Annotated in this window: 51 protein-coding genes (2 of these 51 running past the window's edge); 31 read left to right on the forward strand and 20 right to left on the reverse strand. The window is 70.2% G+C overall.

The features are described from left to right. Positions 1-243: the beginning of a hypothetical protein gene (locus CVO96_RS13885; RefSeq protein WP_103312740.1), read on the reverse strand. It extends 618 nt beyond the left edge of the window; only the first 243 of its 861 coding nucleotides appear in the window; the start codon lies at positions 241-243; its stop codon lies off the left edge, out of view. A gap of 194 nt (positions 244-437) precedes the next feature. On the opposite strand from CVO96_RS13885, the gene CVO96_RS13890 reads away from it, so the two are divergent. The 4 genes from CVO96_RS13890 (at position 438) to CVO96_RS13905 (ending at position 3,163) form a co-directional block, all read left to right on the forward strand. Further along, entirely contained in the window at positions 438-1,106 is a 669-nt protein-coding gene (locus tag CVO96_RS13890) for a TetR/AcrR family transcriptional regulator (protein WP_103312741.1), read from the forward strand. 149 nt (positions 1,107-1,255) lie between these two features. Then, positions 1,256-2,185 (forward strand): formyltetrahydrofolate deformylase, encoded by a 930-nt coding sequence (gene purU, locus CVO96_RS13895; RefSeq protein WP_103312742.1) that lies wholly within the window; start codon positions 1,256-1,258, stop codon positions 2,183-2,185. Positions 2,186-2,289: 104 nt separating this feature from the next. Next, positions 2,290-2,649, forward strand: a complete 360-nt coding sequence (locus tag CVO96_RS13900; protein ID WP_243398363.1) for a hypothetical protein — start codon at positions 2,290-2,292, stop codon at positions 2,647-2,649. A gap of 67 nt (positions 2,650-2,716) precedes the next feature. Then, positions 2,717-3,163 (forward strand): hypothetical protein, encoded by a 447-nt coding sequence (locus CVO96_RS13905; protein ID WP_103312743.1) that lies wholly within the window; start codon positions 2,717-2,719, stop codon positions 3,161-3,163. Between the two features lie 142 nt (positions 3,164-3,305). On the opposite strand, the gene CVO96_RS13910 is transcribed toward CVO96_RS13905, so the two are convergent. From CVO96_RS13910 to CVO96_RS13920, 3 genes are all read right to left on the reverse strand, one after another. Next, the gene (locus tag CVO96_RS13910; RefSeq protein WP_103312744.1) at positions 3,306-4,538 is read right to left on the reverse strand and encodes an NAD(P)/FAD-dependent oxidoreductase; all 1,233 of its coding nucleotides are present in this window, start codon (positions 4,536-4,538) and stop codon (positions 3,306-3,308) included. Further along, positions 4,535-5,677 (reverse strand): semialdehyde dehydrogenase, encoded by a 1,143-nt coding sequence (locus CVO96_RS13915; protein WP_243398364.1) that lies wholly within the window; start codon positions 5,675-5,677, stop codon positions 4,535-4,537. The genes CVO96_RS13910 and CVO96_RS13915 overlap by 4 nt, the downstream gene beginning before the upstream one ends. Before the next feature lie 220 nt (positions 5,678-5,897). Next, positions 5,898-6,923, reverse strand: a complete 1,026-nt coding sequence (locus CVO96_RS13920) for an NADPH:quinone oxidoreductase family protein (protein ID WP_243398365.1) — start codon at positions 6,921-6,923, stop codon at positions 5,898-5,900. 147 nt (positions 6,924-7,070) lie between these two features. On the opposite strand from CVO96_RS13920, the gene CVO96_RS13925 reads away from it, so the two are divergent. The 3 genes from CVO96_RS13925 to CVO96_RS13935 all read left to right on the forward strand — a co-directional run bounded on the left by CVO96_RS13925 (position 7,071) and on the right by CVO96_RS13935 (position 10,875). Continuing rightward, positions 7,071-9,149 (forward strand): 3-hydroxyacyl-CoA dehydrogenase NAD-binding domain-containing protein, encoded by a 2,079-nt coding sequence (locus tag CVO96_RS13925; RefSeq protein WP_103312745.1) that lies wholly within the window; start codon positions 7,071-7,073, stop codon positions 9,147-9,149. Between the two features lie 97 nt (positions 9,150-9,246). Beyond that, the gene (locus CVO96_RS13930) at positions 9,247-9,612 is read left to right on the forward strand and encodes an endonuclease domain-containing protein (RefSeq protein WP_103313504.1); all 366 of its coding nucleotides are present in this window, start codon (positions 9,247-9,249) and stop codon (positions 9,610-9,612) included. An 81-nt stretch (positions 9,613-9,693) separates the two neighbouring features. Continuing rightward, the gene (locus CVO96_RS13935) at positions 9,694-10,875 is read left to right on the forward strand and encodes an acetyl-CoA C-acyltransferase (protein ID WP_103312746.1); all 1,182 of its coding nucleotides are present in this window, start codon (positions 9,694-9,696) and stop codon (positions 10,873-10,875) included. Positions 10,876-11,067: 192 nt separating this feature from the next. On the opposite strand, the gene CVO96_RS20780 is transcribed toward CVO96_RS13935, so the two are convergent. Further along, the gene (locus CVO96_RS20780) at positions 11,068-11,253 is read right to left on the reverse strand and encodes a hypothetical protein (RefSeq protein WP_133161801.1); all 186 of its coding nucleotides are present in this window, start codon (positions 11,251-11,253) and stop codon (positions 11,068-11,070) included. Positions 11,254-11,303: 50 nt separating this feature from the next. Between CVO96_RS20780 and CVO96_RS13940 the strand changes: the two genes are divergently transcribed. The 3 genes from CVO96_RS13940 (at position 11,304) to CVO96_RS13950 (ending at position 15,766) form a co-directional block, all read left to right on the forward strand. Continuing rightward, positions 11,304-12,098: a Nif3-like dinuclear metal center hexameric protein gene (locus CVO96_RS13940; RefSeq protein WP_103312747.1), complete on the forward strand. Its 795-nt coding sequence runs from the start codon at positions 11,304-11,306 to the stop codon at positions 12,096-12,098. Between the two features lie 97 nt (positions 12,099-12,195). Further along, positions 12,196-12,807, forward strand: coding sequence for a dTMP kinase (gene tmk, locus CVO96_RS13945; protein ID WP_243398366.1), 612 nt, complete (start codon positions 12,196-12,198; stop codon positions 12,805-12,807). Between the two features lie 91 nt (positions 12,808-12,898). Beyond that, the gene (locus CVO96_RS13950) at positions 12,899-15,766 is read left to right on the forward strand and encodes a GAF domain-containing protein (protein ID WP_103312749.1); all 2,868 of its coding nucleotides are present in this window, start codon (positions 12,899-12,901) and stop codon (positions 15,764-15,766) included. Here CVO96_RS13950 and CVO96_RS13955 read toward each other — a convergent pair. The 5 genes from CVO96_RS13955 to gnd form a co-directional block, all read right to left on the reverse strand. Further along, positions 15,763-16,653 (reverse strand): glutaminyl-peptide cyclotransferase, encoded by an 891-nt coding sequence (locus CVO96_RS13955; RefSeq protein WP_103312750.1) that lies wholly within the window; start codon positions 16,651-16,653, stop codon positions 15,763-15,765. The two genes, CVO96_RS13950 and CVO96_RS13955, sit on opposite strands and share 4 nt — an antisense overlap. A gap of 155 nt (positions 16,654-16,808) precedes the next feature. Then, the gene (gene queG / locus CVO96_RS13960; RefSeq protein WP_103312751.1) at positions 16,809-17,897 is read right to left on the reverse strand and encodes a tRNA epoxyqueuosine(34) reductase QueG; all 1,089 of its coding nucleotides are present in this window, start codon (positions 17,895-17,897) and stop codon (positions 16,809-16,811) included. Between the two features lie 163 nt (positions 17,898-18,060). Beyond that, positions 18,061-19,005: a glucose-6-phosphate dehydrogenase assembly protein OpcA gene (locus CVO96_RS13965; protein WP_103312752.1), complete on the reverse strand. Its 945-nt coding sequence runs from the start codon at positions 19,003-19,005 to the stop codon at positions 18,061-18,063. Positions 19,006-19,117: 112 nt separating this feature from the next. Then, complete coding sequence (zwf, locus tag CVO96_RS13970) at positions 19,118-20,845, reverse strand: glucose-6-phosphate dehydrogenase (protein ID WP_103312753.1); 1,728 nt, start codon at positions 20,843-20,845, stop codon at positions 19,118-19,120. After that, positions 20,842-21,918, reverse strand: a complete 1,077-nt coding sequence (gene gnd, locus CVO96_RS13975) for a phosphogluconate dehydrogenase (NAD(+)-dependent, decarboxylating) (protein WP_103312754.1) — start codon at positions 21,916-21,918, stop codon at positions 20,842-20,844. The genes zwf and gnd overlap by 4 nt, the downstream gene beginning before the upstream one ends. A 159-nt stretch (positions 21,919-22,077) precedes the next feature. Here gnd and CVO96_RS13980 point away from each other — a divergent pair, with 159 nt between their 5' ends. From CVO96_RS13980 to CVO96_RS13995, 4 genes are all read left to right on the forward strand, one after another. Beyond that, positions 22,078-23,286, forward strand: a complete 1,209-nt coding sequence (locus CVO96_RS13980) for a CofH family radical SAM protein (RefSeq protein ID WP_103312755.1) — start codon at positions 22,078-22,080, stop codon at positions 23,284-23,286. A gap of 13 nt (positions 23,287-23,299) precedes the next feature. Continuing rightward, entirely contained in the window at positions 23,300-23,653 is a 354-nt protein-coding gene (locus CVO96_RS13985) for a hypothetical protein (protein WP_103312756.1), read from the forward strand. A 49-nt stretch (positions 23,654-23,702) separates the two neighbouring features. Beyond that, complete coding sequence (gene cysK, locus CVO96_RS13990; protein WP_103313505.1) at positions 23,703-24,656, forward strand: cysteine synthase A; 954 nt, start codon at positions 23,703-23,705, stop codon at positions 24,654-24,656. A gap of 119 nt (positions 24,657-24,775) precedes the next feature. Next, the gene (locus CVO96_RS13995; protein ID WP_103312757.1) at positions 24,776-25,450 is read left to right on the forward strand and encodes an MIP/aquaporin family protein; all 675 of its coding nucleotides are present in this window, start codon (positions 24,776-24,778) and stop codon (positions 25,448-25,450) included. A gap of 349 nt (positions 25,451-25,799) precedes the next feature. On the opposite strand, the gene CVO96_RS14000 is transcribed toward CVO96_RS13995, so the two are convergent. Beyond that, positions 25,800-26,582, reverse strand: coding sequence for a DUF937 domain-containing protein (locus CVO96_RS14000; protein ID WP_103312758.1), 783 nt, complete (start codon positions 26,580-26,582; stop codon positions 25,800-25,802). Positions 26,583-26,902: 320 nt separating this feature from the next. On the opposite strand from CVO96_RS14000, the gene CVO96_RS14005 reads away from it, so the two are divergent. The 6 genes from CVO96_RS14005 to CVO96_RS14030 all read left to right on the forward strand — a co-directional run bounded on the left by CVO96_RS14005 (position 26,903) and on the right by CVO96_RS14030 (position 31,304). Next, a complete protein-coding gene (locus CVO96_RS14005; protein ID WP_243398367.1) occupies positions 26,903-27,613 on the forward strand; it encodes an ABC transporter permease in 711 nt (236 codons plus the stop codon). A 10-nt stretch (positions 27,614-27,623) separates the two neighbouring features. Continuing rightward, entirely contained in the window at positions 27,624-28,472 is an 849-nt protein-coding gene (locus CVO96_RS14010; protein WP_103312760.1) for an ABC transporter permease, read from the forward strand. Between the two features lie 142 nt (positions 28,473-28,614). Then, entirely contained in the window at positions 28,615-29,547 is a 933-nt protein-coding gene (locus tag CVO96_RS14015) for an ABC transporter ATP-binding protein (RefSeq protein WP_103312761.1), read from the forward strand. Positions 29,548-29,551: 4 nt separating this feature from the next. Next, positions 29,552-29,980, forward strand: a complete 429-nt coding sequence (locus CVO96_RS14020) for a hypothetical protein (protein WP_103312762.1) — start codon at positions 29,552-29,554, stop codon at positions 29,978-29,980. Further along, positions 29,977-30,594: a DNA-3-methyladenine glycosylase gene (locus CVO96_RS14025; protein ID WP_103312763.1), complete on the forward strand. Its 618-nt coding sequence runs from the start codon at positions 29,977-29,979 to the stop codon at positions 30,592-30,594. The genes CVO96_RS14020 and CVO96_RS14025 overlap by 4 nt, the downstream gene beginning before the upstream one ends. Before the next feature lie 53 nt (positions 30,595-30,647). Further along, positions 30,648-31,304: a DNA-3-methyladenine glycosylase gene (locus CVO96_RS14030; RefSeq protein WP_243398368.1), complete on the forward strand. Its 657-nt coding sequence runs from the start codon at positions 30,648-30,650 to the stop codon at positions 31,302-31,304. Here the strand turns inward: CVO96_RS14030 and meaB are convergent. From meaB to scpA, 3 genes are read right to left on the reverse strand one after another with little or no spacing between them, the layout of a single operon-like run. Continuing rightward, the gene (meaB, locus tag CVO96_RS14035) at positions 31,291-32,241 is read right to left on the reverse strand and encodes a methylmalonyl Co-A mutase-associated GTPase MeaB (protein WP_165795305.1); all 951 of its coding nucleotides are present in this window, start codon (positions 32,239-32,241) and stop codon (positions 31,291-31,293) included. The genes CVO96_RS14030 and meaB overlap by 14 nt on opposite strands. 6 nt (positions 32,242-32,247) lie before the next feature. Then, positions 32,248-32,661 (reverse strand): hypothetical protein, encoded by a 414-nt coding sequence (locus CVO96_RS14040; RefSeq protein ID WP_103312764.1) that lies wholly within the window; start codon positions 32,659-32,661, stop codon positions 32,248-32,250. Between the two features lie 16 nt (positions 32,662-32,677). Next, the gene (gene scpA / locus CVO96_RS14045) at positions 32,678-34,840 is read right to left on the reverse strand and encodes a methylmalonyl-CoA mutase (protein ID WP_103312765.1); all 2,163 of its coding nucleotides are present in this window, start codon (positions 34,838-34,840) and stop codon (positions 32,678-32,680) included. A 373-nt stretch (positions 34,841-35,213) separates the two neighbouring features. On the opposite strand from scpA, the gene CVO96_RS14050 reads away from it, so the two are divergent. From CVO96_RS14050 to nspC, 6 genes are all read left to right on the forward strand, one after another. Beyond that, entirely contained in the window at positions 35,214-35,873 is a 660-nt protein-coding gene (locus CVO96_RS14050; protein ID WP_103312766.1) for a YbhB/YbcL family Raf kinase inhibitor-like protein, read from the forward strand. A 410-nt stretch (positions 35,874-36,283) separates the two neighbouring features. Then, positions 36,284-36,958, forward strand: coding sequence for a ribulose-phosphate 3-epimerase (gene rpe, locus CVO96_RS14055; RefSeq protein WP_103312767.1), 675 nt, complete (start codon positions 36,284-36,286; stop codon positions 36,956-36,958). 22 nt (positions 36,959-36,980) lie between these two features. Further along, positions 36,981-37,739, forward strand: coding sequence for a 2-phosphosulfolactate phosphatase (locus tag CVO96_RS14060; RefSeq protein WP_103312768.1), 759 nt, complete (start codon positions 36,981-36,983; stop codon positions 37,737-37,739). 53 nt (positions 37,740-37,792) lie between these two features. Further along, a complete protein-coding gene (locus CVO96_RS14065) occupies positions 37,793-38,284 on the forward strand; it encodes a PsbP-related protein (RefSeq protein WP_103312769.1) in 492 nt (163 codons plus the stop codon). A 53-nt stretch (positions 38,285-38,337) separates the two neighbouring features. Continuing rightward, entirely contained in the window at positions 38,338-39,954 is a 1,617-nt protein-coding gene (locus CVO96_RS14070) for a DUF4034 domain-containing protein (protein ID WP_103312770.1), read from the forward strand. 37 nt (positions 39,955-39,991) lie between these two features. After that, positions 39,992-41,218: a carboxynorspermidine decarboxylase gene (gene nspC / locus CVO96_RS14075; RefSeq protein ID WP_103313507.1), complete on the forward strand. Its 1,227-nt coding sequence runs from the start codon at positions 39,992-39,994 to the stop codon at positions 41,216-41,218. A gap of 534 nt (positions 41,219-41,752) precedes the next feature. Here the strand turns inward: nspC and CVO96_RS14080 are convergent. The 3 genes from CVO96_RS14080 to CVO96_RS14090 form a co-directional block, all read right to left on the reverse strand. Then, positions 41,753-43,078, reverse strand: coding sequence for a DUF4384 domain-containing protein (locus tag CVO96_RS14080; RefSeq protein WP_103312771.1), 1,326 nt, complete (start codon positions 43,076-43,078; stop codon positions 41,753-41,755). Between the two features lie 201 nt (positions 43,079-43,279). Then, positions 43,280-44,056 (reverse strand): DUF554 domain-containing protein, encoded by a 777-nt coding sequence (locus CVO96_RS14085; protein WP_103312772.1) that lies wholly within the window; start codon positions 44,054-44,056, stop codon positions 43,280-43,282. A gap of 116 nt (positions 44,057-44,172) precedes the next feature. Beyond that, on the reverse strand, positions 44,173-45,144 hold the full coding sequence (locus tag CVO96_RS14090; protein ID WP_103312773.1) for a leishmanolysin-related zinc metalloendopeptidase: 972 nt from the start codon (positions 45,142-45,144) through the stop codon (positions 44,173-44,175). 467 nt (positions 45,145-45,611) lie between these two features. On the opposite strand from CVO96_RS14090, the gene CVO96_RS14095 reads away from it, so the two are divergent. Together CVO96_RS14095 and CVO96_RS14100 are read left to right on the forward strand one after the other, a co-directional pair. Beyond that, positions 45,612-45,815 (forward strand): helix-turn-helix domain-containing protein, encoded by a 204-nt coding sequence (locus CVO96_RS14095; protein WP_103312774.1) that lies wholly within the window; start codon positions 45,612-45,614, stop codon positions 45,813-45,815. A gap of 103 nt (positions 45,816-45,918) precedes the next feature. Further along, on the forward strand, positions 45,919-46,683 hold the full coding sequence (locus CVO96_RS14100; RefSeq protein WP_103312775.1) for a hypothetical protein: 765 nt from the start codon (positions 45,919-45,921) through the stop codon (positions 46,681-46,683). Positions 46,684-46,689: 6 nt separating this feature from the next. On the opposite strand, the gene CVO96_RS14105 is transcribed toward CVO96_RS14100, so the two are convergent. Genes CVO96_RS14105 through CVO96_RS14115 form a run of 3 tightly spaced genes read right to left on the reverse strand, consistent with a single transcriptional unit; the run spans position 46,690 to position 49,503 of the window. Continuing rightward, positions 46,690-47,937: a cytochrome P450 gene (locus tag CVO96_RS14105; protein ID WP_103312776.1), complete on the reverse strand. Its 1,248-nt coding sequence runs from the start codon at positions 47,935-47,937 to the stop codon at positions 46,690-46,692. A gap of 1 nt (position 47,938) precedes the next feature. Continuing rightward, positions 47,939-48,742 (reverse strand): DivIVA domain-containing protein, encoded by an 804-nt coding sequence (locus CVO96_RS14110; RefSeq protein WP_103312777.1) that lies wholly within the window; start codon positions 48,740-48,742, stop codon positions 47,939-47,941. Then, complete coding sequence (locus tag CVO96_RS14115) at positions 48,739-49,503, reverse strand: alanine racemase (protein ID WP_103312778.1); 765 nt, start codon at positions 49,501-49,503, stop codon at positions 48,739-48,741. Before CVO96_RS14115 ends, CVO96_RS14110 begins: the two co-directional genes overlap by 4 nt. Positions 49,504-49,991: 488 nt before the next feature. Between CVO96_RS14115 and CVO96_RS14120 the strand changes: the two genes are divergently transcribed. From CVO96_RS14120 to CVO96_RS14130, 3 genes are all read left to right on the forward strand, one after another. Then, entirely contained in the window at positions 49,992-52,658 is a 2,667-nt protein-coding gene (locus tag CVO96_RS14120) for a BamA/OMP85 family outer membrane protein (RefSeq protein WP_103312779.1), read from the forward strand. Positions 52,659-52,895: 237 nt separating this feature from the next. After that, on the forward strand, positions 52,896-54,449 hold the full coding sequence (locus CVO96_RS14125; RefSeq protein ID WP_243398369.1) for an Rqc2 family fibronectin-binding protein: 1,554 nt from the start codon (positions 52,896-52,898) through the stop codon (positions 54,447-54,449). A gap of 125 nt (positions 54,450-54,574) precedes the next feature. Then, positions 54,575-55,790, forward strand: the 5' portion of a protein-coding gene (locus CVO96_RS14130; RefSeq protein WP_243398370.1) for an HD-GYP domain-containing protein. The gene runs 140 nt beyond the window's last position; only the first 1,216 of its 1,356 coding nucleotides appear in the window; its start codon is at positions 54,575-54,577; its stop codon lies off the right edge, out of view.

The following is a 55,790-nucleotide window of genomic DNA, read 5'->3' on the forward strand; positions in this document are numbered from 1 at the left end:
GGCGCTCAGCTCCACGGCCACGGCACTGACCGCCTGGGTGGTCGCGCCCGAGGTGGTGGCCTTGGCCGGCGTGCTGGGGCTGGTGGGGGCGGGCGCAGCGGCGGGTGCGGGCTGTGCAGGCGCCATGGGTGCAGGTGCCGTGGGTGCGGGAGCCGTCTGGGCATGGGCGGAGGGCAGCACCAGGGCCGAGGTCATGAGCAGCGTCAGCAGTCCGGCGCGCAGGGAAGCGGAATGGGAAACCATATGCCGGCATCCTAAGCGCGCTGCATGAGCGTCTACTTTGAAGGCCAGGCCGCCCTTCCCGGGGGGCCGTGGGCCGCTTCCTCCGGCCGGCCGCCCCCCGGATCAATTGCCGCACCGACACGCCCCCGGGCCGATCAGAACACGTGAAGGTCTTCACAGCGCCCACCCGGGCCACGGGGCTATGGTCTGAACCCATGGTCAGTACACTTTCCCGCCCCGCCCGTGCGCGCAGCGCCGCCGAGAAGAACCAACGCCGCGACGACATTCTGAGGGCCGCCGAACGCCTCTGGACGAGCACCTCCTACACCGACCTGAGCATGAACCACGTGGCCCGCGAGGCCAAGCTGGCCAAGGGCACCCTCTACCTGTACTTCGACACCAAGGAAGAACTGTTCCTGGCCCTGGTCACCGAGCACCTGCACACCTGGGTGACCAGCACCGTGAGGCTGCTGCAGGAACGCCAGCCGGGCAGCCCCCAGGCGGTGGCCGACGTGCTGATCGACGCCAGTGCGGACGTGGCGCCCCTCAGGCGGCTGCTGGTGCTGCTGGGCACGGTGCTGGAGCGTAACGTGCGCCCCGAGCTGACCCGCGAGTTCCGCAGGGAGCTGCGGGCCCGGATCGGCGTGCTGGTCTCGCACCTGCCCTTCAGCGAGGCGACCGGCCTGCGGATTCTGCGCCATCTCTACGCCCTGGGACTGGGCTGGCAGCAGCTCACCGAGGAAATGACGCTGAGCGCCCCGCCCAGCGACGCCCAGCGCGAGCCGGAAGGGGCCTCCGATCCCTTCTCCCACGAGTTCGAACTTGCCATGCGGGCGGTCATCGACCGGCTGGCGGCCGAGGAGCCCCGCGGCAGCCAGGCCTGAGTGGCTGTCCGGCCGCCGGCCTCTGCTGCCGGTCAGCTCCGTTCTGTCCTGAGACACAGTCTGACTGGTGGCGGCCCTGCCGAGGGGCCCCGCACAAGCCCTACACAGCCGCCCCCCTCCCGGCGCCGGGGCTGCGTATCCTCTGAGCCATGACCGTTCCTCAGACGTCCCCGCCCCAGACGACCGAGCCTCAGACGACCGAGCCCCAGTCGGCGCTCGACCCGCTGAACACCGCCGTCCTGACCATCGCCTGCGCGGATCAGCGGGGCATCGTCGCGGCGGTGTCGCAGTTCCTGCACGGCCACGGCGCGAACATCATCCACAGCGACCAGCACAGCACGGATCCTGCGGGCGGCACCTTCTTCATGCGGATGGAGTTCCACCTCGCCGGGCTGGATCTGGCCCGCGAGGCCTTCGAGCGCACCTTCGCCGCCGAGGTCGCCGGCCCCTTCGGGATGGACTGGAACCTCAGCTACCGCACGGTGCCCAAGCGCATGGTGATCCTGGTCAGCCGCTACGACCACTGTTTCCTGGATCTGCTGTGGCGCAAGCGCCGGGGCGACATCATGGTGGAGATCCCCCTGATCATCTCCAACCACGGCGACCTGCGCCGCGACGCCGAGATGTTCGGCATTCCCTTCCAGGTCGTGCCCGTGACCAGGGAGACCAAGGCCGAGGCCGAGGCCGAGCAGGTGCGGCTGATGAAGGAGGCCGGCGCCGACTTCGCCGTCCTGGCCCGCTACATGCAGATCCTCTCGGGCGAGTTCCTGCGGAGCTTCGGGCGGCCGGTCATCAACATCCACCACTCGTTCCTGCCGGCCTTCGTGGGTGCCAACCCCTACCGCGCGGCCTTCAACCGGGGCGTGAAGCTCATCGGCGCGACCAGCCATTACGTGACCGAGGAACTGGACGCCGGCCCGATCATCGAGCAGGACGTCCTGCCGGTCACCCACCGCGAGACGCCGGACTCCCTGATGCGCCTGGGCCGCGACGTGGAGCGCCAGGTGCTGGCCCGCGCCGTGAAGGCCCACATCGACGACCGCGTGCTGGTGCACGGCAACAAGACCGTGGTGTTCTGAGCACGCCAGTCACGCCCGAACGCCAGGCCCTGCTGGACGAGGGCGACCGGCTGGCCCGCGCGCTGGCGCAGACCCTGATCTGCACACTGGACGACCAGCCCAGGGTGATCCTGCTGGGCCGCAGCCTGGCCGTGAACCTGCTGCCGGCCTTTCAGGACACCCTGGAACTGATCAGCCGGCGGGCCGGGCAGCCACAGCGGGGCCTGCTGACCCTGGACGACCGGGGCAAGCTGATGCTGCAGACCGTGGACGGCGACGGCGTGCTGCGTCACCGCCTGGGGGCCGACAACCTGATCGCGGGGCTGCTCTACCGCCACGGCCGCCTCGACCCTGTGGTGCGCGCCCACCTGCAAGGCGGGCTGAGCGGCGACGAGCACCACGCCACGCGCGCCCTGGTGGCCTGCCTGAAGAGCCGGCCCGTGCTGCAGGCCATGCAGCGCCAGATCTCCGCCCTGCTGAAGTAGGGGGCTGAAAGAATGGAGAGGCCGTGATCCCCGAAGCCACAAGCCGTCCCTGGATACACTCTGGAGCATGGCGACCGTGTACCTGATCCTGCTGACCCTGCACAACATCAACCGCTGGCTGGTGCTGGCGACCGGCGTATGGACACTGATCCGCACCGTGCCGGGCGTCCGCAGCGGCCGCGCCTTCACGCCGCAGGATCGCCGCCCGGTGGTGGCCTTCACCGGCACCGTGCACCTGCAGCTGATCCTGGGCCTGCTGTTGTACGGCCTGCTGGGCTCGCAGGGGGCGCCGGTCTTCGCGGGCGCCCCGAATGCCGGCTTCCAGTGGCAGCACCTGGGCCTAGGTCTGCTGGCGGCCGTCACCGCCACGGTGGGCAGCGCCCTGAGCCGCCGGGCCGCCAGCGACCGGGGCAAATTCCGCGTGGCGACCACCTGGACGGCCATCACGCTGCTGCTGGTGCTGCTGCTGATTCCCTGGTGGCGCCCGCTGCTGCGGCTGTTCACGGGGGGCTGAGCGCTCCCCCGGACTGCCGTCTGAGGGCCGAATACGCGGAGCTGTCCCGAGTGTTCGACCCTCGTCCCTTGTCCGTCGCCGCTCTTCGCCACTCCGCGAGTCCCCGTGCCCTCGATGAATCGGGACGGGATCGGAGCCCTGGTCAGTCTGCGGCCACCGGCAGGGGCCCGACCTCTGGCGGCGCCCGGAACGGCAGGCGCAGGAGGTCGCGCAGCACCCGTGCGCCATGCGCCTTGCTGGGCATGTACCACGTGAAGAAACCCAGCCGCAGCGCCCAGGCCGCCCAGCCGGTCAGGGGCACGCCCAGCAGCTCGGCCACGCCGTTGCCCAGGCCCAGGCTGGCGGCCTGCCCCAGTCCCCTGTAGGAAAAGCGTTTCAGGGGCCGACCACGCACGCTCAGGGCGATGTTGCTGCCCGCCCACATGCCGTGTTTCATGGCCCACAGCGCATTGGCCGGGCAGGAGTCAGGCGCTCCCGGACGCCGGACCACCGCCGCGTCTCCGCCCGTCCAGACGGCCGCCTGGCTCCGCACCCGCAGGAACTCGTCGGCCAGCAGGCGCCCCGAGGCGTCGCGCGGCAGGGCTTCAGTGCCCGGCAGGACGCTCAGCGAGATGCCGGCGGCGAACAGCACCTCGTCGGCGTGGATCAGCGGCCCCCCTTTCAGGCGCACGCCCCCCGGCCGCAGTTCGGTGGCCCGCGCGCCCAGGTGCAGGCGCACCCCGGCGCGTTCCAGCGACCTCTGGGCATGCTGTGCCAGACCTGGGAACCGCTCGCTGAGACCGTCCAGCACGCCCCCGCTGCTCAGCAGGTGCACCCGGCCGGGCAGGGCCTCGCGCCTCAGGCGTTCCTGAAGGGCCGCCGCCATCTCCACCCCGGCGAAGCCGCCGCCGATCACGGCGAAGGTCGTGGGCTGGCGCGAGCGGAAGCGTTCCTCCAGGCGGGTGCGGAACGCCTGCATGTCGCGCGAGTCCTTGAGCCGCCAGCCGAATTCGCGCAGCCCCGGCAGCCGCTCGAAGGGGTCGCGCGAGCCGGTGCCGAGCAGCAGGTGGTCGTAGCCCAGGGTGCAGGTGCCGCCGGCCGCGAGCGCGACCTCGACCGTCTGCGCGTCCAGATCGGCGCGCGTGGCCGTGCCCTCGACCAGCCGGGCACGGGGCAGCAGCGGCCCCAGCGGCGTGAGCGTGTGCTCCAGCCCCAGCAGACCGCCCAGCACCTCGCCGGTGAAGCCGTGAAAGGTGTGGAAGGGCGTGGGGTTGACCACCGTGATCCGGATCTCCCCGCGCCTGACCGCCCCGCCGGCGCGGCGCAGGATCGAGCGGTAGGCGTCGATGCCCACGTAGCCGCCGCCCAGGATCAGGACACGGGCCCCCCCGCTCACGCCGGGACACCCTGCAGGGGCCGCAGCGGGCGCCGGGCGCGGGGCTCCAGGCTCACCGGCTCGCCGAAGGAATGCGGCGCGGCCAGCGTGAAGCCCAGGTGGCTGAAGCGCCCCGCCAGATGCAGCAGGTACTCGGCCTGCGCCACCGAGGGCGCTCCCAGCGCGAAGTGCCCGGGGTGTCCCGCCAGGCCCAGCAGCAGCGTCTCGGCCAGACACGCGAAGGCGATGCCCGTGGGCAGCCCCAGGTAGCCGCGCCGCCGCACCCCCGGCACGCTGACCAGCCCGCCGTCCACGATGCGGATATCCGGCCGCTCCAGCAGCAGCTCCGGGCGCGTGTTGCGCGGCTGGGTGTCGTCGAGCACGGTGGCGCCCAGGCCCAGGTGTTCGCTGCGGAGCACGGCGTCCGGCGCGCTGGTGAGCAGCACCACCAGGTCGGCGCCGCGCACCCGGGCCATGTCGGTGGTGATCTCGGCCCGGCCCTCGCCCAGACGGGCCTGCAGGCCGCGCAGGCGCCCCTCGTGGCGGGCGACCAGCAGGAGCGGGTTGCTCGTCCGCGCCGCCAGCAGCTGGGTCAGGCAGCTTCCCACGCTGCCGCTGGCGCCCACCACGGCGATCCGCGCGGCGGGCGGGCACTGGGCCAGCAGGCGTTGCACGCCCAGGAAGGTCATGGCCGCCGTGAAGGCGTTGCCGTTCGTCACCCCGATGTCCTCGCGGTGACGGAACACCCCCCCGCCCCCGGTGGCCGGCGCGGTCAGGGCGCCCAGGCCCACGGTGCGCGCGCCCAGGTCGCGGGCCCGGTCGACCGCCCGGCCGATGGTGCCCTGCACCCGCGGGCCGCCGGCTAGCAGCTGCCGGGGCGTGAGCGGCACCGTGATCAGCCAGCCCGCCGGGCGCTCCGGGTTGTCCTCGTAGCGCAGGACGCCGGTCACTACGCTGGGCAGCGAGACCCGGCGCATCAGCCCCTCGTAGACCGGGTTCGGGATCAGCCCCAGCGGGCGGCACACGCCTCCCAGGTCACGCGCCACGTCCGTGCGCGGATGCACCAGGAAGGCGACCGGGTGGCGGGGCCGGAATGCCTGTTCGGGGGCTGGCCCAGCGGGGCTGAGGTCGGTGCGGCTGTGCTCGGTGTCCCTGTCCATGGAGGCACTGTGCACAGCGGGGCGTGATCAGGCCATTATCGGCCCGGGCGGAAGCGTGATCGGCGCGGTGACCGGTCAGGGTCAGGCCGGTTCGCCGGGGCTCCAGATACATCCGTCGTCGTGGCCTCTGGTCTCGGGCGCGGAACAGCTTGGCCGAGCAGGGGCCACGACGGACGGGATGGACTTAGGGGGCGGTGTCAGGAGTCGGGCGGAATCCGTCTCAGCGCCCGGGTTCGATGATCACCTTGCCGGTGGTCTTGCGATCCAGCAGATCCTGGAAGGCCCGCGCACTGTCGGCCAGTGGGTAGACAGGGCCGACCTGCGGCGTGACCTGGCCGCTGCCGACCAGCCCCGCGAGCGCCTGGGCGGCCTCCCGGGTCGCCTCCACGTCCCCCATCAGCGAGGTGACCCACAGGCCCGTCACGGTCAGGTTGCGCTTCATCAGTTCGAACGGCCGCAGGGTGGCCCCCTCGCGGCTGGCGTTGCCGATCACGATGATGCGGCCCCGGTGGGCGGCCACATCCAGGCTCTCCTGAAAGCGTGACCCGCCGACCACTTCCAGAATCAGGGGGATGCCCTGCCCGCCCGCCGCGTCGCGGAGCTTCTGCACGCGCTCGGGGTCGTCCTGCAGCAGCGTCACGTCGGCGCCCAGGTCGCGGGCGATCTGGAGTTTTTCCTCGGTGCTGGCGGTGGCGGCCACCTTCATCCCCAGCGCCCTGGCGAGCTGGATGCTGGCCGTGCCCAGCGCGCCCGCCGCCGCCTGCACCCAGACCCACTCGCCGCTCTCTCCGCGCCCCAGGGTTTTCAGGCCGTGGTACGCCGTGAAATACGACACGGGGAAGGCGGCCGCCTGCGGGCCGCTCAACGACTCCGGCACCGGGATGATGCCCGAGGCGCGCACCACGGCGTATTTTGCCAGCGCGCCGCTGCCGCCGAGCGCGGCGACCCGCTGGCCCACGCGCACGCCCCCCACTCCACCGGCGGGTACGCCCTCGCCCAGCGACTCCACGATCCCGGCGAACTCCATGCCCGGCGTGTAGGGCACCCGCGTGCGGGTCAGGTACTCGCCCGCCACCGCCAGCACGTCCGCGAAGTTGATGCCCACGGCCTCGACCTCGATCCGCACCTCGCCGGGGCCGGGCGTGGGCACCGGCACATCGCGCAGCTCCATCACGTCGGGCGGGCCGAGCCGCTCTACCACCACCGCTCTCATCATTTCTGGGCCGCTCGTCTCCGGATTGCTCATGGCGGCAGCATAGCGGGTGTCCCCCGGGAAGTGAACGTAAACGTACACCTTGAACGCGGACGTGTTTGACCGCCCCCAGGAATCGTGGAAAGCTGGGGGCCGCAACCGCAATCCGTTCCCTGCCACCCGCCGAAGGAGGCCCATTTCATGAGCATCGTCGACCAGTCCCGCCAGGATGACATCCTCGTCCTGACCATCAACAACCCGCCCGTCAACGCCTTCTCGCCCGGCGTGCCCGAGGGCCTGAAAGCCGGCCTGGACGCCGCCGCCGCCGACGACACCATCCGGGCGGTCGTCATCATCGGCGGCGGGCGCACCTTCGTCGCCGGGGCCGACATCAGGACCTTCAACCTGCCCCGCGAGCAGTCGCCGGATCTGCGCGGCACCATCCAGAAGCTCGACGCCTTCCCCAAACCGACCGTGGCCGCCATCCACGGCACGGCGCTGGGCGGCGGCCTGGAACTGGCGATGGGCTGCAGCTACCGCGTGGCGGTGAAAGATGCCCAGGTGGGCCTGCCGGAAGTGAAACTGGGCGTGCTGCCCGGCGCCGGCGGCACCCAGAGATTGCCCCGCGTGGTCGGGGCGCAGAAGGCACTGGAGATGATGCTGTCGGGGAATCCCATCAAGGCAACCGAAGCGCTGCAGCTCGGCCTGATCGACCAGCTTGTGGACGGCGACCTGCTGGCCGGCGCGCTGGCCTTCGCCCGCGGGCACGCCGATACCCGCCCGCTGCCGCGCATCAGCGAGAAGGCCGTGCCCGGCGCCGCGCCCGAGGTCTTCGCCGCCGCCCGCGAAGGCATCAAGAAGACCCACCGGGGCCAGCTCTCGCCGTCGCTGATCGTCGATCTCGCCGAGATGGCCGCCACGAAACCCTTCGCGGAGGGCTGGGACGCCGAGGCCACCCTGTTCATGCAGGCCAAGGACTCGCCGCAGTCGCGCGGCCTGCGCCACATCTTCTTCGCGGAGCGCGAGAGCGCGAAGATTCCGGGCCTCACGAAAGACACGCCCACCACCGAAATCAGATCCGCCGGGATCATCGGCGCGGGCACCATGGGCGGCGGCATCGCCATGAACTTCCTGAACGCCGGGATTCCCGTGACCATCGTGGAGACCGCGCAGGACGCCCTCGACCGGGGCCTGGGCGTGATCCGGAAGAACTACGAGAACACCGCGAAGAAGGGCCGCATGACCATGGAGGACGTCGAGGGGCGCATGGCCCTCCTGACCCCGACCCTCGACATGGCCGACCTGAAGGACGCCGACATCATCATCGAGGCCGTGTTCGAGAACATGGACGTGAAGAAGGAGATCTTCACGCGGCTCGACGCCATCGCCAAGCCCGGCGCGATCCTGGCGACGAACACCTCCACCCTGGACGTGAACGAGATCGCCAGCGTCACGAAACGCCCTGAGAGCGTCATTGGCCTGCACTTCTTCAGCCCCGCCAACGTCATGAAGCTGCTGGAGATCGTGCGCGCCGACCAGACCAGCGACTCGGTGCTGGCCACCAGCATGGCCCTGGCGAAGAAGATCAGGAAAGTCGGCGTGGTCGTGGGCGTCTGCGACGGCTTCGTCGGCAACCGCATGGTGCACCGCTACGGCGACGAGGCCCGCAAGCTCGTCGAGGAAGGCGCGAAACCCGAGGACGTGGACGCCAGCATGAACGCGCTGGGCCTGCCGATGGGCCCCTTCCAGATGAGCGACATGGCCGGCCTGGACATCGGCTACGCCATCAGAGCGCACCAGGCGAAGGTGGCGGGCAGGCCCAAACCGGACGGCTGGCTCGACCGCATCGTGGAACGCGGCCGCAAGGGCCAGAAAACGGGGGCCGGCATCTACGACTACGACGAGACTCGCAAGCCCAGGCCCAACGCCGAGATGCAGCGGCTCATCGAGGACTACCGCGCCGAGAAGGGCGTCACCCCCCGCGAGATCACCCAGGAGGAGAGCACCAAGCGCCTCGCCTACTCGCTGGTGAACGAGGGCGCCAGGATTCTGGAGGAGGGCATCGCGCAGCGCGCCGGGGATATCGACGTGATCTACATCTACGGCTACGGCTTCCCCGCCTACCGGGGCGGCCCCATGCAGTACGCCAGCGAGCAGGGTCTGCAAAGCGTGGTGGCTGACCTGGAGCGCTACGGCCAGACCCCCGCGCCCCTGCTGAAGCGTCTGGCCGATGAAGGAAAGACGTTCGCGGACTTTGATGCGGAGAAGGGACGGGGGTGAGGCGATCGCTGCGCTCACCCACCCCCTCTGCTGTGCAGCTCTGCGAGTCCCGGCCTCCCCCCTCGAGGGGGAGGGGCACGGCGCGGTAGGAGGCAGAATGTCGAGCCGCCTGCCGCCAACCAGTCCGTCGTCGCAGATTGCGCGTGCTTTGCGGCGGAACCTGACACCCGAAGAACGCCTGTTGTGGAGCCGGATCCGCAGCCGACAACTCGGTGTCAGCTTTCGCCGGCAGGAACCTATGGGCCGGTATGTCGTCGACTTCGTGTGTTATGAGCGGGGGCTGGTTGTTGAACTCGACGGCAGCCAGCATGCAGATAGTGCAGATGATGTGATTCGGGATGCAGACATGCTCGAACACGGCTTCAAGACACTCCGTTTCTGGAACAACGAAGTCAGAAGCAACCCTGATGGAGTTCTGGAGCGCATACAACAGGCCCTGAATCTTCAGACCCCTCCCCCTTGAGGGGGGAGGCTGGGAGGGGGTGACCTGGCCCGGCGCCCCTTCCTGACCACCGTCAAGCCACCCATCCAAAGGAGTCCCATCATGCCCGAAGCAGTCATCGTTTCCACCGCCCGCACCCCCATCGGCAAGGCCTACCGGGGCTACCTGAACGACACCCACGGCTCCGACATCGGCGCGCACGCGGTTACCCATGCGGTACAGCGGGCGGGCGTCGATCCGTCCGAAATTGAGGACGTGATCATGGGGGCCGGCAACCCGGAGGGCGCGACCGGCTCCAACATCGCCCGGCAGATCGCGCTGCGCTCCGGCTTTCCGGTCACGGTCAGCGGCGTTACGGTCAACCGTTTCTGCTCCAGCGGCCTGAACACCATCGCGCTGGCCGCGAACCACATCATGGCCGGGCAGGGCGACATCTTCGTGGCGGGCGGCCTGGAGAGCATCTCCCTGACGCAGAACGAGCACGCCAACAAGTACCGCCTGCGGGGCGAGTGGCTGATGGAGCACAAGCCTGAGATCTATATGTCCATGCTGGAAACCGCCGAGATTGTCTCGAAGCGCTACGGCGTCTCGCGTGAGCAGCAGGACGAGTACGCACTGACGAGCCAGCAGCGCACGGCGGCGGCGCAGCAGGCGGGCAAGTTCGACCACGAGATCGTGCCCATGACCGCGACCATGAAGGTTCAGGACAAGGCGACCGGCGAGATCAGCGACAAGGAAGTGACGCTGAAGCTGGACGAGGGCAACCGCCCCGATACGACGCTGGAAGGGCTGCAGAAGCTCAAGCCGGTGTTCGAGGGCGGCGTGATCACGGCCGGGAACGCCTCGCAGCTTTCCGACGGCGCGGCGGCGGTGGTGGTCATGAATGCCGACGTGGCCCGCGAGCGCGGCCTGCAGCCCCTGGGGCTCTTCAAGGGCTTCGCCATCGCCGGCTGCGAACCCGACGAGATGGGCATCGGCCCGATCTACGCCGTGCCCAAGCTCCTGAAGCGCCACGGCCTGAGCGTGGGCGACATCGACCTGTGGGAGCTGAACGAGGCCTTCGCCGTGCAGGCGCTGTACTGCCGCGACCAGCTGGGCATCGACCCCGAGAGGTACAACGTGAACGGCGGCTCCATCTCCATCGGGCACCCCTACGGCATGAGCGGCGCCCGCCTGACCGGCCACGCCCTGCTGGAAGGCAAGCGGCGCGGCGCCAGGCACGTCGTCGTGACCATGTGCGTCGGCGGCGGCATGGGCGCGGCGGGGTTGTTCGAGGTGCTGTAGAGGTCTTATAGAACGGGAGAGGGGCCGCCAGCGTCGTGCAGGCGGCCCCTCTCCGTCACGCCCTCCACCGGCCCCGAGCGCCCCTCGCACCGCAACTGGTCAGGTTGAGCGTCAGCGAAGCGTCTCCAGGTCAAGACCCAGGCGAGATCCTTCAGCGCGTTCAGGCTGAATGCGAAGCCTCGTCGGGCCAGTTCACCACTCTTCCAGACCCTGCGCTTCGCCCCACTCCGTCTCGTCGTGAAGCTGTTCGGGACGTATCCGGCCGAGCAGAAACTCCAGCGAAGGAGGTGAGGGAGGAGGCCGCCGGTCGCCCGTCCGATCGACAGAGACCAGTCTGTGATGTTCGAATAAACCAGCCTGCTGATCGTCCTCGTCCACGACTCCCTCCCCGCCGGCCGCCACGGTGCCGGGCCGACCACCCCTCTACAATGCCCCCTATGTCGGACGTTTCCCCCAACAAGCCCGGCGAGGTGCAGCGTGCAGACCTCGTGGCGTGGCTCAATGAGTACCTGAACATCGGCGCCTATCCCGATCCGAGCCTGAACGGCCTGCAGATCCAGGGCACGGACATCGTCCGGCGCGTGGCCGCGTCCGTGGATACCAGCGTCAAGACCCTCCAGCACGCGGCCGACAGCGGGGCGGACATCCTGCTCGTGCATCACGGGCTGTTCTGGAGGCAGGCGCTGCCCATCGTGGGGCCGCACTACCAGCGCGTCCGGACGGCGGTCATGGCCGACCTGAACCTGTACGCGGCGCATATCCCGCTGGACGCCCACCCGGAGGTCGGCAACAATGCCATGATCGCCCGCGCGCTGAGCCTGCAGAACGCGGTGCCCTTCGGGACGTGGGAGGGCCAGCCCATCGGTCTGGCGGGCGAACTGCCCTTCGAGCAGTCCCTGCAGGACTTCGCGGATCGCGTGCAGAAGCTGACCGGCGAGATCTGCCTCGTTCACGGCGGCGGCGGCCCCACGGTGCGGCGCGTGGGTATCTGCAGCGGGGGCGGCGCCGACCGCGTGCCCGAGGCGGCGGCGCTGGGCCTGGACACCCTGCTGACCGGCGAGCCCGAGCACAAGCACTTCCACGACGCCTTCGAGTACGGGATCAACGTGGTCTTTGCCGGCCACTACGAGACCGAGGTCTTCGGGGTGCGCGCCCTGGCCGCGAAGGTCGAGGAGGAATTCGGCCTGCCCTGGCAGTTCCTGCACCACCCCACCGGCCTGTGATGGGCGCTGCGCGCCGTCCATGGTCGATGGTCGGTGGAACATGGAGTCTGTTCGATCAACCATCGACCATCAACCCTCCCCGACCCGTAGGGGCCTGATGTTCGTCACCTTCGAGGGGCCGGAGGGCGCGGGCAAGACCACCCAGCTCACGCGGCTGGTGGCCCGGCTGGAGCGGGAGGGCGTGGCGCACATGGTCACCCGTGAGCCCGGCGGCACCCCGCTGGGCAGCCGGGTTCGGGACGTGCTGCTCGACCCGGCGCTGGAGATCGACCCGCTGCCCGAGTTCCTGCTGTATTCGGCGAGCCGGGCGCAGCTCGTGGCGAACGTGATCCGGCCCGCGCTGGACAGGGGAGAGGTGGTGGTCTGCGACCGCTATGCCGATTCCAGCCTCGCCTATCAGGGTTCCGGACGTGGGCTGGAGGGAGCGCTGCTGGCGGACATCACGCGGGCGGCGACCGGGGGCCTGAGCCCGAACCTGACCGTGCTGCTCGACCTCGACCCGGTGGTGGGCCTGGAGCGGGCTGCGCGCCGGGGGCAACCCGACCGCCTGGAGCGGGCCGACCTGGCCTTCCACCAGCGGGTACGGGCCGGGTTCCTGGCGCTGGCCGGGCGCGAACCGGAACGCTTCCTGTGCCTGGACGCCACCCAGGACGAGGACACGCTGCAGGCCGCGATCTGGGCCGCCGTCGCCGCGCGCCTGGGCGTGTAGGCGCACACGAGCGACCCGTGAGGCGGGTTCAGCCTGGCGCTCACAGCGACTTGAGCGTGTCTCCACACTGGCCTTGAGCTATTCTTCATCTATGTCAGACCTGAGCGTGAGCCCGGATGGGGCCCGCCCTGACCCCGAACTCTGGTTCCACACGCTGACGGACACCCTGGCCTGTGCCCGCAGCGTGGCCGACCTCCAGGCGGCCGGGCTCGGGCCAGCCCTGCAGGCACTGGGGATCGGCGCCGCCAGCGCGGTGTGGGTGCCCTGCCCAGAGGCTTCCTCCCCTGCAGACCAGCCAGGGGACGGCGAGCGACCCACCCTGGTGCCGCTCTCCGCCGGGCCGCTGACCCTGCTGAACCTCACGGGCACCGGCGCCGGCACACCCGTAGAAGTTGCCCTGAACGGCGAGGCCCTGTACTTTCCGGACGCGGGGGCGCTGGGACAGACGTCTCCGGAACGGGGTGGACAGGTGGGGGGGGTCGCCTCGGCGGCCGTCCTGCCGCTGTGGCTGGGCGGGGTGATCCTGGGGGCGCTGGCGCTGGAGTTTCCCGCCCCAGAGGACTTCGCGCCCCCCCGGCGGCGGCAGCTGCAGACCCTGGCCGCCCTGCTGGCGCAGGGACTGGCGCGAGTGCTCGGCGATCAGCCGGGGCCGCAGCCGGGCGGCCGCACGGACAGAGCCGGCAGCCCCCAGGACAGTGGCGCGCAGGACGCCTTCGTCGCCTTCACCGAGGCGGTCGGAACGCAGACGGACATGCACAGCCTGACCCGACAGGCGGTCGGCGCCCTGCTGGCCCAGTTCGGAGATGCGGAGGCAGCGTATTTCGTGAGGCGGGACGGGCTGTTCACGCTCTTCGCCTGGACGCCGGACATGGAGCAGGACGCGGAACTGCTGTCGACCCTGAGGGCCGGTCTGCCGCTGGACACGCCGATCTTTGCCCAGTCGCTGCAGACCATGCAGCCCGTTTTCGTCGACCACTGGGACGCCCAGGCCGGGCAGGTGGCGCAGTCCGGGGCCTTCGCCTCGGCCGCCACCGCACCGATCGTGCTGGACGGCGAGGTGCGCGGGATGCTCTCGGCGGGCCTGCGCCGCTCCGGCGGCTGGACGGCGCGCGACCGGGCCGTGTTCCAGGCGGTGGCGCGCAGCCTGCGACTGGCCCTGGAGCGCGCAGACATCACCGCCCAGCTGGAGGCCAGGAACACCGAGCTGGCCGCGCGCACCGGCGCCCTGGAGAGCTTCGCGGAGCTGACCCGCGATCTGAACCTGCTGGGCGACCCGGCCGCCCTGGTGCGGCGCGCGCAGGAGGTGGCCGTGAGCCTGATCCCCAGCGGCTTCGCGATGTACTACGAACTGGAGGATCAGGTCTGGCACCTGAAATCGCAGGTGGGCGCCCCGGCCGATCCGGCGCTCGGCGCCCTGCTGAGCACCCCACTGCCCTACGCCCAGGCGCGGGATTTCCAGCTGCCCTGGGACAGCGGCCAGCCGTTCTACACCGATGCGGGCAATGCCGGGCGAGACACCCGCCTGCCCGGCACCGAGGGCCTGGAGTGCAGCGCCATCCTGCCCGTGCTGGTCGGCACGCAGCGGCAGGGCATGTTCGGCTACGGCCTCGACGGGCGTCGCCTGTGGTCGGCGGCCGACCGCGCGGTGCTGGAGAGCGTCGTTCGCTCGCTGGGGCTGGCCCTGGAGCGCACCCTGCAGACCCGCCGGCTGCGGGAGGAGCGCGCCGCGCTGGAGGCTTTCACGGTCTTCACCGAGGCGGCGGGAGTGCAGACCGACGTGCTGGGCCTCTCGCACCAGGCCTTCGAGGTGCTCCGGGCACGCTTCAGCGACACCAGCACCTCGGTGTACTACCAGCTCGAGGAGGATCGGCTGGTGGCCCGCAGCTGGTCTCCGGACATCGAGGATCAGCCAGAGCTGCTGGCCGTCCTGCGCGCCGGCCTGCCGCTGGATACCCCCCTGTTCGCCGAGGCGATCCGCAGCGGCGAGGCGACCTTTACCGAGCGCTGGGACTCGGCGCGCCAGCAGATCGCCCACACCGAGGCCTACGGCGCCGCCGCCGTGTACCCGCTGAGGGTGCAGGGCCGACTCTTCGCGTTCATGGGGCTGGGCCTGCGGAGCAGCCGCAACTGGACGGAGCAGGACGCGGCCGTGCTGCGGGCGGTGGGGCGCGGGCTGACCCTGGCGCTGGAACGTGCCGCCGTGGTGGCGCAGCTCGCGCAGCGCACCCGTGAGCTGGAACACAGCAACGCGGAGCTGGAGCAGTTCGCCTACGTGGCCAGCCACGACCTCCAGGAACCGCTCCGCAGCGTCACCAGTTTCGCCCAGCTGCTGGCGTCCCGCTATCAGGGGCACCCGGACGGCCCCCAGGACGAAAGGGTGCAGACCTACGTCCAGGTCATCACCGAGGGTACCAGCCGCATGGCGCAGCTGATCCAGGATCTGCTGGCCTTTTCGCGGGTGGCCACCTCGGAGGCGCCCTTCGTGACCGTGCAGACCGGGCAGGTCGTCGCGCGGGTCATGCAGGATCTGTCGGCCCAGCAGGAGCGCACGCAGGCCCAGGTCAGGGTGGCCGAGCTCCCGGATGTGCTGGGCGACCCCTCGCAGCTGCGCCAGCTCTTCCAGAACCTGATCGGCAACGCCCTCAAGTTCACGGCCCCCGGCCGCCCGCCCGTGGTACAGGTGCGGGCCGAGGCGCAGGGCGGGCTGATCCGCTTCAGCGTGTCCGACAACGGCATCGGCATCGAGCCGCAGCACCACGAGCGGATCTTCGGCATCTTCCAGCGCCTGCACGCCCGCGACGTCTACGAGGGCAGCGGTATCGGCCTGTCGATCGCCCGCAAGATCGTCGAGCGCCACCGGGGCCATCTGGGGCTGAGTTCCAGCGGCGTGGGCACGACCTTCTCCTTCACCCTGCCGGCCGCGCCAGACTCGGAGGCCGCGCCTCCAGCGTCGGCCTAGCGGCGGGGGGTCTGGCCGACCGTGTCGGCTTTCACGCCGGGCACCCTGACCTCGAACATCAGTTCCCAGCGCTTGCCGGTGATCAGCAGCGTGCCCCGTTCCGGGATGAAGGCGATGCCGTTCGGAACGTCGTCGAAGGTCAGTGGCCTGCCAGAGCGCACGGCCTGCAGGCTGGCCTCGCGGGTCAGGTTCGCCACGTCGATCCAGGCCGTGACCCGGCCCGTCTGGGGGTCGATCCGGGCGATCCGGTCGCTGAGCCAGACGTTGGCGTAGATCTGGCCCTGCACGTATTCCAGCTCGTTGAGGTTCTTCACCGGCTGACCCTGATCCGTGACCTGTACGCTCCGGCGAACCGCGAAGGTCTTGGGATCGCGCCAGACCAGCGTGGAGGTGCCGTTGCTCATGATCAGCGCCCGGCCGTCGGTGGTCAGGCCCCAGCCCTCGCCGCTGTAGCGGTAGCGGCCGGTCTCGCGCAGGGTCTTGGCGTCGAAGGTAAAGGCCACGCCGTCCTGCCAGGTCAGGTGGTAGGCCACGCCCCCCAGCACGGTCACGCCCTCGCCGAAGGACGTCGCGATCGGCGTCTCCGTTTCGGCCAGCACCCGCCCCGTCTTCAGGTTCAGGCGCCGGACACCGGAGGCCCCGACCTGACCGGTGCTCTCGATATACACGCCGTCGCCCAGATACTGCAGCCCCTCGGTAAAGGCCAGGCGGTCGTGCGGGTGGCGGGCCGTGACCACGGGCGTGAGCACCGGGGTGCGGCCCTGGGCGCTGCCCGGCGCTCCTGCGCCCGCCGAGCCCGAACCCGCCGGGCCAGGGCCGGTCACCGGCTGGGCCAGGGCCGCCGAAGCGAGCAGGGTGGAGAGCAGCAGGGGTAGGGAGACGCGCACTCCCCCATGGTAGTGGCAAGCCGGTGGGGCAGGTGACCGCCGTGCCCCGTCCCGCCTTTGGCCCACCTTTGGGAAGTGTTCAGATGGACTGGGTTCAGATGGGCCGGGTTCAGATGGGCCGGGTTAAGACGAACTGTGTTCACAGCGAGACGGGTTCAGAGGTGGCCGGCGGCGGCCCGCACCGCCTCGTGGGGATCGCTCTGCAGCGGGCGCAGATGCCGGGGTTCGTCCCACTGCGTCAGGGCCCAGGCGGCGGCCTCGCGCACCTCCCAGGTGGGGTCGGCGGCGCCGGCCAGCAGCAGCGGCCAGCCCTGCGGAGCGCGGGTGTTGCCCAGCACGGTCAGGGCGTTGCGGGCCATGCCCTTGCGGCGCGGGCGCAGGAAGGCGCTGCCGGCGAAGGCGCGCTCGAAGCCCCGCTCGCTGACCCCGAAGAAGCGGCCCAGATCGGGAAACGCCAGCTCGGGCTCGGGCCGCAGCAGTGTAGCCAGCGGGCCGGCGTGCTCGCTCCACGGACAGACCTCACTGCACACGTCGCAGCCGAACAGCCAGTCGCCCACGCCAGGGCGCAGCTCCAGGGGCAGCGGGCCCCGGTGCTCGATGGTCAGGTACGAGATACAGCGCCGCGCGTCGATGGCCCGGTCGTCCCCGATGGCGTTCGTGGGGCAGGCGGCCACGCAGCGAAAGCAGCGGCCGCAGCGATCCGGATGATCCTGGGGTGGCCCCTGTAGCGGCAGGTCGGTCAGCAGCACCGCCAGGGTCACGAAGGCGCCCAGGCGCGTGCTCACCAGCATTCCGGACTTGCCGCGCCAGCCCAGGAAGCCGCCCGCCGCGAACAGCCGCTCCATCACCGGGCCGTGATCCACGTAGCCCCGCGCCCGTACGCCCAGCGCGGCCGCCTCCTGTTCCAGGCGGCTCAGCACGGGCTGGAGCTGGTCGTGGTAGTCGGGCGTCCAGGCGTAGCGCGCCACCCGGCCCACCCGCACGCCGCCGGCCGGCTTCGGCGGCTCCGTGAAGGCGTGAGACACGCCCAGCACTAGCACGCTGCCCACGCCTTCCAGCCGGCTGGACGGATCGGCGCGGGCGGGCAACTGCCGTTCCAGATAGCCCATGCCCGCGTGCCGACCGGCCGCGAGCCAGCCAGCGTACTCGTCTACGGCGCCCTGCGGAACCTGCGCCGGTGCCCAGCCCACCGCGTCCGCGCCCAGATGCTGCGCGAGGTCGGCGAGGGTCTCGGCGGCGCTCATGCCTGGAAGTATGCCCTCCCCAGGGTGAGCGCCGCTGGAAGGTTCGTCACACCGACAGGAAAGCCGGCGCAACGCAAGAAGCGGCGACCACTTCAAGTGCCCTGCCCGAACCGTGCCCCTGCTGTCGCTCGACCGCTCGACGGTTCGACCCTTCAACAGCTCCCTACAGGCTGGCCTTCGCCATCTTCCAGGCGTTCTCGAAGCCCTCGCCGCGCTCGGGGCGGGCCATCACGCGGCCCAGGCCCTGCGCCAGGGTCATGCTGGGCACGTTCATCTCGGTCACGCGCCGAACACCTTCCCACACGGCCTCGGCGCGCGCCACCTCGCCCGCTTCGGCGTTCAGGGCAAAGCGCACGCCGTCGCCGCTCAGTTCCACGCCGCACAGGTCGCCGTTCTCGCGCCCGCAGCGGCCCGATTTGAAGGTCACGTTCCGCAGGTCACGCCACTTCAGGGTGTCGGCGACGAAGCCCGCGAACAGCCGGGCGGGCAGATCCTTGCGCCCGGAATAGCGCACGGTCAGGTGGGTGATCCGGGGGAGCTGCCGGGCGGCGTCGGGCGAGTCGAAGACCTGGGCCAGCGCCTCGCGCCACGGTGCCGAGCGGCTCCAGCCCAGGTCGGCCAGCGCGTAGTGGCGCGCCGGGGGGACGTCCAGCGAGAGCGAGTCGCAGATGATCTGGTCGGCCACGTCGGTCAGCTCGTGCATGAGGACGCCGCCGGGCTTGGTGTCGGCGCCCCACCAGACATGGTTGACCGTGGCTGGGCGCAGCAGCGGCAGGATCGCGCCCTGCAGCTGCCCGGCGTTGGCGTCCAGGGTCAACCTCTCCACGTACAGCCCGCCGTGCTGCGGCACCAGGCTGGCGTGCACCTTCAGGTCGTCCGAGCCGTCCATCACGCCGATGATCTGCCGCCCGGCGAAGCGCCCCTCCAGCCCCGCCAGCGCCTCCTCCACCCGCCGGACATGGGCGTGAACGGTGAGCGCGATGATGTTGCCGGTGTAGGCCCGCGTCTCCACGTTTGTCTGCGCCCACAGCTCGTCCAGCGTGCTCTGGGCGCGGCGCACGGAAGTCAGGGCCGGCCCCAGCGGCTTCAGGTCGGTGGCGTAGGTCATATGCCGCCTCTGGCGGCGCAGAAGGTGGATGGCAGATGGCAGAGGGCAAAAACCCAGGTTGCAGTCATGCCATCAGCCATCAGCCCTCTGCCATCTGCCATCGGCCGCTCTTTCATAGTCTCCTCCAGCGCCGATCCGGGCCGATCAGCTCGTCGGCGGCGTCGGGGCCCCAGGTGCCGGAGGTGTAGTTCGGGAACTCGGGGGCCGACCCGCCCTCCCAGGCTTCCAGGATGCCGCTCACGAGCTGCCAGGCGTGATCGACCTCGTCCTCGCGGGGGAAGAGGGTCGCGTCGCCCAGCAGGGCGTCGAGCAGCAGCCGGGAATACGGACTTTCCAGCTGCGCCCCGAAGGCGTCGTAGCGGAAGTCCATCACGACCTCGCGCAGCACCATCTCTTGCCCCGGTGTCTTGGAGGAGAACTTCAGGCTCACGCCCTCGTCGGGCTGGATGCGGAAGGCCAGCACGTTGCGCTCCAGGCCGCCCGGGAAGATGCCCAGCGGCGGGCGCTTGAACACCACCGCGATCTCGGTGACCTTCTTGGGCAGCCGCTTGCCGGTTCGCAGGAAGAAGGGCACGCCCTGCCAGCGCCAGTTGTCCACCTCCAGCTTGACCGCCACGTAGGTCGGGGTGGGGGAAGCCGGACGGACGTTGGGCTCCTGGCGGTAGCCCGGCACCTTGGCCCCGTCCATGGTGCCGGGGCCGTACTGCCCGCGCACGGCCACACTCTTCACGCGCCCGCGCGGGATCTCCCTCACCGCCCGCAGCACCTTGACCTTCTCGTCGCGGATCGCCTCGGCGTCGAAGGCGGCCGGAGCTTCCATGGCGGTCAGGGCGAAGAGCTGCATCAGGTGGTTCTGCAGCATGTCGCGCACCACGCCGGCTTCCTCGTAGTAGCCGGCGCGGCCCTCCAGCCCCAGATCCTCCGAGGCGGTGATCTGCACATGATCGACGTAGCCCCGGTTCCACAGCGGTTCGAAGATGGCGTTGCCAAATCTGATCGCCATCAGGTTCTGCACCGTCTCCTTGCCCAGATAGTGGTCGATGCGGTAGACCTGCGATTCGTCCCAGGACTTGTGGATGGCGTCGTTCAGCTCGCGGGCGCTGTCCAGGTCGCGGCCGAAGGGCTTCTCGATGACCAGCCGGCGCCAGCCCTCGGATTCGTCGGCCAGGCCCAGGCGCCCCAGCCCGTTGCTGATCGGCTCGAAGAGGCTGGGCGGGGTGGAGAGGTAGAACAGCGCGTTCTTGCGCCCGCCGTGGTCGTCCTGGGCGCGGGCCAGCTCCTTGTCGATCAGGGCGTACACCTCGTCGCCGGAGAAGTCGCCGAACTCGTAGTAGAGCAGCTCGCGGAACTTCTCCAGGTTGCCGGGCTGCGGGGTGTCGGTTTCCTTACTGCCTTCCAGGGCCTGGATCACGAAGTCCTTGAACTGCTCGTCGTTCATGTCCTGGCGGCCGATCCCGACGATGTTGAAGGCGCTGCCCAGCAGGCCGTCCTGCCACAGCCCGAACACGGCGGGCAGCAGCTTGCGCCGCGCCAGGTCGCCGGTCGCGCCGAAGATGACCAGCGTGGCGGGTTCGGGCGCCCGGCTGCGGCGCATGTGAGTGCGGAAGGGGTTGTGTGCCTCGCCGCCGGGCACAGCGGCGGGCACGCGCTTGCGCGACTTTCTGGTCGTGCCCTCGCCGCTGGCGGCCAGGGTGGCTGCGGTCGGCGCCGGTTGCGCCACGCCCACCTTCTCCGAGGCCCGTTTTTTCGTCACGGCCTGGCGGGTGGCCTGTGGGGAGGTGGCCCGTGGGGCTGCCGGAGCGGCCTTCGTCCCGGCCGCCTTCTTGCGCGTTCCGGTCATTCGTCGCCCTTCACGCGCTGCTGACCAGACTCGCCCAGCTGCTGGGCCTGGTCGGCGCTGCCGGTCGAGGCGGCGGCCGCGGCGGGAATGTTCTTCGGGGCGGCGGCCTCGGGATGCTCGCCGGCCTGCACGGCGGGCACCATACCCTCCTGCCTGGGCGCCTCCAGCGTCTTGACCGCGTGCCCGCCGAAGGCGCGGCGCATGGCCGAGAGCATCTGGCCGGCGTAGGAGACCTCCTGCTGGCTGCGAAAGCGCATCTGGGTCGCCAGCGTGATGACCGGGGTGGGCACGCCCAGCTCGATGGAGTCGATGATCGTCCAGCGCCCCTCGCCGGAGTCGGCCACGTAGTCCGAGAGCTGCTCGAAATCGGCGGAGTTCTTCAGTGCCTCGGCGGTCAGGTCGAGCAGCCAGCTCCGCACGACCGAGCCGTGGCGCCACAGCTCCGCGATCTGGGCCATGTCCAGCTCGAAGTCCTTCTTGGCGTTCAGCAGCTCGAAGCCCTCGGCGTAGGCCTGCATCATGCCGTACTCGATGCCATTGTGCACCATCTTCACGTAATGCCCGCTGCCCGAAGGCCCCATGCGGCCCCAGCCGCGATCCGGCGCGGGGGCCAGCACCTCCAGCGCGGGGCGCAGGCGCTCCACGGCGTCCTCGGGGCCGCCGACCATCATGGCGTAGCCCTCCTTCAGGCCCCAGATCCCGCCCGAGGTGCCCACGTCGACGAAGTGCAGCCCCCGGGCGGCCAGTTCCTCGGCGCGGCGCTTGGTGTCGTTGAAATTGGAGTTCCCGCCGTCGATGATGATGTCGCCGGGCGAGAGGCGGGCGGCCAGGTCGTCGATGACTGACTGGGTGATCTTGCCGGCGGGCACCATCAGCCACACGGCGCGCGTTCCCGGCTCGCCCAGCGCGGCGATAAAGTCGTCCATGGAGCGGGTGCCCTGGGCGCCGTGGGCCTCGATGTTCTGCAGGGCCTCCTCGGAGCGGTCGTAGCCGACCACGTGCTGGCCGCCCTGCTGCAGCCGCAGCACCATGTTGCCGCCCATTTTCCCCAGGCCAATCATGCCGATCTTCATTCCGTACCTCCCGGCGGGGAAGCGCTTCCACGCCGCCTCCGTTCACGTCGGGCATGATACGCCGCCCACTTCGGCCGCTGGCCGGAGCTTAAGACATGGTGTTTCCCTGTGCCGGGGAGGCGGGACCCGTGCCCAGGCCCCAGGTGCTAGCGTGGGCTCATGAGTGCCCCCGCCCTCCCCATCCCTGCCCAGCCGCACGCCCCGCTGCCCGGCGCCGAGGTGCTGGACAAGGCGGCGCGCGGCGAGCGCCTGAGCGCCGCCGAGATCGAGTCGCTGTACCACCTGCCGCTGCCGGAGGTCGCCTCGGTGGCCAACCTGCTGCGGGGGGCGCGCCGCGACCCCGGAGTGGTGAGCTTCCTGATCGACCGCAACATCAACTACACCAACATCTGCAACGTGGGCTGCAACTTCTGCGCCTTCTACCGCACCGGGCGCCAGAAGGACAGCTACACCCTGGAATACGAGCAGGTCAGCGCCAAGATCCGTGAGCTGGAGGCCGTGAACGGCACGCGCATCCTGCTGCAGGGCGGTGTGAACCCGGCGCTGGGCCTGGACTACTACACCGGCCTGCTGCGCCACGTGAAGGCGAACCACCCGACCATCCGGATCGACGCGTTCTCGCCCGAAGAAGTGCTGTTCATGGAAAAGACCTTCGGCCTGAGCCTGGACGCGCTGCTCGACACGCTGATCGAGGCGGGGCTGGACGGGTTGCCCGGCGCCGGGGGCGAGATCCTGGAAGACGACGTGCGGGCCAAGGCGGCGCCGGCGCGCATCCGTTCCGACGACTGGTTCCGCATTCTGGACGCGGCGCAGCGCAAGGGGCTGTACACGATCTCGACCATGGTGATCGGCTTCGGCGAGACCTACGCCCAGCGCACCAGCCACCTCCTGAAGATCCGGGATCAGCAGGACAGGGCCCTGCGCGACTACGGCGGCAACGGCTTTTCGGGCTTCGCCATGTGGACGCTGCAGACCGAGCACACCCGCCTGCACGGCAAGGCGCCGGGCGCCAGCGCCCACGAGTACCTGCAGCAGCTCGCCATCGCGCGGATCGCGCTGGACAACGTGGTCAACATCCAGGCGTCGTGGCCGGCGCAGGGCTTCAAGGTCGCGCAGGCGGCGCTGTTCTACGGCGCGAACGACCTGGGTTCCACCATGCTGGAGGAGAACGTGGTCTCGGCGGCGGGGGGGCACGGCCGGCACCAGGCCACCGTGCGCGAACTGATCCGTATCGCCGTGGACGCCGGGTTCCGGCCCGCCATCCGCAACAGCCGCTTCCAGATCATCGACTGGCCCGACGCCCGGGCCGCCCTGCACCAGAGCGAGGCCAATCCCGAGCGGGAGCGCGCCGTCGGGACGCCGGGCTGAGGCCCGACCCGAGATGCTGGCGCTGGCCTACATCCTGTGTGAACGTCGTCCCCCACCGAGCAGCGACTGGGAGACCGAGGCGCGCTTCCTGATGCCGACTCCCTCCGCATTTCTGGAGGCGCTGGGCGCGGCGGGGCTGGCCGAGCGCCAGCATCCCGGCGACCTGAGCCTGCAGGTCAGCACCGATCTGCTGTTCGAGGACGGCGACATCGTGGGCCAGACCTGGGTGCGCCCGGACGAGCTGCCGGCGCTGCTGCCCCACGCCGACCCGGACATGGCGCTGCGCCTGCGGGCCTGGCTGGCCTTCGCCCAGGCCCTGCAGGCGGAGGGCCAGGACGCCCGGCTGATCATCTGGTTCATCCGCTAAAGCCTGTGGAGACACGGTTGATCGCGCACACCGCTCTATGCTGGGCCGCATGATCGAGTCGCTGATTGGACACACGCCCCTGGTGCAGCTCGCGCGCGTGACCGAACCCGGCATGGCGGACGTGTTCGTGAAGCTGGAGGGGCTCAACCCCGGCGGCAGCATCAAAGACCGCACTGCCCTGGGCCTCATCGAGGACGCCGAGCGCAGCGGCCGCCTGAAGCCCGGCGGCACCATCGTGGAGCCCACCAGCGGCAACACCGGCATCGGGCTGGCGCAGGTGGCGGCGGCCAAGGGGTACAAACTCGTCCTGTGTATGCCTGCCCAGATGAGCGAGGAGCGCAAGCGCACGCTGGTCGCCTACGGCGCCGAACTCGTGCTGACCGACCCCGAGCGCCGGATGCTGGCCGCCATCGAGGAGGCCGAGCGCATTGCTGCCGAGACGGGCGCCGTGATGATGGGCCAGTTTTCCAACCCCGCCAACCCGGCCACCCACGAACGCACCACCGGCCCCGAACTCTGGGAGCAGATGGAGGGCCGGATCGACGCCTTCGTGTACGGCAGCGGCACGGGCGGCACCATCAGCGGCGTGGGCCGCTACCTCAAGCGCCAGAACCCGGACGTTCAGGTGATCGCCGTGGAGCCGGCGCGCAGCAACGTCCTCTCGGGCGGCGAGCGCGGCGAGCACGGCTTCCAGGGCATGGGGCCGGGCTTCGTGCCGCCCAACCTCGACCGCAGTATCATCGACGACATCGTCCAGGTCTGGGAGGAGGACGCCTATCCGCTGGCCCGCCGGCTGGCGCAGGAGGAAGGCGTGTTCGTGGGCATGAGCAGCGGCGCCAACGCCTGGGCGGCGCTGCAGGTGGCCCGGCGGCTGGGCGGGGGCAAGCGCGTGGCGACCATCGCCTGCGACACGGGCGCGCGGTATCTCACCACCGCGCTGTATACCGGCGGCCCCGGCACGCCCAGCGGCCTGAAGCCCTACTCGCGCGAGCGGGTGGACTGAAGCCGCCCGGATCTGGACGGGCCTCTTCCGGATCAGCGGCCCTGGCTGACCTCCCCAGCCCCGGGCTTCGCTGTTTCCGCCGGTTTGGAGTCTGAGTCCGGGCTCTCTATAGTCCCCTCATGTTGCCTCAGAAACTCACGGCCGAAGCTATCGGCACCTTTGCACTCGTCTTTGTCGGCGTGCTCGCCATTTCCAACAACGCCGGGCTGCTGGGGGTCGCCTTCGCCCACGGTCTGGCGATCGCCGTCATGGCGATGGCGCTGGGCACCGTCAGCGGGGGGCAGTTCAACCCTGCCGTCTCCTTCGGCCTGAGCCTGAGCGGCCATCAGGACTGGCGCACCACCCTGAGTTTCATTCCCGCCCAGCTGGGCGGCGCCGTGCTGGGCTCGCTGGCGGCGCTGGCGGTGGCCGGGCCGGCGAAGGTGCAGGCGGTGGCCTCCGGGCTGCCGGCCCTGGGCACAGGCGTCAGCGTGGGCGGCGGCCTGCTGGGCGAGGTCATCGCTACCGCCTTTCTGGTGCTGGTGATCGTCAAGGTCGCCATCCACCAGCGGCACGTCCTGGGCGGCCTGATCGTCGGCCTGACCATCGTGGCCGACATCCTGGCGGTGGGGCCGTTGACCGGCGCCGCCATGAACCCCGCGCGCTCCTTCGGGCCGGCGCTGGTCTCGGGCGACTGGAACCTCCACTGGCTGTACTGGGTCGGGCCACTGATCGGGGCCGCGCTGGGTGCGTCTATCGCCACCTTCACCGAGGGGCTGCGGCCCCGGCCCGTGCCGCCGGAAATGAAGAACTGAGGAAGGTGCTCGCCGGCGGCGGGCTTCCCCACCCCCCAGCCCCCTACCCCAGGGGGGCAGGGGGAGCGAAGCGCTGCGCTCGGCATGTGGTCGCCACGGTTTTTTAGCTGGCCCCACCTGGAGGTTGTGTCGGCGTGGGCTCCATACCGGCTGTTTGCGGAGGCGCGTCGTTGCCCGCGCGCTTCGCGCACGATGGCGTTCGGTAGGGGGCAGGGGGGGTGCTTCGACCCTTGGCGTCCTCTCAACTTGCAGGTGGATTGGGGAGAGGGTGCGGTTCAAGCTCCTAGACGTACCGTACAGAAGAAAAGGCGACCACAACTGGGTCGCCTCCATTGCTTGTTTCCTGTGCTCAGCGGCGCTGGCCGCCGAACATGCCGATCAGGTCGTCCAGCGCGTTGCCGTCGCCGTCCTGATCCAGCGCGCCGTTCAGGGTGCCCAGCAGGCCGCCGCCCTGTTGTGGCTGGCCCATCTGGCCCTGCTGTTGGGGCAGGCCGGGGATCACCTGACCGCCGCCCAGCACGCTGCCCTGGCCGTAGTTCTGCTGGTCGTGGTGCTGCTGGGGCATTTGCTGGGGCTGGCCGCCGCCCAGCATTCCGCCGAGCATGCCGCCCAGGCCACCCGCTGCGCCGCCGCCGAGCAGACCGCCCAGAATGCTGCCGATGTCCATGCCGCCGCCCTGCATGGCGCCCCCCATCTGGCCCTGATTCATCTGGCCCATGCCGCCCTGGTTGCCCTGGCGCTGGCGGCTCAGGTAGGCCATCACCAGCGGCGCGGCCATGCTCAGGATCTGCATGGCGAGCTGGGGGTCAATTCCCGCGCGCCGGCCCACCGCCTGCGCCGCCTGCTGCTGCTGGCCGCCGAAGACGTGGCCCAGGATCTTCTGGCCGTCCTGCACATCGGGCGCCTGACCCTGGCTGAAGGCGTCCAGGGCGCTGCCGTCGTGGCGACCCAGCGCGCCGCTCAGGGCGTCCAGGCCGCCGGGCTGCGTGGCGTTGCGGGTCAGCGCGCCCAGCAGCAGCGGCACCGCCGCCTCCATGGCCGACTGGGTCTGCTGGGGGCTGGTGCCGAGCTGCTGGCCCACGGTCTGCTGCGCTTTGCCCATCCCGCCCAGCATGTTGAAGATGTCCATCATGGTCTGTGCCTCCTGTGAAGTGATATGGGGTTCAGCGTACCCCCTGCCGGCCCGATGCCCACAACCGGGGGGCGCTCCGGAAACCTTGACCTCCGCCACATGGCGTATACCCTGGCGGGCGCGCAGCCGTTACGCTGGGCCGTTTTTGGCCGGCTTCCCATCTCGCCCAGCTCACCGGCCCCCAGGGGCGGAGGTCATCCCTGCACGCGCCCCTGCTCTCCCGCCCCCCGGCGTCCGTCAACGCCGCGCTGTATCTCGCCGCCGCCCGCCTGGGCTACCGGCGGCAGTTCGCCTACCCGGCCTCGGCGTTCTGGGGGCTGGTGACCAACCTGTTCTTCGGGGCGCTGCGGGTCGCCGTGCTGGTGGCGCTGTTCGGCTCCCGGCCCCAGGTGGCGGGATTCACCATGCAGGACGCGATCACGTACACCGGGCTCACCCAGGCGTTCATCGCAGCCTTCTCGCTGTTCGGCTGGTACGACTTCATGCGTGTGATTCACCGGGGCGAGGTCGGCGGCGACCTGCTGCGCCCGGTGAACGTGCTGGCCTTCTGGGCCGCGCAGGACGCTGGGCGCGCCGCCGGACAGTTCGTGCTGCGCGGTCTGCCCATGCTGGGGCTGTTTGCGCTGCTCTGGGGCGCTGGCTTTCCGGGTGGTCCGCAGGCCGGACTGACCGTGCTCAGCGTGGGGCTGGCCTGGGCCTGCGGCTTCGCCTTCCGCTTCCTGGTGAACTGCGCGGCCTTCTGGTCACCCGACGCGGTGGGCATCGGCCGCTTCGCCTGGGCCGCCATGAACCTGTGCTGCGGCTTCCTGATGCCGCTGGCGCTGTTTCCCGGCTGGTTCCAGTCGGTGCTGGCCTGGACACCCTTCCCGGCTATGCTGAACACCACCGTGGAACTCTGGCTGGGCCAGAGGATCGGCCCCGACGCCTGGGCCGCCCTGGGCACGCAACTCGCCTGGACGGTGGCGCTGTTCGCCCTGGCCGCCATGGTGCTCGCGCGCGGCCTGCGCCGCCTGGAGCTGGCCGGTGGGTAGGGGAGAAGATATGCACTGGCGGGACGAATCTCCTGGCCTTCTGCCATCGGCCATCCGCCATCTGCATCTCTACTTCCTCCTCCTGCGCGCCCAGGCCCGCTCCCAGGGCGTTTACCGGGTCTCGTTCGCACTCGACGCCGTGGCCGCCGCCCTGATAACCGCCTCCGAGTTCGCCGCCTTCGCGCTGGTGCTGCCGCGTTTCGGCACGCTGTCGGGCTGGACGCTGGGCGAGGTGGCGCTGCTGTACGGCCTGGCCGAACTGGCCTTCGTGCTGATGGATCTGGCCTTCGGCGGCTTCGATGCCCCCAACCTGAGCGCGCACGTCCGCTCGGGCAGCTTCAGCACCTTCCTGCTGCGCCCCGCGCCGCTGGCACTGCAGGTGTTCGGCTCGGACTTCGCGCTGCGCCGCCTGACCCGCGTGGTGCTGGCTGCCGGCATCGTGGCCTACGGGGTGACCCACGTGGAGGTCGCCTGGAGCCTGGGCGACGTGGCCCTGCTGAGCGGCGCGGTCGCGGGCATGATCGCCTTCTTCGGCGGCCTGTTCGTGGTCGGCGGCGCCCTCACCTTCTGGACGGTGGACAGCGTGGAGGCCATGAACGTGCTCACCTACGGCGGCCGCACGCTGATCTCGTACCCCATGGACATCTACGGGGAGTGGCTCCGCAAGACCTTCACCTACCTGATCCCCGCCGCCTTCCTGTCGTACTTTCCCGTGCTGCACGTCCTGGGCCGCCCGCTGCCCGATGGCCTGCCGGGCTTCGCCGCCTTCCTCGCCCCGCTGGTCGGGCCGGCGCTCCTGGCCGCCGCCTTCGCCTTCTGGCGCCTGGGCGTGCGCCGCTACCAGGGGACGGGGACGTGATGGAGGCGGAAGGCAGATGGCAGATGGCTAAGGCAGAGGCCATGTGGACTTTTTGTCGCCGGCTCGATATTCGCCACCGCTCCACACGATCTTGATCTGTTCGCCATCTGCCATCCGCCATCTGCGCTCCGAAGGAGCACCCATGATTCACGTCCAGCACCTGCACAAGACCTTCCGCACCCGTCAGGGGCCGCTGGAGGCGGTGCGAGATGTCAGTTTCCAGATCGCTCGCGGTGAGATCGTGGGTTACCTCGGCCCGAACGGCGCCGGCAAGAGCACGACCATCAAGGTGCTGACCGGCCTGCTGGTGCCCGACCGTGGCCGGGTGGAGGTCGGCGGGCTGATCCCCTGGGAGGAGCGCCGCCGCCATGTGGCCCGCCTGGGCGCGGTGTTCGGGCAGCGCACGACCCTCTGGTGGGATCTGCCGGTGCAGGACTCGCTGGAACTGCTGCGGCACGTCTACCGCATTCCCCAGGCCCGCTTCCGCGAGAATCTGGCGGCGTTCACGGAGCTGCTGGAACTCGGCCCCTTCCTGGGCACGCCCGCCCGCGCCCTGAGCCTGGGCCAGCGCATGAGGGCCGACCTCGCCGCCGCCCTGCTGCACGATCCCGAACTGCTGTTCCTCGATGAGCCCACCGTGGGCCTGGACGTGGTCGCCAAGGAGCGGATCCGCGAGTTCGTGCGGCACGTGAACCGCGAGCACGGGGTCACGGTGCTGCTCACCACCCACGACCTGGGCGACGTGGAGCGGCTGGCCCGCCGCGTCATGATCATCGACCACGGGCAACTGCTGTACGACGGCGATCTGGCGAGATTGCAGACCCGGTACGGCAGCGCCCGCGAACTGGTGGTGGATTTCGAGGAAGCGCCCGCCGATCCCCAGGTCAGCGGTCTGGAATTGCTGGGCACTGATGGCCCCCGCGTGCGCTACGCCTTCACGGGCGCCGCCGCCGGCCCCATCGCCCGCGTGACCGCCCACGCCCCGGTGCGCGACATCACCGTGAAGGAGCCGGACATCGAGGCGACCGTGCGCCGCATCTACGAGGGCGGCCTGCTGCGCTCAGGGGTAGGCTGAGTGGATGACGCCGGAGACGCCGCCAGAGGAAGGGTTTCGGGGGCCGCCGCCCAGTCTCAGCACCCCGCTCCTGTTCATGGTTCTGTTCAGCGTGTTCACTGCCTACGGGTTCGGGACCGTTCTCATGATTCCTGAGCAGACCCCGCTGAGGCGGATGCTGGCTGGCATCACCGCCTTGCCTATGGTTTATACGTGGTGGAACTGGTTCAGGCACCGCGGGCATGAGCAGCGGGTGTTGCGTACCCTGGCCCTGGCATTCGTGGCCCACGCGAGCCTCCGCACACTCAGCGTTCTGACCTTGACCTTCGCTGCCGGTGAGACTCCGGCGACCTCACGTATCGTCGTTGCCCTGCTGTACCTGGTGGTCTGGGTGGGCGCGGTGCTCGTCTGCTGGCGCTATCCATTGCCCGATCCAGCCCAGTCCCCTCGATGAGCCGGCCCCTCCCACCCGCCCACTTCGCCGGCGACCCCGTTCCCATCGCGCGTGGCCTGCTGGGCGGCACGCTCGTCCGACTCACCCCGGAGGGCAAGCGCCTGAGCGGGCGCATCGTGGAGATCGAGGCCTACGACTGCCCGCGCGATCCGGCCTGCACCGCCGGGCGCTTCCACGCCGCCCGCAGCGCCGATATGGCGGTGGCGCCGGGGCGCTGGCTGTTCTGGACGGCGCACGGGCATCCGCTGTTGCAGGTCTCGTGCCGGCCCGAGGGGATCGCCGCGAGCGTGCTGATCCGCGCCCTGGAACCGCTGGAGGGCGTCGGCCAGATGCTCACGAACCGCCCGGTCACGCGGGAACGCGACCTGACGAACGGCCCCGCCAAGCTGGTGTACGCGCTGGGCCTGAACCCGGCGCAGATCGGCGGCACAGCGGTGGACAGCACTGAACTGCATCTGCTCGCACCGGAGTCCCCTCTGCCCGCCCACCAGGTCGAGGTCACCGCCCGCGTGGGCATCAAGGAAGGGCGCAACCTGCCGTGGCGTTTCGTCATCCGGGGCAACCCGTGGGTGTCGCCGGCCCTACCCAGCATGGAGATGACGGCCCCATCCTGAGCCCGTAAGCCTTCGTGCGGTGCGCGTCTCCCGCCCCCCTCTACCCTGCGCCTGTGCTGTTCCCCGCCGATCCCGCCCCGGTTCCGCCTGCCCGGTTCGCCCACATTCACGCGCTGCCGCCGTCCTTCTTCGCGGGCGACCCGGTGGAGGTCGCGCGGACTCTGCTGGGCGCCGTGCTCGTCCGGACGCTGGCGACCGGTGAGGTGCTGGCGGCGCGCATCGTGGAAACCGAAGCCTACGACTGCCCACGCGATCCCAGCTGCCACGTCATCGTGCGGCTGCCCGGCGCGGCGGCGATGCTGGCGGGGCCGCCGGGCACCGTCTATTTCCACTACGCCTACGACCAGCCCCTGCTGAACGTGGTGTGCCGCCCGGACGGGGTACAGGCCGCCATCCTGGTACGCGCCGCCGAGCCGGTCTGGGGCGAAGAATCCATGCGCGAGCTGCGCGCAGTCAAGCGCCGCACGGATCTGAGCAACGGCCCGGCCAAACTCATGACCGCGCTGGGCATGAGCGCCGACCTGAAGGGGGCGCCCATCGACGGCCCCGGCCTCTACATCGTGCCGGGAGAAGCCGTGCCGGACGCCGACGTGCAGACCACCTCGCGCGTGGGATTGCGCCGGGGGGCCGACCTGCCCTGGCGCTTTCTGATCCTGGGGAACCCCTGGGTGTCGCCGGGCAAGCCCAGCATGAACCTCAGCCCGACATGAGCCGCGCCACGCCCTGCACCGCCGTGAGCCGCCCCACCTCCACTTCGGCCCGCAGCTCACGCAGCTTCCCGGCATCCAGCCCCCGCTGGAAGGCGCGCCACACCGCCTCGCGCAGCAGTTCGTCGAACCACAGGCCGTTCTGGACGCGGCGTTTGAGGGCCAGATCGACGGTGCCCGCGTAGTCCTGCACGGTGTCCCAGACCTCGGGGATGCCCTCGCCGGTCAATGCCGAGGCCCGCAGCGCCACGGGCCGCCAGGGAGCGTCGTGGGGGGTCAGCAGGTTTAGGGCCGCGCGCAGTTCGGTCTGGGCGCGCACGGCGGCGGGCGGGTCGGTGTCGGCCTTGTTCACCACGCACACGTCGGCCAGTTCCATGATCCCGCGCTTGATGCCCTGCAACTCGTCGCCGGCGTTCGGCAGCGTGAGCAGCACGAACAGGTCGGTCATGGCGGCGACCTGCGTCTCACTCTGGCCCACGCCCACGGTCTCCACCAGCACCACGTCGTAGCCGGCGGCCTCGCAGAGCGTGATGGCCTCGCGGGTGCGCCGCGCCACGCCCCCCAGCGCCCCACCGGCCGGGCTGGGGCGGATGAAGGCGCTCGGATGCACGGTCAGGCGGGGCATCCGCGTCTTATCGCCCATGATGCTGCCGCCGGTTCGGGCCGAGCTGGGATCGACCGCCAGCACCGCAACCCGGTGCCCCGAGTCGGCCAGCGCCATCCCCAGCGCCTCGATGAAGGTGCTCTTGCCCACGCCCGGCACCCCGGTCAGGCCCACCCGCACGGACTTCCCGGCGTGGGGCAGCACCTCGGCCAGCAGCGCCTGGGCCTGCGCCTCGTGCTCGGGGCGCGTGGACTCGCTCAGCGTGATCGCCTTCGCCAGCGCCCGCCGGCTGCCCGCGAGCAGGGGAGAGGTCAGGGAGTGCACCGGGTCAGCCATGCGTGGTCAGCATTTCACGCCTCTGGGCACCGGCCGCAGGTAGCTCCGCAGCGGCGTGAGCACGTCGGCGCGTCGGAAGCCCACTTCCCGGATCAGCCGCCCACGGGAGTCGAAGACGCCGCGCATGTCCATTATGGTTCCAGCGAATCCGACCCACTTCACGATCACGCCAGTCAACTTGCCGGCCCGGTCGTAGCTCTGGGTCACGCGCAGCGTGTTGTCCGGGATCAGGCGGGCGTAGCTCAGACTCCGGACACGTCCGGCGCTGTCGAGCAGGTAGCGGGTTTCCCCGACCGCGCAGGACTTCAGCCCCCCGACCTGAGTGGGCTTCGGGCTGACCTGGTTCTGGTACGGCACGGGCGGGAGGCCAACTGCGAGCGCGGTCGGGGTGAGCAGGGTCAGCAACAACAGACGGAACATAGGCTCCAGTACGCCTTTACGCCCCCGCCGGTTGCCCGCGCTCCCTCACCAGCCGCAGCACTTCCCGCGCGCTGGTCAGGATCGGCGTGCCCGGCCCGAAGATGCCCGCCACGCCCGCTTCACGTAGGGCGGCGTAGTCCTGCTGCGGGATCACGCCCCCGGCGATCACCAGGATGTCGCCCGCGCCCTCGGCCCGCAGCGCCCGGATCAGCTGTGGGATCAGGGTCTTGTGCCCGGCGGCCTGCGAACTCACGCCGACCACGTGCACGTCGTTCTCGATGGCCTGCCGCGCCGCTTCCTCGGGCGTCTGGAACAGCGGCCCCACGTCTACGTCGAAGCCCAAGTCGGCAAAGCCGGTGGCGATCACCTTGGCGCCCCGGTCGTGGCCGTCCTGCCCCATCTTCACGACCAGCATGCGCGGGCGGCGGCCCTCGGCGGCGGCGAAGGCCTCGATTTCGCCCTGCAGCGCGGCAAAGCCCTCGTCGCCCGCGTAGCCCTGGGCATACACGCCGCTCAGCGTGCGGATCTCAGCGGAGTGACGGCCCCAGGCCCGTTCCAGCGCGTCGCTGACCTCGCCCACGGTGGCGCGCGCCCGCATGGCGTCCACGCTCAGGGCCAGCAGGTTGCCCTCCCCGGTGCGGGCGGCGGCCTCCAGGGCGTCCAGCGCAGCCTTCACGGCGGCCGGGTCACGCTCTGAGCGCACCCGCTCCAGGCGCGCAATCTGCGACTCTCGTACCGCGTCGTTGTCGATGTCCAGCACGTCTACGGCTGTCGTCTCGGTCGGGCGGTATTTGTTCACGCCCACGATCACGTCCTCGCCCCGGTCGATGCGGGCCTGCTTCCTGGCCGCCGATTCCTCGATGCGCAGTTTGGGCACGCCGGATTCGATGGCCCTGGCCATGCCGCCCAGCGCCTCGACCTCCGCCATCAGTTCTCGGGCTTTCGCGGCCAGGTCGTGCGTCAGGCGCTCCATCAGATAGGAGCCGCCCCAGGGATCGACCACGCCGGGAATGCCGGTTTCCTCCTGAATGACGAGCTGCGTGTTGCGCGCAATCCGGGCCGAGAAGTCGGTGGGCAGGCCGATGGCCTCGTCGAAGGCGTTGGTGTGCAGGCTCTGGGTGCCGCCGAAGACCGCCGCCATCGCCTCGACCGCCGTGCGGATCACGTTGTTGTACGGATCCTGCTCGGTGAGTGACCAGCCCGAGGTCTGGCAGTGGGTTCGCAGGGCGCTGCTCAGCGGGTTCTTCGGACTGAACCCCGCCATGATCTCGTGCCACAGCAGCCGGGCGGCGCGCAGCTTGGCGACCTCGGTGTAGAAGTTCATGCCGATGGCGAAGAAGAAGCTCAGCCGGGGGGCGAAGGCGTCGACCTCCAGCCCCGACTTCAGGGCGGCGCGCACGTACTCCAGCCCGTCGGCCAGGGTGTAGGCCAGCTCCAGCGCGGCGTTGGCGCCCGCTTCCTGCAGGTGGTAGCCGGAAATCGAGATCGAGTTGAACCGGGGCATCTCGGTCGCCGTGTACGCGATGATGTCGGCCACGATCCGCATGGAGGGCGTGGGCGGGTAGATGTACGTGTTGCGCACCATGAACTCTTTCAGGATGTCGTTCTGGATGGTGCCCGACAGCGCCGACCGGGGCACGCCCTGTTCCTCGCCCGCCACGATGAAGGCCGCCAGCACTGGCAGCACCGCGCCGTTCATGGTCATCGACACCGACATCTCCTGCAGGGGAATGCCGTCGAAGAGGATCTTCATGTCCTCCACGGAATCGATGGCCACCCCGGCTTTGCCCACGTCGCCCACCACACGCGGGTGGTCGGAGTCGTAGCCCCGGTGCGTGGCGAGGTCGAAGGCCACCGAGAGCCCCTTCTGCCCGGCCGCCAGATTGCGCCGGTAGAAGGCGTTGCTGGCCTCGGCGGTCGAGAAGCCCGCGTACTGGCGGATCGTCCAGGGGCGCGCGGCGTACATGGTGGCGCGCGGGCCGCGCGTGTAGGGGGGAAGGCCCGGCAGCGTGTCCACGTCCAGCCCGTCCAGGTCGGCGCGGGTGTACAGCGGCTTTAAGGTGAGGCCCTCGGGCGTGGTGATGTTCAGGGTCTCGGGCTCGGCGCCCCTGAGATCCTTGCGGGCCAGCGTTTTCCAGGCGTCGAGGCCAGGGGTCGGCCGTGCAGTCTGCTCAGTCATGTGGGTGCCCTCCGTGGGGATGATGGCGGGGATGTCGTGCCAGGTGCTCCAATCATGCCACGGAGCACCTAACGGGCGTTTGGATGGAGCAGGCGCGCGCCTGAAGGCAGAACAGGCCTGTCTGGAAAACTGTGCCGTCCCTGGGGAGAAGGGCGTGAGTCGGCCAAACGGCTGGAGGGAAGGCTTCGCTGGGCAGAGGTGTCTTTCGCCCAGCGAGCTGCCCGACCCTGCTGCCCCCCTCTTTCCTGAGCCGACCCTGAGAGAGCGTTGAGAATGTACGCCACGCTGGCCCCGGCTGCCCGAAGGCCATTTAACGTCGAACGACCGGCCGGCGAGACGCCCGGCCCCTGCACGACCCACCCGGAGGAGTTCCATGACCATCCTGAACGTACCTGCCCTGAAGATCGCTGCCCTGGCCACCCTCAGCCTGAGCCTCGCGGCCTGCGCCCCGAATATGACCATGATCGGTGGAGCGAATGCGGGCAACGGGGGCCTGAACCCCGCCCAGCGCCTCAGCGTCGCGCAGCCCAGCCCGGCCAGCACGGCGATGGGCCTGACCCTGACCAGCCCCACCTTCGCGAACGGCACGGCCTACCCGGCCGAACAGGTCGCCAACGGCTTCGGCTGCACCGGGCCCAACGTCAGCCCCGAGCTGAAGTGGAGCGGCGTGCCGGTCGGCACGGTCAGCCTGGTACTCACCAAGTACGACCCGGACGCCCCCACGGGCAGCGGCTTCTGGCACTGGGCGGTATACAACATCCCCGCCACGTCGACCGGCCTGGCGCGCGGGGCGGGCAATCCCGGCGGCGCGCTGCCGGCTGGGGCCCAGCAGCTCAATAACGAGGGCGGCCAGCCCGGCTTCGTCGGAGCCTGCCCCCCGGTCGGCGACCAGGCGCACCGCTACGTGTTCACGCTGTACGCCCTGAACAGCACGTTGGAGCTGCCCGCCGGCACCACCCCGGCCGTGCTGGGCTTCAATCTGAACGGGAAGGTGCTCGCCAAGACCAGCCTGACCGCGTACTACGGCCGCTGAGCGCTGACGCAGTCCCCCACGTCCTGGCCCGCTGACAAGTTCGCGGGCCAGCTTTCATGGGTCATGGCCCTGAGCGATGTCCACGGCTTCCCTCGCCCACGTTCCGGGGGGAGAGGGAGGCACTTTCCGGGGGTCGCCACGCCTCCAGGCGTCTTCAGCATCATCCTGTCATTCGCTGGAGTCAGCGCCGGCTCGGGCCGTCGGCATGGATTGCCGCCCCTCGACCCGGCGTGTGCTCCGGCGACCTCTGCCGTCGTCCCGAGGGCACTGGAGGGGCCGCCCAGGAGCTTTCCCCATGTCCAGCGCACCGGCACGGGGGTACGGTTCAGGGAGGGGGCGGGGCTCGGCCCCCCACAACTCTGAAGCCCGCTCCCAGCCGCAGAAAGTGAAGGAATGGTAAACTGCATCACGTGACTCCCGACGCTTCCGACCCCCGCCCGGTCAAACTGGCGCCGAGCCTGCTGTCCTGCGACTTTACCCATCTGGGCGATGAACTGCGCGCCATCCAGAGTGCCGACTGGGCGCACGTCGATGTGATGGACGGCGCCTTCGTCCCGAACATCTCCTTCGGCCTGCCCATCCTGGCGGCGGCCCGCCGGGCCTCGAACCTGTTCATGGACGTCCACCTGATGATCGACCGCCCCGAGCGCTACCTGCGCGACTTCGCCGACGCCGGGGCCGACGGGATCACCGTGCATGTCGAGGCGACCCCGCACGTCCACCGCGCCGTGCAGCAGATCCGCGAGCTGGGCAAGAAGGCCGGCGTGACCCTCAATCCCGGCACCCCGCTGGAGGCCGTGCGCCCTGTGCTGGCCGACGTCGATCTGGTGCTGGTGATGAGCGTGAACCCCGGCTTCGGCGGCCAGAAGTTCATCCCGCAGAGCCTGGAGCGGATTCGCACCCTGCGCCGCTGGCTGGACGAGCTGGGCAGCCCGGCCGAACTGCAGGTGGACGGCGGCGTCTCGCCCACCAACGCCCGCGCGGTCGTCCATGCCGGGGCCAGTGTGCTGGTGGCGGGCAGTTCGGTCTTCGGCCAGGGCGGCGCTGCGGCGGGCCTGGAGCGGCTGCGCGAGGCGCTGAAATGAGGATGTTCCAAGTGGGGAACGCTTGAGGCTGCGGGTCGACCTGCTGCCCCACGGCACGTACCCGGACGTCGTGCTGGTGATCGACGTGCTGCGGGCCACGACCACCGCCATCACCTACCTGGAGCGCGGCGCGGACGCCCTGCTGCTGACCGCCACGCCCGACGTGGCCCTGGCACTGCGCTCGGAGGGTATGCGCCAAGACGGTGCGCGCCCGGACGGCGAGAGCACGCCCTACCTGCTGGGCGGCGAGCGCGGCGGCCTGCCCATTCCCGGCTTCGACTTCGGCAACAGCCCGGTGGAGGCGGCGGCACAGAACTTCACCGGCCGCACGGTGGTCATGAACACCACCAACGGCACCGTCGCGGCCCACACGGCCGCGCAGAGCGGCAAGCACGTGTTCCTCGCGGCCCTGACCAACGCCCACGCCGCCGCCCGCCGTGCCCGCGCCACCGCCACCGAGGAGATCGCCATCGTCTGCGCCGGCACCGACGAGCGGGTCGGTCTGGAAGACGTCTACGCGGCTGGCGTGCTGGCCGAATACCTGCTGGCCATGGGCGAATCGAGCATCGACGACGGCGCCCGGATCGCCCTGACCGTGCGGCGCAGCAGCGGCAATCCGCTGGAGGCGCTGGGCAGCTCGGTACATGGCGCCCGGCTGGCCAGCCTGGGCCTGGGCGAGGACGTGCGCTACGCCGCCGGCCTGAGCACCAGCACTCTGGTGCCGACCCTGGTGACCGGCGACGACGTGCCCCCCGGAACCTTGAAGTTTATCGCCGGCTGAGGGCTCGTCTGAATCCTGCTCGCGGGTCTCACGCCCGCTGCTTACACTGAGCCATGCTCCGCACCGCTGCTCTGGCCCTGCTGCTCCTGGGAGGCAGTCTGGCCGCCCCCTTCACCGACGCGAAAAACGGCTTCAAGGTCACGCCGCCGGCCGGCTGGCAGAAGGTCGACTACCCCGGCACGGCGGTCGTGTACATGGCTCCCAGGCGCGTGGGCGACTTCGCCCCCAACCTCAACGTGATCGTGCAGCCCATACCGGCGGGCACCACCCAGGCGCGCTTCCACACCGGCAGTCTGGCCCAGATCCGCAAGTTCGTGAGCGGCGGCCAGATCATCCAGACCCGCGACGTCACCCTGAGCGGCCAGAAGGCCAATGAGGTCGTGTACACCGGGCGCCAGGGCAAGTTCAGCCTGTACTTCATCGCCATTTATGCAGTCAAGGGGAAATCGGCGTACATCATCACCGGCACCACGCCGCTGGGCGTGCACGGCGATATGGCCCAGACCACCCGCGCGTTCGCGAAGAGTTTCAGGATCACCCGGTAGATAGGGCAGATAAGGCAGCCTCAGCGGTGTCTGACCAGTATTCTTAAGGCCAGATGAATGCATCTTCCTCTGCTCAGCTCCAGCAGCTCCGAGACGGTCGTCCAGAGGAGCTGGATGCTCACCTGACCTCCCTGCAGCGAGACTTCGAGGCCGGGCAGCGCTCCGAGCAGGAGCTCCGGGCCGCCTTCCAGGCCTTCGATGTCGGGGATACGGATCTGAGCGAGGCCTTCGGCAGGTGGCTGGAGACGTGTGTCGGCTCCTACGTGGCCCATGTGGCACTGGCGACCTGGCTGCACCGCCGTGCCCGCGACCTGCGCGGCGGCGCGACCTCCGATCTGGTCAGCGACCAGGGCCGGCGCGGGATGCTGCATCACCTTCAACAGGCCGAGGGGGCGGCGCGCCACGCCACCACCCTGACGTCCAACCCGCTGGGGGCCTGGCTGGTCGTGGGCAATGTCCACAACGCCTATGGCTGCGAGGTCGGTTCGGACGATATCGCTGCCCAGCAATACCCCGACTGGTACGCCGAACCCCTCAGGGTCAACCCGCACAGCCTGGCGCTGCGCCGAACTATGCTGACCCACCTGCGAACCGAGTGGGGCGGGAGCGAGGAGCAGATGCTGGCCTTCGTGCGCCAGCAGCAGGACGCCGGCCTGCTGGGGCAGACGGATATCCAGCAGCTCTGGGGGCAGTACCACGCCTACGTGGCGCACTACGAATGGATGTTCAGGAAGGCGTACGGCAAAGCCCTGGAACATGCTCGGCTGGCTGCCGACCTGAACGAGGCCCACGCCGAGTTGCTGTTCGCGCTCCTGACCGAGCAGAATCACCCGGCCCCAGAGCGAAGTGCCGCCCTGGAGCGGTTCCTGGGCGCGCTGGAACGCCATCCGGAAAACGGCCTCTGGTACGGTCAGGCGGCGTTGATAGGGAAGACCGACATCCTGGCTCCCCATGCCCAGCGCCTGGGAACCGTTCTCCGGGGCATGGCCGAGGCAGGCGATGCGGACGCCGCATCGGTGCTGGGGGTGCTCCGGCAGGACGCTCCGCAGCTCGGTCTCCCGGATCCTCGCCCCCTGCTGATCCAGGCCCGCGAGCGCGGTGACGTGGGTGCGGCCAACCTGTTGGTCTTCCTGGCCCACAAAGACCGCACGCTGAGCGCCGATCAGAAACGCGACCACGTGCTGAAAGCCGCCGATGTCGGCAGTGAGGTGGCCGCCTGGGAGGTCTACAGCAGTTTCGGGGCCTACCGCCGACAGTTCGGGCTGGACGACCGGGCCCGATACCGCTACCTGCTGCGCGCCGCCGACGCGGGAGACAACGATGCCCGCTTCGCCCTGGCCCAGCAGCTCCGCGGCGGCTTCGTAGAAGTCGGGGAGGACGGCGTGCTGCGTCCGGTCGATACGCCGCCCCTGCAGGAGAGTCTGGACTATGCCCGGCATCTGCTGGGGCGAGCGGCGGCCGAAGGGCACAAGGGCGCGCAAAGGGCCCTGAAGAAGTCTCGGGAGACTGCCTGGGACGCCAAGACCGCCAAGCGGATCGCGGTCGGCGGCGTGGTCGGGGAACGCGAGGCCAGCCGGGGCGGCCGTCCCTGGTGGCAGTGGTGGCTGATGGCCAGTGTGGCCACGGGCCTGCTGCGCGCCTGTGCCACGCTGACGAACGGTGGAGGCTGACAGTCCCGCACGGCCCTTCTCCGCTACCCTGTTCTCCATGACCGTCGCTGACCCCGCCCTCCCCGCCGTCATCCCCATTCAGGAGGTGGACTGGGCCGCCATCCCCAGCCCCGCCTTCGTGCTGGACGAATCCAGGCTGCGCCGCAACCTGTCGCTGATCCGCCACGTGCAGCAGGAGAGCGGCGCGCAGATCATCGTGGCCTTCAAGGGTTTTTCGATGTGGTCGGCCTTCCCGGTGCTGCGCGAGTACGGCATCAGCGGCGCGACGGCCAGTTCCCTGAACGAGGCGCGGCTGGCCGCCGAGGAGATGCAGGGCGAGGTGCACGTCTACGCCCCGGCCTACAGCGACGCCGAGTTCCCGCAGATTCTGGAACTGGCCGACCACCTGGTGTTCAACTCGTTCTCGCAGTGGGCGCGCTTCCGGCCCCAGGTGCAGGCGGCGCGTGAGGCGGGCAAGGTCGTTCATATCGGCATCCGCGTCAACCCCGAGTACGCCGAGGTCGAGACCGACCTGTACAACCCCGCCGGGCCGTTCTCGCGCCTGGGCGTGACGCGCCGGGAGTTCCGCGAGGAGCTGCTGGAGGGCGTGGACGGCCTGCACTTCCATACCCTGTGTGAAAAGGACTCCGACACGCTGGAGCGCACGCTGGAGGTGCTGGAACGCAACTTCGGCGAGTTCCTGCCGCGCATGAAGTGGGTCAATTTCGGCGGCGGCCACCTTATGACCCGCGAGGGCTACGACCTCCCGCGCCTGATCCGTGTGATCCGCGCCTTCCGCGAGAAGTGGGATGTGGACGTGATCCTGGAGCCCGGCAGCGCCTTCGGCTGGCAGACCGGCTGGCTGGTCAGCTCCGTGCTGGACGTGGTGCATAACGTCAAGAACGCGGCCCTGCTGGACGTCTCGGTGTCGGCCCACATGCCCGACGTGCTGGAGATGCCCTATCGGCCCCGCATCCTGGGCGCGGGCGATCCGCCGGAACTCGATCACCACCGCGAGAGTGCCGAGGGAGCGGCGGGCGGCCACTCCTACCTGATCGGTGGCACGACCTGTCTGGCCGGGGACGTGGTGGGCGAATATGTCTTCGACCGCGAGCTGCAGATCGGCGACCGGGTGGTCTTCGACGACATGATCCACTACACCATGGTCAAGACGACCTTCTTCAACGGGGTCAAGCACCCTGACATCGGCATCCTGCGGCAAGGTGGCGGGTACGAGGTCGTGAAGACCTTCGGCTACGAGGAATTCAAGGCCAAGCTGAGCTGAGGGGCGGCACGGAAGGCCCCGCAGCGTGACCGTCGGCGTTCAGAAGGGAAGTCGACTCCACCAGCATCATCCTGAGGCTCCGGCAGCCTGAGACTCCGCGCCTGTCATCCTGAGCGCATGGAAGGGGCTCTCGTCCCCTGCCCGGTGTTGCCTGTCCCCAGGCAGGAGCCTCTGCACGTGGGCAAAAGCGCCGAACCACCCTAGCAACCGTCACGCCCCCTTCCGCTGATGGTCGGGGGCGTGACGGTGCTGGAAAACGGAGTGGGGTGGAAAGCAGTGCTGCACAGCGTCGAGAGAGGGTGATGCGCGGCGGGGCCAGCGTCGCGCGCCGATTCTGACCCGATCCCCCGGCGCACAGTGCCGGAAGAAACTCGGGAGAAGTCAGGGCCGGGGGTGGGGCTCTGAGGGGCGAGGCCAGTCACGCCCGGCACAACCTGGAATCGATTGGTGTTAACCTCTTTCGAGGTAGGGCAAGTGTAGCGAACGAAGCTGACGGAGCGCTGAATCCTGCGTGTGGGATTCTCACCCGGCGTTTTACTTGCGGTAGACCTTCGGGGTGCCGTTCACGGTGCGGATGGTGCCGCCCTCGAAGTCGGCGGCCCAGGCGCCCTGGAGCTGGTACTGGTCGCGGGTGGGGAAGCCCAGGAAGGAGCCCGAGCCACCCAGGCCCTGGTAGGTCTTCAAGACCGCGCCCTGCAGCCAGAAGGTGCCGTACTTCTCGGTGCCGTACAGCGCGCCGTTCTGGAAGAAGCCGTACAGGCCGCTGGTGCCCTGGCTGTTCTGCGGGATGACCTTCTCGTCGCCGGCCGCCCAACCCAGGCGCGAGGGGGGCCGCACCCCACCGTTCTCGGCCCCTGCCAGCGCCAGGTAGCGCTCCAGCAGCATTCCGTGAACCGCGTACGAGCGGCTGCTGCCGTTGGCGTGCAGCAGTACGGCGTCGCCGTAAGCCCCCACGCCGTTAAATTTCTGCCACAGGCCGTCGGCCCAGGGCAGGGCGTAGGTGGTGGCATTGCCCAGGCTCTCGCTGCCCTTCAGGCGGGCGTAGGCGTCCACCATAGCCTGGTCGGCGCTGCCGTCCTTCTTCTCGCCGGGCTTGATCTGGGCCACAGGGGTGGGCGCGGGCTGCTGTGGGGCGGGCGTGGCCACCGGAGCTGGAGCGGGTTGCGCGGGAGCAGGCTGAACCGGAGCGGATTGGGGCGCTGGCTGGGCTGGCTGGCCGGGCGTGGTGGTCACGGTGCCGGTCGCCGTGCCCTGGGGCTGGGTGCCCACGCGGAACAGCGCGACGTCCGTCGTCCAGCCGTCGGCGGGCAGGGGGTTGACCACGATGCTCAGGGCTTTGGCCAGATTCTCCTGGCCCTTCAGGCGCACCTGCGCGAAGCCCTGATTGCTGGCCTGCTCACCGGCGAAGCGCGCGATGTCGTCCAGCTTGAGTTCCTTGCTGCTGGCCAGCGCGAGCAGTTTGTCCTGCCCGTTCGGCCCCGCCACCGTAAACGAGTACTTGGCGCCCTCCGGCGGGAACACGCGGGTCACGCCGGCCTGCACGAAGTTGCTCTCCTCGTAGTTGTTCGGGAAGAACAGGTCGATGGTGCCGTTCGCGTTCACGTTGAACAGGTAGACGTAGGCGTCGGCGTTGGTCTTGACCGCCACGCTGAGCTTCTCGCCCTTGCGGTAGGCGGGGTTGGCCTTGCCGCTGGCGTCCTTGTTCACCCAGACGTCCACGTTCAGTTTCGTCTCGACCGGGTTCACGATGATGCTCTGGGCCGTGATCTTGGCGGGACTGGCGGAGGCGGTGGCGGCGAGGCCCAGCAGGGCGCTCAGGGCGAGCATTCGGCGGGTCGGGATGCGGGTTCCGGTGGTCATAGGTGGTTCCTCCTTGGGTGAGGTCAACCTACGCAGCCCATCTGACTGATCCCTGAATTTCATCGTCCCAGAAGGCTGAACCAAGCTTTGCTCAAGGTCAATGTGTCCAGATGCCGGTGGCGTGAGCCAGGGCTGACCTGGGCCTGAAGGGTGTCCATGCTCCGGGGGGTGGGCACCGCCCGTGCCCAGACGCTCACTCCATCAGCCACTCAGCCGCGAGGCCAGCCACAGCAACAGCGGCGCAACGGCCAGGGCGGGCAGCAGGCTGCCGACCCGGACACGGCGGTCGTCGAACCCCAGCCCCGCTAGCATCAGGTTCCAGCTGATCCCGATGATGACCAGACCGCCCGCCCCGGTGATCAGCAGCACGTAGGGGTTGGTCTTCAGGACGGCCGGATCGGCGCCGCCCAGCAGGCTCGCCGCGAAGGCCCCCGCCGCCAGGCTGATCCCCCCCTGCACGACCAGGACGGTCAGCGCGCTGAAGCCCACTCCCAGGCCGTACACGCCGGCCAGCGCCAGCCCGGCGATTCCGTCCAGCACGCTCTTGAGCACGTAGGTAGAGCTGTCGCCGGTCAGGCCGTTCTGCAGGCCGCCGATCACGGTCATCGGCCCCACACAGAAGAGCAGGCTGGCGGCCACGAAGCCCTCGGTGAAGCGGCCCCCGCCCCGGAAGCGCGTCCTCAGCCGTTCGCCCAGCGATTCCAGCCGGTCTTCGATGCCCAGCGCCTCGCCGACCACCGCGCCCAGCGCGAGGCTGATCAGGGTCAGGATCACGCCGGGCACCACGCCGCCGCTCACGCGGTTGACGCTGCCGGCCATGTCCAGCCCGATGAACAGCACCGCCAGACTGAGGGTCTGCAGCAGCGTGCGCTGGGTGCGTTCGGGCAGCCGGCCGCCCAGGGTCAGGCCCAGCAGCGTGCCCAGCAGGACGGTGGCGACGTTCACGAAGGTGCCGGACAGCTGGGAGAGCAGACTCATCGCCCGTGACTGTAGAGCACCCGTGTCTGGAGAGCCCACGGAACCGGAGGACACTCTGCGGGAAGGGGGCAGCAGAAGGCCCCGTCCAGGGCAGGACGGGGCCGGTATGGTGAGCTTCAGTCCACGCGGAAGCGCGGCTCGATGACCTGCTCGCGCCCAGCCAGATCGAGCCCGTCCAGGCCCTGGGCCGCCGCCCCCGGCACGCGGTAGGCGTCGGCGGCGGCGTAGTTGACCGCGTAGCCCATGTCCTGCAGGGAACCCACGCTGATGCGGGAAAGCGGGTTGGGCACGCCGCCGTTCAGGAAGCCGGTCATCAGTTCGGTCTGGAAGGTGGTCTCGCGCCAGTGGGCGCCCCGGGTGCCGCTGCCCCCCTGGTTCTCGACCGGCACGCTGCTCAGAGTGCCGCCCGCTGCGCGGTATTCGCGCACGCCGTTGGCGCCGGAATAGGTGGGGTTGTTGGTGTTCACCCGGTTCACCAGCCGGAAGCGCGACCACAGCGACCCGATGCCCAGCGAGTGCCCCAGCTCGTGCACGGCGATATCGGTCAGCTGGGAGCTGAACTGCGCGAGGTCGGAGGAATCGAAGATCAGGGTGCTGTACAGCGTCAGGCCGCTGGCACTCCGCACGCTGCAGGGCCCGCTCTGGGCGAGGATGCCGCCGGGGCCGTCGATGTTCTTGCTCCCGGTGAACACCAGCAGGTCGTCGACCGTGCCGCTGAAGGCCGGGTTGCTGCCGCAGGTGTTGGCGGCGATGTTCACGGTGGCGTCCGGCAGGCCCTGCGTGACCACACCCTGCCAGCGGCTGGCGGCGGCGTTCATGGCGTTCACGACGCTGCTGGCGCTGCCCGGCGCGAAGTTCAGGCTGATGGTGTAGCTCTCGGTGGCCTGGGGCTGCAGGGCGCTGATCTTTGCGTAGGGGTCGACGGCCAGGTCGGACACCTCGGGCCGGTTTCCGGAAACCACCGCGTCCGGGCTGGCCTGGACACCACCGGGCTGGGCCCCGGTCTGGGGGCTGCCGCAGGAGGCGAGCAGGGCGCTGAGGGTCAGGGTGCTGCAGGCGAGGGTCAGCAGGGGGCGGGGCAGCGTCATGGGAACCTCCGGGGGAGAGCGCACTCTGGGCGCGCGAGAGGGGGCGGATCAGCTTCCCGACGGAGTCCGGGGACATGGGGCGGGCACGGGCGCTGACGTTGTTTCGACTGAACGGACGCTACCCCCCCGGCCATGAACAGGATGTGAAGGATCATGAAAAGTGATCCGCGGGGGCATCCGGAACGCCGTGTGGGAGAGCGCCGGGCCGGAACTCATGAAGAGGCTACGGACGCTGGATGGTGGCCTCCACCCCCTCCCCCCACAGGGGTGACGTGCGGCTGACACCGGGTATGGTACGCTCCGCGCAAGTTGGAACGAGTGACCGCCCGTCCAGATATCGCGCCGCCCTCCGTGGGTGTGCCGGGTGGCGGCGCACGGACGACCGCGCACAACCGATCTGAAATCCTGCTGGGGCTGCCGTGTGGCGGCCCCGCGCCCGTTCTGGGTGCACCCTCTGGGGGTCTGACATGACGTTGACCGAGCAGTTCCACCACCTGCCCAAGCTCCTGAAGGTCACCGAGGTCGCTGACTTCACCGGCACGCACGAGCGCACGGTGCGCCGCTGGATCAGAGATGGCCGCCTGAGCGCCGTGGAACATCCAAACGGCCTGCGGATTCCCCGCCGCTCGCTGTGGCGCTTCCTGGGACTGGAACTCGCCCTCAGCGCCTGACCAGGCCGCACCGGGCATGGGGCATGATGGGGAAGATGGTCGTTTCCTCCTTCCTCGGGGACTGCTCCCCTGACGCCGCCGACCCCCGCCTTCGGCGGTACCTGTGTCGCTCCCGTTGCCCGTGACGGATCACCGCCGCCTGGAAGAGGCTCTGGAACTGGGCGATGAGGCCGCCCTCGAGGTCTACGCCGACCTGCCCCCGGATCGGCGGGCGGGGGCAGCCGGCCTGGCTCTGCAGCACGGTCGGCCCCGGCTGGCGGCCGACTGGGCTGAGCACGAGCCGCTGACCCGCGCGGCCGCCCTGCTGAGGTTGGGTCGTGCGGCGCAGGCTCTGGAAGGGCTGCACACTGAGCCCGACACGGCGCGGCCCGCCCTGCTGCAGGCGCGGGCGCAGTGGCAACTGAAACAGGGGCAACTGGAACAGAGGCACCTCACCACGACGAACTCTCTGGACGCTGCCTCTCTGGACGCTGCCCAGCACGCCCGCACCCTGGCCCGCCGCGAGGGCGACGCGGCCGCGCTCGTGGCCGCCGCGACCCTGATTGGCGAGCAGCTTCTGAGCCAGCCCTACGCGGCCCTGCGCGCCCTGGCCGAGGGGCTCAAGGTGACCGAGATGGCCGCTCAGCCCTCCGACGCGCACCTGCTGGCCGTGCTGGCCCACGCCCAGCTGCGCCTCGGCGGCCCCAAGGGCCAGCGCACGGCGGCCAAGGCGCTGGAGCGCAGTCTGCCGCGCAGCCCGGCACGCGTCATGGCGCTGCTGGCCCTGCACCGACTGGAGGAGGCAGGGGCGGAGGCGAGCGCAGGCCAGCTGGCCGAGGTCTGGCTGAGGCCGTTCAGGACGGCGACCAGTACAGCTGCGGAGCCCTGAGCGCGGCTACCCGGCCCGCACGTCCAGCCGCGCCAGACCCCGGATCACGAAGCCGCCGGTATACACCGGATCGGCGTCGGGGTCGGCCAGGCGCAGGCCCGGCAGGGCGCGGCACAGGGCGCGCAGGCTCAGGGCCAGTTCCAGGCGGGCCAGCGGCGCGCCCAGGCAGTAGTGGATGCCCAGGCCGAAGCTCAGGTGCGGGTTGGGGTCGCGGGTCAGGATCAGCTCGTCGGGTCGCTCGAAGCGCGCCGGGTCGCGGTTGCCGCTGGCGTAGAGCAGGGCCACCTTCTCGCCGGGACGCAGGTCGGTGCCGTGCAGGTTCAGCCCCTCCAGCACGATGCGCTCGAACATCGGCAGGGGGGTATCGAAGCGCAGCAGCTCCTCGGCCGCCGAGCGGAAGACGCCCAGGCTGTCCTCCTGTGCGGCCGCGCCCACCAGGGTGTCCCAGTGCCCGCGCCCTCGCAGCAGGGCCAGCACGCCCGCCGCCAGCCCGTTCACGCTGGCCTCGTGCCCGGCGTTCAGCAGCAGGATGCAGGTGTCGATCAGTTCCTGCTCGCTCAGGCGGTCGCCGCCCTGCTCGGCCTGCACCAGCGCCGTGATCAGGTCGTCCTGCGGGGTGTGGCGGCGCTGGGCGGCCAGAGAGCGCAGCAGGGCGCTGAAGTCCTGCACGGCCTGTTCGGCGCTGTCCTGATCGGCCCCCGTGGGCGCGGGCTCGTACAGCTTGACGATGGCGGCCGACCAGGGCCGCAGGAGCCCGCGTTCCTCCTCGGGCATGCCCAGGAGTTCGGCGATCACGGTCACCGGCAGGGGCTCGGCGTAGTCGGCCAGCAGGTCGAAGGTGCCCCGGTTCCCCAGGCCACGCAACTGGGCCGCCAGGATCGCCTCGATGCGCCCCTGCAGGGCCTCGACCCGCCGCGGGGTGAAGGCCAGCTGCACCAGCGATCTCAGGCGGGTGTGCTTGGGCGGCTCGCTGTCGAGCAGGTGGTTGGCGTTGAAGGCGTCGAAGGTCGCCTGCCGGGGGTCGGGCGGGGGCCAGCCCAGCTCGTCGCGCGAGTAGCGGTGCAGGGCGCTGCGCCCGAAGCGGCGGTCGCGCAGCAGGGCGCTGATGTCGGCATGGCGGGTCAGCACCAGGCGCTTCATGCCCGGATCGTAGAAGGCCGGCGTGCGCTCCCGCAGTTCGGCCAGCAGCGGGTAGGGGTCGCGGATGAAGGCGGGGTCGGCCAGCGGGAGGGCGAAGGTAGGAAGGGGCGTCATGTCAGGACGAGGTGGAGGTGATCTGCGCCTGGGCCTCGGCGTCATGGGGAGCGTGATGGGGGGCTTCAGGGGGCGTGACCGTTGCGGAGGAACCGGACGGGGTGGGTGCCCCCGCCGCCTCTATGCTTCCCATCTGGAGGGGGGGCAGCAGCTCGTGCTGGGGCAGGCGTGGAGCGGCCAGCGCCAGGTCGTCCGGCAGGCTGTGCCGCGCCGACATCTCCGAGAACGAGGTCATCAGGGCGCGGTAGGTGCTCAGGAACTGGGCATATTCCAGCCGGGACGCGGCGAGCCGACCGCTCAGCTCCACGTGGCGCTCGTTGAACTCGCGCTCCAGTTCCATCAGCCGCTGGGCCTGCACCCGGTCGCGTTCCAGGGTCAGGTCGTGCAGCTGGCGTTCCAGCTCGGCGAAGCGCGTGCGGAAGCTGGCCTCCAGCGCCGACATGCGCGCCTGGTGGCGGGCCTCGAGTTCGCTGCGGCGGCTCTCGGCGTCGCGCATCACGCCCTCGTGTTCGGTGGTGGCCTGCGAGATCAGCAGCTGGCTCTCGCGCACGGCGTTCTCGCGCACCTCGTGGCCGATGCGCTCGGCGGCGATCACGGCGCGGCGGATCTCGTCCTCGTGCTGCTTGCGCTCGTCGAGCTGCTTTTCCAGCGCCAGCAGGTACTCCTGCTGCTCCTGCTGCCGCTGCAGCAGGACCTCCACCTCCTCGGCCAGGTCGCTCAGGTAGGCGCGCACGCTGGCGCGCTGGTAGCTGCCCAGGCGCTGGGGAAACTCCTGATGCCGGATGTCGAGCGGGGTGAATTTCACGAGAACAGACTCCTTCCCACCCGGATCAGGGTGGCGCCGGCCCGCACCGCCAGGGGGTAGTCGCCGCTCATGCCCATGCTCAGTTCGCTCAGGCCGAGGTCGTGGGCGCGGCGGGCCGTCTCCATGAACACCTGCAAAATACGCCGGCTGGAGTCGTCTTCACCCAACCGGGGGGGATCGGCGCTCGGGGGAGCCGCGCTGGGGGGGTCGGTGCTGTCCGGCCCGGTGCTGTCCGGCCCGGGGGTGGGCTGTCCCGAAGTCCCCCGATCCGGAATCCCCTGGGCCGCCGCTTCGGGGGCCATGACCATCAGGCCGCGCACCGTCAGGCCGGTCGCCTGAACCTCCCGCAGGGTCTGCGCCAGATCGGCCGCCGGGATGCCGTGCTTCTGGGGCTCGCCATTGTGCAGCTGCAGCAGCACCTCCGGGGCGTGCCCCCAGCGCTCGGCCGCCTGGGCGATGGCCTCGGCCTGCCAGGTGGCCTCGATGGTGTGGATCAGGCGCACCGGGGCCAGGTACTTGATCTTGTTCCGCTGGATGGGCCCGATGAAGTGCCAGTCCAGATCGGGGCGCAGCGCCGCCTTGTCGCGCAGCTCCTGGCCCCGGTTCTCGCCCAGGGGGAAGGCGCCGTAGTCCAGCACCTTCGCCTGGATCTCGGGCAGACCGTGGCCCTTGGTGATCGCCACCAGCCCCACGCTGCCCTGGGGCCGCCCGGCCTCGCGCTCGGCTGAGCGCAGCCCCGCCAGGACGTCCGGCAGGCTCACGCGTTCACGCGGCGCCGCCCGCCGGGCGCAGACGGCGCAGGCCCGGTCAGGCTGACGGTGGGCGGGTCGGAAAACAGGCTGTGGCGGAAGACGGGCACGCCCGGTATTGTCCTCCACGCCACCAGCGGACTCAAGGGGCCGGCACCGGGAGTGGGGTCAGCAGACAACGGGGCCAGGGGAGATGGGGGAGCACCGGGCTTGCAGGGAACGGAGCCTGAGGGCAGCAGGCTCTGGAGGGCCGCCGACCCGCTCGACCCCGTTCCAGACCTTCAATCCCTGGCACCCTCCGGCGGCGCCGGCCGGGCCGCCCGGACGTGGTGCTCGACCGGCCGCTGGACGAACAGAACGACGACCAGAACCCGGTCACCTGGGCTTCACCCTTCTCAGGATGAGAGAGGCAACTGTGGAGACAGCTTTCGCCGTGCCCGGCCCCACCAAACGTCACCGAGCGGGGCGAGTTCAGGGTCACGTGCGACACTAGGAGAAGCATGCGACATCCCCTCACACTCGCCGTTACCGTCCTCCTTGCCGCGCCCGCCGTTGCCCAGACTGCGGGCACGGTGCAGGATGTGGCGGTAGCCGGCACCAGCGAACTGCTGGCCAATTTTATCCGCGCGACCCTGACCGTCCAGCCCGGCGCCCCCCTCTCCAGCGTGAACCTGCGCGCGGTCGAGCAGGAGGTGATCGCCACCGGGTACTTCAAGACCGCCGTGGCGGAACTGAAGACCGTGGCCGGTAAGGACACCCTGAGCATCACGGTCACGTCCAACCCCACCATCAGCGCGGTCGAGGCCACGGGCCTGACCTTTCTGCCCGCCGAGGGCTTCAAGAAGTCGATTGGCGAGCTGCTGAACATCGCCCCCGGCGCGACCCTCAACACCCAGCGCCTCGATCAGGCCAAGGAAGCGCTGGCCTCGAACTACGAGGGCGAGGGCTACCCCTTCACGCCCAGCATCAGCGCCTCCGTGAAGACGGGTGCCGACGGCACCGCCGCCGTGAGCTTCGTGGTGGACGAGACCGCGCCCATCAAACGGGTCGAGGTTCAGGGCGTGACCCTGCTGCCCTCCAGCGTGGTCACGGGCATCTTCAAGCCGCTCTACGACGCCCGGAAGTTCACCCCGGACGTCTATTACCAGGCGGCGGCGCAGCTCCAGCAGGCCTACGACCAGGCCGGCTTCCTGCAGGCGGGCGTGGACACCCGGGGCAGCACCCTGGTGGACGGCGTCCTGAAGATCAAGGTCGTGGAGGGCAAGGTCAGCGCCGTGGATCTGAGCGACCTGGGCGATCCCAAGGTGACCCTGCAGACCCAGACCGGCCAGCCCCTGACCCTGGCGAGGCTGCAGGCCGACGTCCGCACGCTGGCCAACCAGACGGGCAAGCCGGTGGGCTTCGCGCTGCAGCCTGACCAGACCAACCCCGCGCAGGTCACGGTGCTGTTCGGCGCCGCCGACGTCGCCAGCGGCCCGGTCAAGAGCATCGCCTTCACCGGTAACACCCTGGTGCCCAGCGCCCAGCTCCAGAAGGCCGTCAAGACCAAGGTGGGCGACACCTACAGCCCCCAGCTGGCGCAGGACGACTTCCTGGCGCTGCGCGACGTGTACCGCAAGGCGGGCTATGAGATCAGCACCCGCGACGCCATCAAGTTCGAGAACGGCGCGCTGACCTACACCATCCGCGAGGTCAAGCTGGTCGGCTATCAGCTGCAGTGGCAGGGCAAGCACCGCACGGTCGACCGCGTGATCCTGCGCGAACTGCCCGAGCCCGGCGGCGCCTTCAACCTCAACGCCCTGCGAACCTCGCTGGGCGCGATCGCCCGCCTGGGCTACGTCAAGGTGCTCACCACCGAAGCGCGCAGCGCCGATCCCAAGAACCCCGAAAACGTCACCTATGTCCTGGGCATCTCGGAGACCGCCAGCGGGATTCCCGTGAACCTGGGCCTGACCTACGATTCCTTCGCGGGCGGCTGGGGCGGCGACGTGGCCTACACCAACCCCAACGCCTTCGGGCTGGGGCACAACTTCACGGTGGGCCTGGGTGCCCAGCAGAACGACGCCGGGCAGCGCTTCGTGGGGAACGTCAACTACACCATCCCCTGGCTTGACCTGAACTTCCTGGACTTCCGCAGGAACCGCACCAGCCTGAGCTTTGACGCGGGCACCCGCGTGACCGGCAACAACGGCCTCTACACCACCGCGACCAGCGGCAACCTGACCGGCACCGACGGCACGGCGGTTACGCCCAGCGCCGGCGCCGATACCGGCTGGGACTACACCACGCGCGAAACGGCCTTCAGTACCCGCATCGGCCGCAACCTGACCAAGAACCTGGTCGCCAACGTGGGCGTCGGCGTCACCTACCGCACCTACTACCTGGAGCCGCTGGTCGAGGATGACAACGTCACGAACCAGGGCGGCTCGGCCAAGGTGACGGTCAAGGCCAAGCCGGTCGGCGCACCGGCCGCCGATCCGGCCGCCGACAAGGAAGTGCTGGTGCCCGAGCCCTACGTCAAGGCCCTGGTACCGGCCGACTCGCTGACCACCCGCGTGAGCGGCAACCTCAGCTACGACTCCACCGACAACGGCGAGTTCCCCGGCCGGGGTGTGCGTGCGGGTCTGGGCGCCGGCTACAACGTCGGCTCGCAGGGCAACACGCCGCTGTCCTGGACGGACGTGCAGACCGGCGTCAGCGCCTATTACGGCTTCGGCCGCACCCTGGAGAAGGAACTCGGGGTGGAAACCAAGCAGCAGGTGTTCGCGGTGCGGGCCAACGCCGGCAGCATCCTCAGCCCCAAGACCGCGCCCAGCGGTACCGGGTACTCGGTGGGCGGGGGCAGCACCTCCACGGCGTTCCAGCTGCGTGGCCTGGACAACGGCGCGCTGTTCGGCACCAACTACCTGACCGCCAGCGCGGAGTACCGCTACGACTTCGGCCTCAAGGCGGGCATCGCACAGGGCCTGTACGGCGTGCTCTTCGCGGACGCCGGCAGCGCCTGGAGCGACGTGAACCCCTTCGCGCTGAACTACGGCGTGGGCGCGGGCGTGCAGCTGAACCTGGGCATCGGCGGGGCGCTGCTGCCCAGCCTGCGCTTCGACTACGGCTACAGCCCCCAGAACGGCAGCGGCAAGTTCTCCTTCCGTCTCGGCAACTTCTGGTAACCGGGCGAGGGTAAAGGCAGGGGAGAGGCGGGCTGAGGGCTCGCCTCTCCCTTCTGCCGTGGCCCCCTTCTTTCCAGGGTGCAGTCTTGCCAGGGCTCCGTTCCGAGGTTCGGATGGAGGATCGCCGGAGTCCGCGCCTTGCCGGTGCGTGCCTGATCGGCCCCGCAGCCGCTACCATGCCCGGATGATTCCCCACTTCCTCTTCCTCCCCGCCGGAGGTGACCTGTGGAGGGCCTGATGCTGGCGCGCGTGCTGCGTGAGCTGCAGCCGGCCCTGCCCCTGCGGACTCTCGGCTGGGTCTTCCCGGACGAGACCACCGCCGCGCTGCTGCTGGACGGGCCGGGGCTGGACGGCCGGCGCAACATGGTGCTGTCGTACCGGCCCCCCCAGCCGGTGCTGTTCCTGTCGGGCGAGCGGCTGCGGGGAGAGCCGCGCAGCCCCTTCCAGCGCCTGCTGGCGGCCCGTGCGCGCGGCGACCTGTTGGGAGTCGAACAGCTCAAGCTCGACCGGGTGGTGGTACTGCACCTGGGCGGCGAGAGCGGCTTCGTGGATCAGGCGCCCACCCGGGTGCTGTTCGAGGTCACCGGCCGCAATGCCAACGTGCTGCTGCTGGAAGAGGGCCAGGGCTTCGCCGGGAAGATCGTGATGGCCGCCCGCGAGGTCGGTGCCGGCCGCAACCGCTTCCGCACCATCCGCTCGGGGGGGCTGTATTCGCCGCCGCCGCCCTACGACAAGCTCGACCCGCGCACCCTCACGCCCCAGCAGGCGCAGGGCCTCGCGGCCGTGCCGGTGGGCCGCTGGCGCGAGCAGCTCGACGGGCTGGGGCCACTGCTCAGTGCGGAACTGGTGCGCCGCTCGGGGCTGGAGGCGGGCGAGGCGCCGGGCGAGCGCTGGCCGCAGGTGCTCGCGGCCCTGCAGACGCTGGTGGGCGACCCCACCGTCTCCGAGGGCACCATGCACGGTGGAGCGCGCGAGGCTGCCCGCTTTGAAAAGGCGGCGGCTCTGCGCAAGGCCCTGCGCGAGCCGCTGGAAAAGCGCGTGAGCCTGATCCGCAACCAGCTCGCCGACGTGACCCGCGCGGCGGCGGGCCTGGAGGTCGCCGCCGCCGACCGCGAGGAGGCCGACCTGCTGATGGCCTACCAGCACGAGGTCGCGCCGGGAGCGCCCAGCGCCGAACTGACCGCCTTCGACGGCAGCGGCCCCCGGGTGATCGCCCTGGAGCCCAACCTGAGCGCGGTGCAGAACGCCGAGAAGCGCTACACCCGGGCCCGCCGCCGCGAGGAGGTCTACGAACGCCTAGCCGAGCGTGAGCCCATGCTGATCTCCGAGCTGCAGGAGGCCGAGGAACGCGTCCGGCACCTGGACACCGCCAGTCTGGAACAGCTCGATACCCTGGCCGAGACCCTGCAGGCCGAGCGGCCGGAAAAGAGCCAGTACGGGATGCGCTTCGTCACGCCCGGCGGCCACGAGGTGCTGGTGGGGCGCAACAACAAGGAGAACGCCACCCTGACCCACCGGCTGGGGCGCAGCCTGGACTACTGGTTCCACGCCCAGGGCTATCCCGGCAGCCACGTGCTGGTGCGCTCCGGGGGGCGCGAGCTGGCCCAGCCGGACATCCTGTACGCCGCCCAGCTCGCCGCCGCCCACAGCAAGGCGCGCGGCGGCGGCAGCGTGCCGGTGGACTACACCCGGATCAAGTACGTGTGGCGGCCCCGTGGCGCGCCTGCCGGGCAGGTGCATTACACCGACCAGAAGACGGTGTTCGTGGACGCGGCCGCTCCCCAGGGCTGAAGATTCAGCTCCGACGCCCTGGGCTGACTTGTCCTTTCCTCGTGCCCGCCGCCCGTCCCCCGAATGCCCCCAACGGTGTCGCTCACAGTCTTTAGACAGACTTCATGTGGTGCTACACTCCGGGGGTGTCCCGGCCACAAGTCTGGTCTTATTTGCTGCTCCTGCTCAGTCTGGGGGGGATCGGATACGCCGCCGTCACCGATCAGCAGGTGTTGCTGGCCGGCTCGGCCCTGATGCTGGGCATGGTCACGTGGCCGCTGGGCGGGCTGGCGCGCTGGCTGTCGCCGGTCGTGTACGCCGCCGCCTTCGTCGCCTCGCTGACGCTGCCGGGCAACCGGCCGGATCTGCTGGAGCTGCTGGGGGCGCTGCTGCTGATCGGCGGCCTGGGCTACATCACCCTGCGCGAACAGGGCTCGACGCATGAGCTGGCGTGGCAACGCAACACCATCGCCGCGCTGCGGGCCGGCAGCGAGCGGCTCGCCGAGGCCCGCGACGCCGACGCCATCATCCGCGCCGGCATCGGCATTCTGGACAAGCTGCAGGTCGCGCCGAACATGGCCTTCGTGGCCTACCGGCAGGGCACGCCGCACATCCTGGCGGCGCGCGGGGTCTTCGAGGCCTTCCTCGACCGGCCCATCCACCCCAGCGATTCCGACAGCCGCTCAGTCCAGGCCGACCACTGGGTGGCCGAGGAGGTGCTGGCCCTGCTGAAAAAGCCCCAGCGGCGCAGTTACCACGTGGCGCCGGTGTACGGCCGCGCGTCCACGCACCTGGGCGTGCTGATCCTGACCCGCGACACCGAGACCCCGTTCGACGAGGACGAAACCTCGGTGATCGCCTCCTTCGCGCGCCTGCTGGGGGCCCAGCTGGGGCAGTGGAACGCCATCCGCGAGCTGCGCGACGCCAACGACCTGACCCTGCGCTCGCTGGGTGCCGCGCTGGAACGCCGCGACGACGACACCGGCGGCCACACCAACCGGGTGGTCAGTGGCAGTGCCCGCCTGGCCCGCCGGCTGAGCTGGGCCGACGATCAGGTCAAGGCCCTGCGCTGGGGCGCCTACCTGCACGACCTGGGCAAACTCGCCATTCCCGACTCCGTGCTGCACAAACGCGGCCCCCTCGACCCCGAGGAGCGCCGCATCATCCAGACCCACACCACCGTCGGCTACGACATGCTGCAGGATCTGCACTTCCTGCCGGCCGAGACGCTCGATCTGGTGCGCTACCACCACGAGCGCTGGGACGGCACCGGCTACCCCGCGGGCCTGCGCGGCCCGAACATCCCGGACACGGCGCGGCTGTTCAGCATCGTCGACGTCTACGACGCCCTGACCAACGCCC

The organism is Deinococcus koreensis (assembly GCF_002901445.1).
Lineage (GTDB): Bacteria > Deinococcota > Deinococci > Deinococcales > Deinococcaceae > Deinococcus > Deinococcus koreensis.

What these genes read in the sequence shown, in the direction of transcription:
- CVO96_RS14095 (WP_103312774.1), top strand. Translation starts at nt 45,612, where the DNA reads ATGACGTTGACCGAGCAGTTCCACCACCTGCCCAAGCTCCTGAAGGTC.
- CVO96_RS13995 (WP_103312757.1), top strand. Translation starts at nt 24,776, where the DNA reads ATGTTGCCTCAGAAACTCACGGCCGAAGCTATCGGCACCTTTGCACTC.
- CVO96_RS14070 (WP_103312770.1), top strand. Translation starts at nt 38,338, where the DNA reads ATGAATGCATCTTCCTCTGCTCAGCTCCAGCAGCTCCGAGACGGTCGT.
- CVO96_RS13925 (WP_103312745.1), top strand. Translation starts at nt 7,071, where the DNA reads ATGAGCATCGTCGACCAGTCCCGCCAGGATGACATCCTCGTCCTGACC.
- CVO96_RS14125 (WP_243398369.1), top strand. Translation starts at nt 52,896, where the DNA reads ATGCTGGCGCGCGTGCTGCGTGAGCTGCAGCCGGCCCTGCCCCTGCGG.
- CVO96_RS14010 (WP_103312760.1), top strand. Translation starts at nt 27,624, where the DNA reads ATGCACTGGCGGGACGAATCTCCTGGCCTTCTGCCATCGGCCATCCGC.
- tmk (WP_243398366.1), top strand. Translation starts at nt 12,196, where the DNA reads ATGTTCGTCACCTTCGAGGGGCCGGAGGGCGCGGGCAAGACCACCCAG.
- CVO96_RS14000 (WP_103312758.1), bottom strand. Translation starts at nt 26,582, where the DNA reads ATGATGGACATCTTCAACATGCTGGGCGGGATGGGCAAAGCGCAGCAG.
- CVO96_RS14080 (WP_103312771.1), bottom strand. Translation starts at nt 43,078, where the DNA reads ATGACCACCGGAACCCGCATCCCGACCCGCCGAATGCTCGCCCTGAGC.
- scpA (WP_103312765.1), bottom strand. Translation starts at nt 34,840, where the DNA reads ATGACTGAGCAGACTGCACGGCCGACCCCTGGCCTCGACGCCTGGAAA.
- gnd (WP_103312754.1), bottom strand. Translation starts at nt 21,918, where the DNA reads ATGAAGATCGGCATGATTGGCCTGGGGAAAATGGGCGGCAACATGGTG.
- meaB (WP_165795305.1), bottom strand. Translation starts at nt 32,241, where the DNA reads ATGGCTGACCCGGTGCACTCCCTGACCTCTCCCCTGCTCGCGGGCAGC.
- CVO96_RS13915 (WP_243398364.1), bottom strand. Translation starts at nt 5,677, where the DNA reads ATGGACAGGGACACCGAGCACAGCCGCACCGACCTCAGCCCCGCTGGG.
- CVO96_RS14050 (WP_103312766.1), top strand. Translation starts at nt 35,214, where the DNA reads ATGACCATCCTGAACGTACCTGCCCTGAAGATCGCTGCCCTGGCCACC.
- CVO96_RS13985 (WP_103312756.1), top strand. Translation starts at nt 23,300, where the DNA reads ATGCTGGCGCTGGCCTACATCCTGTGTGAACGTCGTCCCCCACCGAGC.
- CVO96_RS13965 (WP_103312752.1), bottom strand. Translation starts at nt 19,005, where the DNA reads ATGACCTACGCCACCGACCTGAAGCCGCTGGGGCCGGCCCTGACTTCC.
- purU (WP_103312742.1), top strand. Translation starts at nt 1,256, where the DNA reads ATGACCGTTCCTCAGACGTCCCCGCCCCAGACGACCGAGCCTCAGACG.
- CVO96_RS14065 (WP_103312769.1), top strand. Translation starts at nt 37,793, where the DNA reads ATGCTCCGCACCGCTGCTCTGGCCCTGCTGCTCCTGGGAGGCAGTCTG.
- CVO96_RS13905 (WP_103312743.1), top strand. Translation starts at nt 2,717, where the DNA reads ATGGCGACCGTGTACCTGATCCTGCTGACCCTGCACAACATCAACCGC.
- CVO96_RS14040 (WP_103312764.1), bottom strand. Translation starts at nt 32,661, where the DNA reads ATGTTCCGTCTGTTGTTGCTGACCCTGCTCACCCCGACCGCGCTCGCA.
- CVO96_RS13980 (WP_103312755.1), top strand. Translation starts at nt 22,078, where the DNA reads ATGAGTGCCCCCGCCCTCCCCATCCCTGCCCAGCCGCACGCCCCGCTG.
- CVO96_RS13935 (WP_103312746.1), top strand. Translation starts at nt 9,694, where the DNA reads ATGCCCGAAGCAGTCATCGTTTCCACCGCCCGCACCCCCATCGGCAAG.
- CVO96_RS13930 (WP_103313504.1), top strand. Translation starts at nt 9,247, where the DNA reads ATGTCGAGCCGCCTGCCGCCAACCAGTCCGTCGTCGCAGATTGCGCGT.
- CVO96_RS13890 (WP_103312741.1), top strand. Translation starts at nt 438, where the DNA reads ATGGTCAGTACACTTTCCCGCCCCGCCCGTGCGCGCAGCGCCGCCGAG.
- CVO96_RS14085 (WP_103312772.1), bottom strand. Translation starts at nt 44,056, where the DNA reads ATGAGTCTGCTCTCCCAGCTGTCCGGCACCTTCGTGAACGTCGCCACC.
- CVO96_RS14020 (WP_103312762.1), top strand. Translation starts at nt 29,552, where the DNA reads ATGACGCCGGAGACGCCGCCAGAGGAAGGGTTTCGGGGGCCGCCGCCC.
- CVO96_RS14120 (WP_103312779.1), top strand. Translation starts at nt 49,992, where the DNA reads ATGCGACATCCCCTCACACTCGCCGTTACCGTCCTCCTTGCCGCGCCC.
- CVO96_RS13940 (WP_103312747.1), top strand. Translation starts at nt 11,304, where the DNA reads ATGCCCCCTATGTCGGACGTTTCCCCCAACAAGCCCGGCGAGGTGCAG.
- queG (WP_103312751.1), bottom strand. Translation starts at nt 17,897, where the DNA reads ATGAGCGCCGCCGAGACCCTCGCCGACCTCGCGCAGCATCTGGGCGCG.
- CVO96_RS14025 (WP_103312763.1), top strand. Translation starts at nt 29,977, where the DNA reads ATGAGCCGGCCCCTCCCACCCGCCCACTTCGCCGGCGACCCCGTTCCC.
- cysK (WP_103313505.1), top strand. Translation starts at nt 23,703, where the DNA reads ATGATCGAGTCGCTGATTGGACACACGCCCCTGGTGCAGCTCGCGCGC.
- CVO96_RS14090 (WP_103312773.1), bottom strand. Translation starts at nt 45,144, where the DNA reads ATGACGCTGCCCCGCCCCCTGCTGACCCTCGCCTGCAGCACCCTGACC.
- CVO96_RS13950 (WP_103312749.1), top strand. Translation starts at nt 12,899, where the DNA reads ATGTCAGACCTGAGCGTGAGCCCGGATGGGGCCCGCCCTGACCCCGAA.
- nspC (WP_103313507.1), top strand. Translation starts at nt 39,992, where the DNA reads ATGACCGTCGCTGACCCCGCCCTCCCCGCCGTCATCCCCATTCAGGAG.
- zwf (WP_103312753.1), bottom strand. Translation starts at nt 20,845, where the DNA reads ATGACCGGAACGCGCAAGAAGGCGGCCGGGACGAAGGCCGCTCCGGCA.
- CVO96_RS14105 (WP_103312776.1), bottom strand. Translation starts at nt 47,937, where the DNA reads ATGACGCCCCTTCCTACCTTCGCCCTCCCGCTGGCCGACCCCGCCTTC.
- CVO96_RS13920 (WP_243398365.1), bottom strand. Translation starts at nt 6,923, where the DNA reads ATGAGCAATCCGGAGACGAGCGGCCCAGAAATGATGAGAGCGGTGGTG.
- CVO96_RS14015 (WP_103312761.1), top strand. Translation starts at nt 28,615, where the DNA reads ATGATTCACGTCCAGCACCTGCACAAGACCTTCCGCACCCGTCAGGGG.